Origin of the sequence: Pseudomonas sp. 43(2021), assembly GCF_017490805.1 — a bacterium.
GTDB lineage: Bacteria > Pseudomonadota > Gammaproteobacteria > Pseudomonadales > Pseudomonadaceae > Aquipseudomonas.
On sequence record NZ_JAFGYJ010000026.1, the window covers coordinates 1 to 57,671 of the forward strand.

The 57,671-nt window shown below is 64.0% G+C and carries 43 protein-coding genes and 1 pseudogene (1 of these 44 running past the window's edge); 19 read left to right on the forward strand and 25 right to left on the reverse strand.

Annotation, left to right across the window (positions count from 1 at the left end; all coding sequences use genetic code 11):
• Window positions 1–68: 68 nt before the first annotated feature.
• The gene (locus J5M71_RS20705) at window positions 69–254 is read right to left on the reverse strand and encodes a hypothetical protein (RefSeq protein ID WP_207836089.1); all 186 of its coding nucleotides are present in this window, start codon (window positions 252–254) and stop codon (window positions 69–71) included.
• A gap of 223 nt (window positions 255–477) precedes the next feature.
• Between J5M71_RS20705 and J5M71_RS20710 the strand changes: the two genes are divergently transcribed.
• Entirely contained in the window at window positions 478–864 is a 387-nt protein-coding gene (locus J5M71_RS20710) for a VOC family protein (RefSeq protein WP_207836092.1), read from the forward strand.
• Between the two features lie 8 nt (window positions 865–872).
• Here the strand turns inward: J5M71_RS20710 and J5M71_RS20715 are convergent, their stop codons facing one another.
• Genes J5M71_RS20715 through J5M71_RS20745 form a run of 7 tightly spaced genes read right to left on the reverse strand, consistent with a single transcriptional unit; the run spans window position 873 to window position 7,155 of the window.
• Complete coding sequence (locus J5M71_RS20715) at window positions 873–2,240, reverse strand: ATP-binding protein (RefSeq protein WP_207836095.1); 1,368 nt, start codon at window positions 2,238–2,240, stop codon at window positions 873–875.
• Window positions 2,237–2,899: a response regulator gene (locus J5M71_RS20720; protein WP_207836097.1), complete on the reverse strand. Its 663-nt coding sequence runs from the start codon at window positions 2,897–2,899 to the stop codon at window positions 2,237–2,239. Before J5M71_RS20720 ends, J5M71_RS20715 begins: the two co-directional genes overlap by 4 nt.
• Before the next feature lie 2 nt (window positions 2,900–2,901).
• A complete protein-coding gene (locus J5M71_RS20725; RefSeq protein ID WP_207836099.1) occupies window positions 2,902–3,543 on the reverse strand; it encodes a tetratricopeptide repeat protein in 642 nt (213 codons plus the stop codon).
• Window positions 3,540–4,346: an SDR family oxidoreductase gene (locus tag J5M71_RS20730; protein WP_207836103.1), complete on the reverse strand. Its 807-nt coding sequence runs from the start codon at window positions 4,344–4,346 to the stop codon at window positions 3,540–3,542. The genes J5M71_RS20725 and J5M71_RS20730 overlap by 4 nt, the downstream gene beginning before the upstream one ends.
• Window positions 4,333–5,013, reverse strand: coding sequence for an iron-containing redox enzyme family protein (locus tag J5M71_RS20735; protein ID WP_207836108.1), 681 nt, complete (start codon window positions 5,011–5,013; stop codon window positions 4,333–4,335). Before J5M71_RS20735 ends, J5M71_RS20730 begins: the two co-directional genes overlap by 14 nt.
• A 14-nt stretch (window positions 5,014–5,027) precedes the next feature.
• Entirely contained in the window at window positions 5,028–6,488 is a 1,461-nt protein-coding gene (locus tag J5M71_RS20740) for an AMP-binding protein (RefSeq protein WP_207836111.1), read from the reverse strand.
• Window positions 6,478–7,155 carry a thermostable hemolysin gene (locus J5M71_RS20745; RefSeq protein ID WP_207836113.1) on the reverse strand — a complete coding sequence of 226 codons (678 nt, stop codon included), beginning with the start codon at window positions 7,153–7,155 and terminating at the stop codon, window positions 6,478–6,480. Before J5M71_RS20745 ends, J5M71_RS20740 begins: the two co-directional genes overlap by 11 nt.
• Window positions 7,156–7,266: 111 nt before the next feature.
• Between J5M71_RS20745 and J5M71_RS20750 the strand changes: the two genes are divergently transcribed.
• Complete coding sequence (locus J5M71_RS20750) at window positions 7,267–7,836, forward strand: hypothetical protein (protein ID WP_207836116.1); 570 nt, start codon at window positions 7,267–7,269, stop codon at window positions 7,834–7,836.
• A 67-nt stretch (window positions 7,837–7,903) separates the two neighbouring features.
• On the opposite strand, the gene J5M71_RS20755 is transcribed toward J5M71_RS20750, so the two are convergent.
• Window positions 7,904–9,580: an MFS transporter gene (locus J5M71_RS20755; protein WP_207836119.1), complete on the reverse strand. Its 1,677-nt coding sequence runs from the start codon at window positions 9,578–9,580 to the stop codon at window positions 7,904–7,906.
• Between the two features lie 198 nt (window positions 9,581–9,778).
• Here J5M71_RS20755 and J5M71_RS20760 point away from each other — a divergent pair, with 198 nt between their 5' ends.
• The gene (locus J5M71_RS20760; protein WP_207836122.1) at window positions 9,779–10,465 is read left to right on the forward strand and encodes an AraC family transcriptional regulator; all 687 of its coding nucleotides are present in this window, start codon (window positions 9,779–9,781) and stop codon (window positions 10,463–10,465) included.
• Here the strand turns inward: J5M71_RS20760 and J5M71_RS20765 are convergent.
• The 4 genes from J5M71_RS20765 to J5M71_RS20780 form a co-directional block, all read right to left on the reverse strand.
• Window positions 10,448–11,329, reverse strand: coding sequence for a sterol desaturase family protein (locus tag J5M71_RS20765; RefSeq protein ID WP_207836124.1), 882 nt, complete (start codon window positions 11,327–11,329; stop codon window positions 10,448–10,450). The genes J5M71_RS20760 and J5M71_RS20765 overlap by 18 nt on opposite strands.
• 123 nt (window positions 11,330–11,452) lie before the next feature.
• A complete protein-coding gene (locus J5M71_RS20770) occupies window positions 11,453–12,232 on the reverse strand; it encodes an alpha/beta hydrolase (RefSeq protein ID WP_207836127.1) in 780 nt (259 codons plus the stop codon).
• On the reverse strand, window positions 12,229–12,654 hold the full coding sequence (locus J5M71_RS20775) for a VOC family protein (RefSeq protein ID WP_207836130.1): 426 nt from the start codon (window positions 12,652–12,654) through the stop codon (window positions 12,229–12,231). The genes J5M71_RS20770 and J5M71_RS20775 overlap by 4 nt, the downstream gene beginning before the upstream one ends.
• Before the next feature lie 148 nt (window positions 12,655–12,802).
• Complete coding sequence (locus tag J5M71_RS20780) at window positions 12,803–13,729, reverse strand: alpha/beta fold hydrolase (protein ID WP_207836139.1); 927 nt, start codon at window positions 13,727–13,729, stop codon at window positions 12,803–12,805.
• Window positions 13,730–13,980: 251 nt separating this feature from the next.
• On the opposite strand from J5M71_RS20780, the gene J5M71_RS20785 reads away from it, so the two are divergent.
• On the forward strand, window positions 13,981–18,858 hold the full coding sequence (locus J5M71_RS20785; protein ID WP_347709868.1) for an NEL-type E3 ubiquitin ligase domain-containing protein: 4,878 nt from the start codon (window positions 13,981–13,983) through the stop codon (window positions 18,856–18,858).
• A gap of 7 nt (window positions 18,859–18,865) precedes the next feature.
• Here the strand turns inward: J5M71_RS20785 and J5M71_RS20790 are convergent, their stop codons facing one another.
• Window positions 18,866–21,382 carry a UvrD-helicase domain-containing protein gene (locus tag J5M71_RS20790; RefSeq protein WP_207836142.1) on the reverse strand — a complete coding sequence of 839 codons (2,517 nt, stop codon included), beginning with the start codon at window positions 21,380–21,382 and terminating at the stop codon, window positions 18,866–18,868.
• Window positions 21,383–21,557: 175 nt separating this feature from the next.
• Here J5M71_RS20790 and J5M71_RS20795 point away from each other — a divergent pair, with 175 nt between their 5' ends.
• Complete coding sequence (locus J5M71_RS20795) at window positions 21,558–22,256, forward strand: pirin family protein (RefSeq protein ID WP_063913719.1); 699 nt, start codon at window positions 21,558–21,560, stop codon at window positions 22,254–22,256.
• Between the two features lie 175 nt (window positions 22,257–22,431).
• On the opposite strand, the gene J5M71_RS20800 is transcribed toward J5M71_RS20795, so the two are convergent.
• The 7 genes from J5M71_RS20800 to J5M71_RS20830 form a co-directional block, all read right to left on the reverse strand.
• Window positions 22,432–23,331, reverse strand: a complete 900-nt coding sequence (locus J5M71_RS20800) for a transporter (RefSeq protein WP_207836145.1) — start codon at window positions 23,329–23,331, stop codon at window positions 22,432–22,434.
• A gap of 77 nt (window positions 23,332–23,408) precedes the next feature.
• Window positions 23,409–24,470 carry a phenol 2-monooxygenase domain-containing protein gene (locus J5M71_RS20805; RefSeq protein WP_207836147.1) on the reverse strand — a complete coding sequence of 354 codons (1,062 nt, stop codon included), beginning with the start codon at window positions 24,468–24,470 and terminating at the stop codon, window positions 23,409–23,411.
• Between the two features lie 11 nt (window positions 24,471–24,481).
• Window positions 24,482–24,841, reverse strand: a complete 360-nt coding sequence (locus J5M71_RS20810) for a phenol hydroxylase subunit P4 (protein ID WP_063913722.1) — start codon at window positions 24,839–24,841, stop codon at window positions 24,482–24,484.
• A 65-nt stretch (window positions 24,842–24,906) separates the two neighbouring features.
• Window positions 24,907–26,421: an aromatic/alkene/methane monooxygenase hydroxylase/oxygenase subunit alpha gene (locus J5M71_RS20815; protein WP_063913723.1), complete on the reverse strand. Its 1,515-nt coding sequence runs from the start codon at window positions 26,419–26,421 to the stop codon at window positions 24,907–24,909.
• A gap of 31 nt (window positions 26,422–26,452) precedes the next feature.
• Window positions 26,453–26,722 carry an MmoB/DmpM family protein gene (locus tag J5M71_RS20820; RefSeq protein WP_019097310.1) on the reverse strand — a complete coding sequence of 90 codons (270 nt, stop codon included), beginning with the start codon at window positions 26,720–26,722 and terminating at the stop codon, window positions 26,453–26,455.
• Window positions 26,719–27,714 (reverse strand): aromatic/alkene monooxygenase hydroxylase subunit beta, encoded by a 996-nt coding sequence (locus J5M71_RS20825; protein ID WP_063913724.1) that lies wholly within the window; start codon window positions 27,712–27,714, stop codon window positions 26,719–26,721. The genes J5M71_RS20820 and J5M71_RS20825 overlap by 4 nt, the downstream gene beginning before the upstream one ends.
• 55 nt (window positions 27,715–27,769) lie before the next feature.
• Window positions 27,770–28,027 (reverse strand): phenol hydroxylase subunit, encoded by a 258-nt coding sequence (locus J5M71_RS20830; RefSeq protein WP_063913725.1) that lies wholly within the window; start codon window positions 28,025–28,027, stop codon window positions 27,770–27,772.
• Window positions 28,028–28,400: 373 nt separating this feature from the next.
• Here J5M71_RS20830 and J5M71_RS20835 point away from each other — a divergent pair, with 373 nt between their 5' ends.
• Both J5M71_RS20835 and catA read left to right on the forward strand, forming a co-directional pair.
• Complete coding sequence (locus J5M71_RS20835; RefSeq protein WP_063913726.1) at window positions 28,401–30,104, forward strand: sigma-54-dependent Fis family transcriptional regulator; 1,704 nt, start codon at window positions 28,401–28,403, stop codon at window positions 30,102–30,104.
• 167 nt (window positions 30,105–30,271) lie between these two features.
• A complete protein-coding gene (gene catA / locus J5M71_RS20840) occupies window positions 30,272–31,171 on the forward strand; it encodes a catechol 1,2-dioxygenase (RefSeq protein ID WP_207836156.1) in 900 nt (299 codons plus the stop codon).
• A gap of 426 nt (window positions 31,172–31,597) precedes the next feature.
• On the opposite strand, the gene J5M71_RS20845 is transcribed toward catA, so the two are convergent.
• Entirely contained in the window at window positions 31,598–32,083 is a 486-nt protein-coding gene (locus J5M71_RS20845) for an isochorismatase family cysteine hydrolase (protein WP_063913728.1), read from the reverse strand.
• Window positions 32,084–32,367: 284 nt separating this feature from the next.
• On the opposite strand from J5M71_RS20845, the gene J5M71_RS20850 reads away from it, so the two are divergent.
• From J5M71_RS20850 to J5M71_RS20875, 6 genes are all read left to right on the forward strand, one after another.
• Window positions 32,368–33,144 carry an ABC transporter substrate-binding protein gene (locus tag J5M71_RS20850; RefSeq protein WP_207836169.1) on the forward strand — a complete coding sequence of 259 codons (777 nt, stop codon included), beginning with the start codon at window positions 32,368–32,370 and terminating at the stop codon, window positions 33,142–33,144.
• A 24-nt stretch (window positions 33,145–33,168) separates the two neighbouring features.
• Window positions 33,169–33,858: an ABC transporter permease gene (locus tag J5M71_RS20855; protein WP_207836174.1), complete on the forward strand. Its 690-nt coding sequence runs from the start codon at window positions 33,169–33,171 to the stop codon at window positions 33,856–33,858.
• A gap of 13 nt (window positions 33,859–33,871) precedes the next feature.
• Entirely contained in the window at window positions 33,872–34,570 is a 699-nt protein-coding gene (locus J5M71_RS20860; protein ID WP_063913731.1) for an ABC transporter permease, read from the forward strand.
• A gap of 9 nt (window positions 34,571–34,579) precedes the next feature.
• A complete protein-coding gene (locus tag J5M71_RS20865; RefSeq protein ID WP_207836180.1) occupies window positions 34,580–35,692 on the forward strand; it encodes a succinylglutamate desuccinylase/aspartoacylase family protein in 1,113 nt (370 codons plus the stop codon).
• Window positions 35,693–35,711: 19 nt separating this feature from the next.
• Window positions 35,712–36,476 (forward strand): ATP-binding cassette domain-containing protein, encoded by a 765-nt coding sequence (locus tag J5M71_RS20870; protein WP_207836191.1) that lies wholly within the window; start codon window positions 35,712–35,714, stop codon window positions 36,474–36,476.
• A gap of 79 nt (window positions 36,477–36,555) precedes the next feature.
• On the forward strand, window positions 36,556–37,461 hold the full coding sequence (locus J5M71_RS20875; RefSeq protein ID WP_207836194.1) for a MurR/RpiR family transcriptional regulator: 906 nt from the start codon (window positions 36,556–36,558) through the stop codon (window positions 37,459–37,461).
• On the opposite strand, the gene J5M71_RS29570 is transcribed toward J5M71_RS20875, so the two are convergent.
• Window positions 37,462–37,587, reverse strand: a complete 126-nt coding sequence (locus J5M71_RS29570) for a hypothetical protein (protein ID WP_279382371.1) — start codon at window positions 37,585–37,587, stop codon at window positions 37,462–37,464.
• Here J5M71_RS29570 and J5M71_RS20880 point away from each other — a divergent pair.
• A pseudogene (locus J5M71_RS20880) lies at window positions 37,567–37,833 on the forward strand (fumarate hydratase C-terminal domain-containing protein); the annotation flags it as partial. The gene J5M71_RS29570 and the pseudogene J5M71_RS20880 sit on opposite strands and share 21 nt — an antisense overlap.
• A 153-nt stretch (window positions 37,834–37,986) precedes the next feature.
• Here J5M71_RS20880 and J5M71_RS20885 read toward each other — a convergent pair.
• Window positions 37,987–49,080: a peroxidase family protein gene (locus J5M71_RS20885; RefSeq protein WP_207836196.1), complete on the reverse strand. Its 11,094-nt coding sequence runs from the start codon at window positions 49,078–49,080 to the stop codon at window positions 37,987–37,989.
• 544 nt (window positions 49,081–49,624) lie between these two features.
• On the opposite strand from J5M71_RS20885, the gene J5M71_RS20890 reads away from it, so the two are divergent.
• The 5 genes from J5M71_RS20890 to J5M71_RS20910 all read left to right on the forward strand — a co-directional run bounded on the left by J5M71_RS20890 (window position 49,625) and on the right by J5M71_RS20910 (window position 55,702).
• The gene (locus tag J5M71_RS20890) at window positions 49,625–51,361 is read left to right on the forward strand and encodes a type I secretion system permease/ATPase (protein ID WP_207836200.1); all 1,737 of its coding nucleotides are present in this window, start codon (window positions 49,625–49,627) and stop codon (window positions 51,359–51,361) included.
• Window positions 51,362–51,367: 6 nt separating this feature from the next.
• Window positions 51,368–52,708, forward strand: a complete 1,341-nt coding sequence (locus tag J5M71_RS20895; RefSeq protein ID WP_207836202.1) for an HlyD family type I secretion periplasmic adaptor subunit — start codon at window positions 51,368–51,370, stop codon at window positions 52,706–52,708.
• On the forward strand, window positions 52,709–54,037 hold the full coding sequence (locus tag J5M71_RS20900; protein ID WP_207836204.1) for a TolC family outer membrane protein: 1,329 nt from the start codon (window positions 52,709–52,711) through the stop codon (window positions 54,035–54,037). It begins immediately after the preceding gene.
• An 87-nt stretch (window positions 54,038–54,124) separates the two neighbouring features.
• The gene (locus J5M71_RS20905) at window positions 54,125–54,988 is read left to right on the forward strand and encodes a sensor domain-containing diguanylate cyclase (RefSeq protein WP_207836207.1); all 864 of its coding nucleotides are present in this window, start codon (window positions 54,125–54,127) and stop codon (window positions 54,986–54,988) included.
• A 45-nt stretch (window positions 54,989–55,033) separates the two neighbouring features.
• Window positions 55,034–55,702 carry a class I SAM-dependent methyltransferase gene (locus tag J5M71_RS20910; RefSeq protein WP_207836211.1) on the forward strand — a complete coding sequence of 223 codons (669 nt, stop codon included), beginning with the start codon at window positions 55,034–55,036 and terminating at the stop codon, window positions 55,700–55,702.
• A gap of 74 nt (window positions 55,703–55,776) precedes the next feature.
• Here the strand turns inward: J5M71_RS20910 and quiC are convergent, their stop codons facing one another.
• Window positions 55,777–57,671, reverse strand: the 3' portion of a protein-coding gene (quiC, locus tag J5M71_RS20915; RefSeq protein WP_207836214.1) for a 3-dehydroshikimate dehydratase QuiC. It continues 13 nt past the right edge of the window; the window shows 1,895 of its 1,908 coding nt (coding positions 14–1,908); the start codon falls outside the window, past its right edge; its stop codon occupies window positions 55,777–55,779.

Sequence of the window (57,671 nt, forward strand, 5' to 3'; positions counted from 1 at the left end):
GATGAAGGATTTACCTATGGCTTGGGCAGGTTTTTTGTAGGGGGGACGCCTTGCGCCCCCCCTGCGTACTACTCGAAGTCGACATTCGTCGGCACACAGTCGTCGCCGATCAGTTTGTACTCTGGCGCGCATGCCATGCCGACCACAGGGCCTACCCCACGCTTGCGCCTGGACAGTGTCTCCTGAGGTTCCGGGTGATCCATTAGATCGTGGTCATCGCGAGCTGGCAGTTCATTCATCGATTCTTCTTGCATGGTCATGACTCCTGGCTTGGTTGATTACGCCCGACCAACGTTAATGACCGTTCAGCTCGCAGCCCATCTGGAAACACAGCCCGCCCCACCAGCCCCGTAAAGGCGATCAGCTGCAGCAGCGCATGTTCCTTGCAGGTGCCACCTGCTCGAGCGTTGCCACTGGTCAAATGCCCCCGAACGGCTTTACTGATACTTATCGACCCCATGCATACGGTGTGCGTTCATGAAGATCATAGTCACCAGCATCCTCGTCGACGACCAGGCCAAAGCCCTGGCTTTCTACCACTACGTACTCGGTTTCGAGCCCAAGCACGACGTCCCCATGGGCCGGCACCGCTGGCTGACCCTCACCTCCCCCAACGACCCCAACGGCGTCGAGTTGCTGCTGGAGCCCGACGCACACCCGGCTGCCAAGGTATACAAGGCCGCGCTCAGGCAGGACGGCATCCCTGCCACCTCGTTCGGCGTGCGTGACATCCAGGCCGAATATACCCGGCTGTGCGCGGCGGGCGTGCAGTTCACCCAGCCGCCCACCCCCATGGGGCCCGTCACCGTGGCGGTGTTCGATGACACCTGCGGCAACCTGATCCAGATCACCCAGAAACACTAGGTGTACGTTTATGGCCCCACGGGCAGGCGCAGGGTCGCGCGCAACCCGTGTGGTAGCTGATTGCGCAACTGCACATTGCCACCCAGGCGCTTCATGATGGTGCTGACGATCGACAACCCCAGCCCGGCGCCATTGGTCGAACCCTTGCTGTAGAAACGCTCGAATACCCGCTGCTGGTCTGCCACGGCGATGCCCGGCCCTTCGTCGTCGACGCTGATCAGCAGGGCTTGCCCTTCACGCTGCAGCGTCACGGTGACCCTCCCCCCCGCTGGCGAATGGTCCACGGCATTGGTCACCAGGTTCTGCAAGGCAATGCCCAGCGCGCCAGCGTCGGTGTGCACGTGGTAGTCGCCTGCTGCGATGTCCAGCGAAGGCTCCAGCCCGCATTCCAGTATCCATGGAGTCAGCTCGGCCAGGGTCTCGGCCACCACTCCCTCCAGGTCAACCTGCGGCCAGGCACGCTGGCCGGGCCGTGGCTCCAGGCGGGCCAGGGTCAACAGCTGATTGACCACCCGGGCAAGGCGGTCGACACCGCCCATCAGGAACTGCAGAGCCTTGTCCCGCTCGGCCTCGCTGGCTGCATTGAGGGCGTTCTGCGCATGCAGGCGCAGGACGGCCAAGGGCGTGCGCATCTCGTGGGCGGCATCGGCGATGAAACGGTGCTCGCGGCGCAGCAGGTCGTCGATCTGCCCGAGCAGGCGGTTGATCGCCGCCTGCATCGGCTCCAGTTCCTTCGGCAGCGGTACCAGCTGCAACGGCTCGAGTGACTCGGCGTGGCGGGCGCGGATCACCTTGGCCATGTTCTGCAACGGCCGCAGTCCCCAGCCAATGGCCGCCCACACCAGCAAGGCCAGGGCCAGGCTGCCGAACAGGAATGGCAACAGCGTGTGCCGCACGATGCGCTCGATCAGGTCGTCACGCACGTCGTTGCGCTCACCCACCCAGATTACCCAGTGTTTTTCCGGCACCGGCAAGACGAAACTGCGCCAACGGTGCCCATCCATCACCATGTCGGCAAACCCCGGCGCCCGGGGCGGCTGCCCCAGCTGCGGGGCGCTGGGCGTGTGCACCAGCAAGCCGTTGTCGTCGGCCCATACCTGGAAGGCCAGCTTGCTCTCATAGCGGTGCCCTACCTTGTCCTGCCCGGCCTTGCTCAAGGCCTCGTCGAAGGCGCGGTATAACTCGTCACGGCTCTGTCCCTGCACCGGCAGGCTCATGATGCCCTGCAGCAGCCGCGCGTTCTGCGCCAGGTGGGCATCGTACACCTCGTTAATTTCGTGGCGGCTGTCGTGGTAGTTATACAGCGCCAGCAATCCGCTGCCGCCAAGCAACAGCAGCATCACCCGCCATAAGGTGCGTTGACGCAGCGAGCTCATGCCTTGACTTCCACCAGATAGCCGATCCCGCGTACGGTACGAATCAGGCCGTTGAACAGCTTTTTGCGCAGTTGGTAGATGTTCACTTCCAGGGTATTGCTCTCCGGCTCTTCATCCCATCCATACAACAACTGGGTCAACCGTTCACGGGTGAACACCTTGCCCGGCTGGGCCAGCAATTCGTGAAGCAGCAGGTACTCCTTGGGCGTGAGCACCACCGGCTGGCCCTGGTAGTGCACCTGTTGGCTGACCGGGTCCAGGCACACCCCGGCGTGTTCGATCAATACCCGCGCGCGGCCACTGCTACGACGCAGCAAGGCCCGCAAGCGGGCCTTGAGTTCGTTGAGGTCAAAGGGTTTCACCAGGTAGTCATCGGCGCCGGCATCCAGCCCGGCGATGCGGTCGTCGGTGGCGTCACGGGCGGTCAGCACCAGCACCGGCAGGCTCTTACCGGCCACGCGCAGGCGCCGCAGCAGCTCGATGCCGTCCAGGCGTGGCAAGCCCAGGTCGAGGATGGCCAGGTCGAACTCCTCGTGGCACAGGGCATGCAAGGCGCTGGCGCCATCCTGCAGCCAGTCGAGGGTATACCCCTCGCGGCGCAGGCCGTCACAGATGCCCTCCCCCAGCGCGGCGTCGTCTTCAACCAGCAGTAGGCGCATGCTCAATCCTGTTTGTCCTTGATCGCTTTGAGTAAAGCATCTATTTCACCACGGCGGCCCTGGTCAGCCAGCTCCCGCCCGGGGCGGGGCGGGGCCTGCAAGGCCTTTTGCAGGGCAGCACGGGCTTCGGCGTAGCGGTTCTGCCGGTACAGGTGGTCGGCCCAGAAGTAGTTGCTGTCGATACCCTCGGGGTTGATCGCCAATGCCTGGCGCAGCATGGCCTCGGCCTTGGTCTGGTCGCCGAAGCTCAGCGGCCAGCCGGGTACCTGATCGTACAGCGCACCCAGGCTGGTGTAGGCCGAGCCCTGCAGCGCCTTGGGGTCCATGGCCAGGGCCTTTTCCAGGCTGGTACGGGCGGCCTTGACCTTGCCCAGCGCGCCCAGCCCGCCGGTGGCACCGGCCCAACTGCTGTTGACGATGCCGTCCCAGATCAGCGGTTCGGCCGAGCCCGGGTGCTGGCGCACCAACGCCGCCGACTGCACCGCCAGGGCCTCGAACGCCCCGGCACGCTGGGCTTCGGGCAGGTTGTAGCGTATTACCGCCCAGCGCTGCTGGATGGCATTGAGTTGCTGGGTTCCGTTCTGGTCGAGGGCCCAGGTGAACGGGGCGATTGCCAGCAGGCTGGCCAGTATCAGACGCTTCATTTGCTCGACTCCTTGCTGTGCCAGGTGCTGTAGCGACGGATCAGCGGCAGTTGTTTGCGCAGGGCGCGGTCGACCACGCCCGGCAGCATGCCGTTAAGGCGCACGAAAAGTTTTTCCGGCCAGCCCAGGTACAGTTCGCTGCGCTCGGCCTGCACGGCATCGAGCACTGCCCGGGCGACATCCTGCGGGTCATCGACGCCTACCTTAAGCGCCTGGTTCAGGGCCTGCGCAGCGCTACTGTTCATCGTCGTGTGGGTGGTGCGCGGTGCGGCATATAGCACGTTCACCGAAGTGTCGGCCAGCTCGCGGCGCAGCGCCTCGGAAAACCCGCGCAAGGCAAACTTGCTGGCGCAGTAGGTGGCATAGCCGGGGTAGCCGATCGAGCCGTAGATCGAACCCACGTTCACCACCAGAGCACTGGGTTGCTCGCGCAGCAGCGGCAGGCACAGGCGGGTAAGCTGCACGGCGGCCTTGATGTTGAGATCGAACAACTCGTCCAGGGCCGCCTCGTCCATCTGTTCGAGCATGGCGAAGCGGTTGACCCCGGCAGCGTTGATCAACAGGTTGCAACAGCCCATCGCCCGCGCCGCTTCCAGCACGTCGCGGCGGCCTTCGGCGCTGCGCAGGTCGGCCTGCTGCCAAAGCAGTTGCCCAGGGTAGCGCACCATCAGCTCGGCCAGCTTGCCCTGTTGCCGGCTTACCGCCAGCACCCGGGCGCCGGCGCTGCACAGCTGGTCCGCCAACTCCAGGCCGATGCCACCGCTGGCGCCAGTGAGCACCGCCACGCAATCAGGCAAGCGCATGCTGTGCCTCCTGCTGCGCGGCACGCGGCAGCCCTTCGAACATGGCGGTGTAGAGGCGATACACAACCTTGGCGGCGTGGATTACCGCCTGCTGGTCCTCGGGCTGGTCCAGTCGGTTCATCAGCCCGCGGTAGGTGGCCATGTGGTCCTGGTCCAGGGCGCCGTGGGAACTCAGGTAGCTGAATGCCTGGTCCGGCAGGCCAAGGCTGCTCTGCAGGGTCCCGGCAGCCTGGGTGGCCAGGGCAATACTGGTGCCTTCGAGCACATTGACCATGCCGAACAGCCCGACCGGGTTACCACGGGCAATCTGGTCGTAGAGAAATGCCACCATCAGCTCGATGGGCAACGCCGGGCGGTCGCCCGCCACTTGCTGCGGATCACCACCGCAGGCGGCGATGTCATCGAGAATCCAGCGCTCGTGGCCGTACTCCTCCTCGATGTACTCGCACACTGCACCGCGCAGCCACTCCAGCCGTGCCGGCAAGCGGGCGCCGCAGGCCATCATCAATGGCACGGTGTGCCGCACGTGGTGGTAGGCCTGGGTGAGGAAGGCCACATAGGCCTCGAGGCTGGCCTTGCCGGCCAGCGCGTCGCGGATGACCGGGACGTTGAACAATGCCGTACGCTCGTCGGCGGTTTCCTGTTGCAGCATATCGAAGAAAAGCATGGCAACCTCGTCGCTCATTGAAGGTCGGATAGCAAGGACTGGTAACACCGCAGGATCTGTTCGCGGCGTGGCCGGCCATTGGCGGTCAGGGTTTGCCCGGCGGCACTCAAGGGCTCGGGCAAGCGCCGCCAGGCATGTACCCGGGCATAGTCCGGCAGCCCGGCATTGGCCTGGCGGACGGCCTGTTCCAGGGTGTGATCATTGGCCTGCGGGTCCAGCGGCCAGACCAGCGCCAGGTTGTGCGCCAGGCCCTCGCCATGAACGAACGCCTGGGCGATCACCCCGCCCTGGGTCAGTTCGGCCTCGACCCACTCGGGGTTGACGTTGCGCCCGAAGCTGGTGCTGTACTGGTGCTTCTTGCGCCCGGCCAGGTACAGGAAGCCGTCGCTGTCGAAGTGCCCCAGGTCACCGGTCGACAACCACGGCTCGCTGAAAGGTGGCTCGCCCAGGTAGCCGAGCAACGCCGAGCCGGCCACCTGCACCTCGCCATCTTCGGCAATGCGCACCTGCACATGCGGCAGCGGCCGCCCGACACTGCCCGGGCGCTGGCCGCCGGGGCGGTTGAGGCATACCACCGAGGCGCATTCGGACAAGCCGTAGCCCTCGAACACCGGTAGCCCGATGGCCGCGGCACGGGCCAGCAGGCTCGGCGCCACCCGCGCGCCGCCCACCGCCACGAAGCGCAACGGGCCAACTCGCATCAGGCCGCGTTCGATGGCGGTGACCAACCCAAGCAGCAGTTGCGGCACCAGGATCAGGCTTTCGGCACCACTCAAGGCAATGGCGCCCAGCAACTGCTTGAAGTCGACCTGGCTGGCACCGCGAAAACCCAGCTGCGCCTGCGGGTACAGGGCAATGCTCGCCCCGGCCAGCAGGGCCGCGTAAAGCCCCAGGTTTTCCAGCAGCACTGCCAGGGGCAAGACCGCCAGGTACTTGCCCGGCGCCGCAGACCGGCTGGCGGCCTCCAGTTCACGCGCTACCCGCAGCATGGCATCGGCGCTCAGGCATACGCCCTTGGGTGCACCGGTGCTGCCGGAGGTGTAGGTAATCTTCGCAGTACCCGGTGGCAAGGGTGCGCTCGCTGGCGGCTGCCGGCTCCAGAAACGCTCACCGGCACTGAAGCCGCTGGCGTGCAAGTCGTCAGCGAAGGCCTCATCGGCCAGCGCCAGCACCGCCCCGCTCTGCGCCAGGCAGTGGCGCCGCTGGGCACTGCTGAAGAACGCCGGCAGGATGACGATGGGACGCGCCGCGAACAGCGCCGCCAGGTCCCAGAACAGCGCCTCGGGGCCGTTCTCCAGGGCCAGGACGAAAGTGCCCGGTGGCTGCGCGCTCAACCAGGCCTGGCGGTGCTCGACCTCGTCCAGCAACTGTTGATAGGTGAATGACCCGGCAAGGCCCAGCAACGCCGGTTGCGCCCCTCGGTGGCGGGCATGCAGTTGCAACACGTCCCTGAACAGCTGGCATTCATGCAGCATGGCCGGCCTCCTGTACGCTCGCGGGCAAACCCAACCGCTCGAACACTCCGCCGCGGGCCAGGGCTTCATGGCCGTAGCCGATGCTGCCGACGAACACCTGCGGGTGCTGCGCGTAGTAACTGCCCCAACTGCCGGCGTCGCCGTTCAGCCGACCAGGGTCGGCCACGGCCAGCGCCGTGGGCACCAGGCCCAGGCGATGAAAGCTGTTGACCAGGGTCGCTGCCCCGGTGAAGGCCACCCACTGCAAGCCGCGGGCGGCCAGCAACCAGGTCACGGCAATGATCATGATCCGCGCACTGCCGGCGCTGAGTGCGGCCAGGTTACCCACTTCAACCAACTGCGCACGGCTCACCGGGCTGGTCGACAGCCGGGTCACGGCCACCTCCAGCGGTTCATCCAAGTAACGTTCGATGAAGGTCGGGCCACTGCTGGCCAGGCGTATACCGGCGGCGGCCATCAAGCGTCCATGGCTGTCGTGCAGGCCGAGCAGTTCGGGCAGGTAGTGCTGCACGTCGGCGTGGTGGGCGCAGGCAAAGCGGGCATGAATGAACTGCTCCAGCTCGTCGCGCCCAGGTTCCCCCGGGAGTTTCAGCGTCAAATGGGCAAGGCGATCGCCGTGGCTACCAATAGCCAGTGGAAACAGGTTGGAGCTGTCTGCCTGGGTCATGGCTGTCCCCCTTTCAGGTCAGGTGTTGGGGGCAGTATCCGGGGGCAATCTGAAGCCAATCTGAAGTGCTACATTTGCCATTGCCCTCATGCGCACCAACAAGGAAAACAGATGCGCCACGAATTCAGCGAAGTGCTCAATGACCTGGTCGACTACTTTCTGCTTGGCGATATCCAGCTGCTCGAGCGCTTCAAGCAACAACATGAACTGCCCGACGACCTGGCCCATGCGTTCACCCATGGCGACAGCGGCGACCAGGCCGTGCGCGAAGGTATCGTGCTGCCGCTGGCCGGGGTCGACAGCCTGCCCTACCGCATCCTGTTCACCCTGGACAGACACACCCCGGCCCTGCTCGAACCCGGCAGCCGCCTCAAGCACCGCCGCAATGGCTATGTGCTGCAGGTCGAGCACGGTGCGCTGATGCTGTACACCTGGCGTATCCTGCAGCACTTCACGCCCAAGACACTGGGTGACCTGATGGCGCGCTACCAGGTGCCGGGGCGGCCAATCATCGAGCTGGACAATGGCTGGTATGACGTGGAGGTGCTGGCGGGTGCACTGGTGCGGGACGGGTTGTACGAACCGGCATTCGAGTTCGTGTTGAAGAAGCGCTGGGGGCGGGGTGAGGCTGAGGGGGTGGATACCGGGTATGCCTTTGGGCTGCGTGGCTATTTCGACTGATGGGTTGCCAATACCGGCCTCTTCGCGGGTGAACCCGCGAAGAGGCCGGTACTGGCAGCCTAAACCTTCAGGTGTGGGTGATATCCCGGTCCTTGGTCTCCGGCAGGAAGAAAATCCCCAACACCGCCGTCATCACCGCAATCACGATCGGGTACCACAAGCCGTAATAGATATCCCCGGTCGCCGCCACCATGGCAAACGCCACCGTCGGCAGGAAACCGCCGAACCAGCCGTTGCCGATGTGGTAAGGCAGCGACATCGAGGTGTAACGGATACGCGCCGGGAACAGCTCCACCAGCCAGGCGGCGATCGGCCCGTAGACCATGGTCACGTAGACCACCAGCAAGGTCAGCAGCAACAGCACCATCGGGTAATGGATCTTCGCCGGGTCGGCCTTCTCCGGGTAGCCCGCCTCTTTCAACGCCCCGGTCAAGTTCGCGGTAAAGGCGTCGCTCTGCGCCTTGAAGTCCGCTGCCGCCAGGCTGCTGCCATCAAAGCTCGGCAGCACCCGCTCACCAATGCGGACCTGCGCCACGCTGCCTGGTTCGGCCGCTTCGTTGGTATAGGGGATGGCCCGCTTGGCCAGCAGGCTCTTGGCGATATCGCACGAACTGGTGAATTTGGCCTTGCCCACCGGGTCGAACTGGAACGCGCACTGGCCAGGATCGGCCATCACCACCACCGGGTTCTGCTCCTGGGCAACGAACACATCCGGGTTGCCGTACTGGGTCAGTGCCTTGAAGATCGGGAAGTAGGTCAGTGCGGCGATGATGCAGCCGGCCATGATGATTTTCTTGCGGCCGATGCGGTCGGACAGGCTGCCGAAGAAGATGAAGAACGGCGTGCCGATCAGCAGCGAACCGGCGATCAGCAGGTTGGCGGTCTGCGGCTCGATCTTGAGCATCTGCAACAGGAAGAACAGCGCATAGAACTGCCCGGTGTACCACACCACGGCCTGGCCGGCGGTACCGCCGAGCAGCGACATGATCACCACCTTGAGGTTGTCCCAGCGGGCGAACGCTTCGGTCAGCGGCGCCTTGGACGCCTTGCCCTCGGCCTTCATCTTCATGAACACCGGCGACTCGTTGAGTTGCATGCGGATGTATACCGAAATCGCCAGCAGCAGGATCGACAGCAGGAACGGCACCCGCCAGCCCCAGGCCTCGAACACCTCGTTACCCATGGCCGTGCGGCAGGCCATGATCACCAGCAGCGAGAGGAACAGCCCCAGGGTGGCCGTGGTCTGGATCCAGGCGGTGAAAAAGCCGCGCCGGCCTTTGGGTGCATGTTCGGCCACGTAGGTGGCCGCGCCGCCGTACTCGCCCCCCAATGCCAGGCCCTGCAGCAGGCGCAGGGTAACCAGGATGATCGGCGCGGCCACGCCGATCGTGGTGTAGCTGGGCAGCAGGCCCACCACGGCGGTGGACAGGCCCATGATGACAATAGTGATGAGGAAGGTGTACTTGCGCCCGATCATGTCGCCCAGGCGCCCGAACACGATGGCGCCGAACGGCCGCACGGCAAAGCCGGCGGCAAAGGCCAGCAAGGCGAAGATGAACGAGGTGGTTTCATTGACCCCGGCAAAGAAGTGCTTGGCGATGATCGCCGCCAGTGAGCCGTACAGGTAGAAGTCGTACCATTCGAAGACCGTCCCAAGGGACGAGGCGAAGATGACCTTGCGCTCCTCCCGGGTGATACCGCGTTGGGGCGCGCTGCCCGTGGATGTGCTGTCGAGAACCGCCATGGGGTGCCTCCGTCTTGTCGTTATGCAGGCCGGGAGCACCTCAAATCTTTTTCACCATCGCACCCAGGCCCTGGGGGACTTGCTTTGGATATGCGAAGCACGACGAGGCGGGCCGCCTCGGATCGCAGCAAGGTCACTGAAGCATAATAGGCTTTGCCGGGATATCCACTGGCATGACCAGGCGCACAAGAGGGCTGCATGAACGATAAGGCGACACAGGGCTGGCAAGGCGATATCTGGTTGGCGGGCGATCACTGCCTGCTGCTGGCCACGCTAGGCAAAACCGACAGCCACGCGCATTACGCGCACCAGGTATTGATCGGCCTCGGTGCGGATGTCGAGGTATGCCTGGGCGAGCAGCGCTATAGCGGCCAGCAGGTGGTCATCCCGTCGCAGCAACCACACGCCATCCTCAGCCATGGCATACCCTGCCTTACCTTGTTCGCCGAGCCCCTGGCGTTCGACGTGGCAGACCTGGCACAGGTCTGCGAGCAAGCCGGCAACAGCCCTGAGCAACTGGCCGAGTGCCTGCGGCAGTGGCCCCGCCGCCCGCTCGACCCGCGCCTGAGCAAAGCACTCAAGCGCATCCGTGCGCTGGACGAACGGGCCCTGCCGGCCTACGAACTGGCCAGTACCGCCGCGCTGTCGATCAGTCAGTTGGAGCGCCTGTTCAGCGGCACGCTGGAGCTGTCGGTACGGCGCCTGGTGCTGTGGCAGCGCCTGCGCGTGGCCCTGCAATTGGCGTTGGGCGGCGCCAGCCTGACCGAAGCAGCACTGCTGGCAGGGTTTGCCGACTCGGCGCATTTTACCCGCAGCGTGCGCCGTCAGTTCGGCATGCCCCCCGGCACCGCCTTGCGTCGACTGCGCCTACGCACGTTCGGCTAACGCCTGGCGCAGTGCTGCCGGCAGCAGGGCCGGTGGTTGCGCATCGCCGCTCACCCAAGGCTCACGCAGTTGCGCCAGGTAGGCCTGCGGATAATCCGGCCGGTCACCGATCCCCATGTCGTCATCTGCCAGCGCGTAGCCTGGCAAGTACAGCACCGTGCCAAGCAGACGGTCCCATAGCGGGAAGAACAGTGCGAAGTTGACGTCACCGGTGGTGCCGTACTTCAGGTGGTGCAGGCGGTGCACCGGCGCCCAGGCGAACACATGGCGCAAGCCGCCGATGCGCATGTCCACGTTGCCGTGCTGCAGCAACAACTGGATCGACACGCTGAACGCCAGCAGTGTAGCCACCTCGACAGGTAGGCCGAGCACCAGCAACGGCAGAGTCCCGCCCAGGGTTTCGAGCAGTTGGTGCACGGGGTGTTTCAGCAAGCCGTTGAAGCCGTACAGCCGGGTGACGCTGTGGTGTACCGCATGCAGCCGCCACAGCAGCGGGCTGCGGTGGCTGGCGTAATGCACCAGGGTGATGCCCAGGTCCGCTACCACGATTGCCAACAGCAACTGCAAGGCCAGCGGCCAATGGACGGGCCACAGGTCGGTTGCCGGGAGGCAGTTGGCCAGCAGTGGGATGGATGCCACGCTGGAGAGGGTCAGGCACTCGTTGACCAGGGCATGGCAAAGGTCACGTCGGCCCTCGCCTTGCGTCTGGTTCCAGGCGGTCTTGTAAGGGATGAGCCATTCGCAGGTGAATGACAGCAACACAGCGCTGGCCAGCAGTGGCAACAGCCACAGCGGGCGGGTTGCCAGCGCCAGTGCAGCGGCGATGAAACCGAAGAAGAACAATGGGGCGTAGAGGATACGCATGGGTGGCTCCAGGCAAGTTGGAGCCGCCAGTGTTGGCCCAGGGGCAAGGTGGGCGCTTGAACGAACGGCGCATGTAAGCCCCACGCGCGCCTACAGGGACCGTAGCCAGTTTCAAGCGAACGTTTAGCGCAAGAACTGTACGACCTCTGCCAATACCCGCTCAGCCTGCTCTCGGTGCGGTACATGCCCACAGCCCTGCAGCAACCGCATCACCCCCGGCCCGCCAGCCAGCGCCACCAGCCGTTCGGGATGTGCAGGCGAGCCGAACTCGTCGTTATCGCCATGCAGGCTCAACAGCGGGCAGCGTACCTGCGGCAGCACCTCATCCAGGCTCCAGCCGGCAAAGTCCTCGGCCAGCCAGTTGTCCACCCAGGCGCGCAATACCCACTCGGCCTTGTCGCCATGGTAGCGCTCCAGCCGTTGCAACTGCCCGGGTTCGGCAAACTGCCGGTCGGCCACGCGAATGCCTTCAAGGGTACGGGCCTCGACAAACGCCTGCGCCGATTCGGTAATCAGCCCCGTACAGTGGCTGGCGAAGGCCGCCGCACAGGCCACAGCCATGCCGCCGCCCACGCTGTGGCCGAAGACAATGAAATCGCCAATGCCAAAATACGCGCGCAACGCCGTGAACCCCTGCTGCGCCTCGCCCTCGACAAAGCCCAGGCGCAACCTGCCCGGGTGGGCGTCGGAGCGGCCAAAGCCCAGGCGGTCGTAGGCGATTACCCGATGCCCGGTGGTTTGCGCAAGCTGCGCCGGGAACTCGCGCCACAAGGCGACGCAACCCAGCGAATCATGCAGCAGGACGATCGGTGCACCCTGCGCCTGCAAAGGCGCCCATTCCTGGGCGAACAGCTTGCCTTGCGCGGTGTCGATCCAGTGCTCGCGGGTGTGCAGGTCAGTCATGGAGCCCTCGTTGCCAGTACCGGCCCTTTCAGCTCGACCTGGTTGCCGTCCGGGTCGTAGCAGTACAGCGACAGCCCCTCGCCTTCAGCGCCATAGCGCTTTTCGGCAGGTTCAACCTCAACCCCCGCGGCTTGCAGGTAGGCCTTCAGTGCCGGCTCATCGAACGGCTCGATGCGCAGGCAGAAATGGTGCAGGTTGCGCCCCTCGGCCCCCGGCGCCGCCCCGCCAGGCTGCCCCAGGGGACCGTCCAGGGTCACCAGGTCGATCATCGCCGTGCCGGTGGCCAGGTGGACCATACCCAGGTCTTCGCGCACGCGGCTGACCGTGCAGCCGAGCAGCTCGGTGTAGAAGGCAACGCTGCGCTCCAGGTCGCTGACCCGCAGAACGAGGTGGTCGATGTGCTTGATGGCGAATGGTCGCATGCCGGGGCTCCTTGTGGCTGCTGGATTCCTGTAGAGGATCGCTGCGAAGAATCAGCGCGGTGTATGGCACCGGCTGCGCCGGTGTTCGCGGCTAAAGCCGCTCCCACAGCCACCATAGCCCAGGTCCGCACGGCATGACCAGACTCACCTACTCGTTCACCAACCGTTGCAGCACGTCCCCTTCATGACGGGCCAGGATGCGCAACAATTGGTCGACCAGCGCCCGGTCCGGCGCATCCAGATGGAAGTGGTGCCCGCCCGGATGCCAGGAGATCTTCGCCTGGCTGGGCAAGGCCGCCTGGCGCCGGGTAAAGGCCTCACCGGTGAATGCCCCCTGGCGGCCGAACAGCAGGTACAACGGGCAACGGATCTGGCTGAGCAGGTCGCAGGCTTCGCGCTCGGTCAGCGGCATGGGCTCGGGCAGTACCAGGCGCGGGTCGTGGCGCCAGCAATAACCCTCGCCCAACTGCAGCAGGTCACGCAGCGCCAGCAGCCGTGCAGCCCCTTCCGACAGCTCGGTGTCCAGGCGCTCGCGGCGTTGCTCCAGGGCCGTTTCAAGGTCCTCGAAACGGTCGACGGCCGGCTCGGCAAAGCCCTGCAACTGACTGCGCTGCACCATGCGCTTGAGCCGGTAGGCCCGGGCCAGGTGTTGCACGCGATCATCCTCGGCCACCGTGAACGGTGCACCCATGCCGTCGAGGAAGGTCATGCTGGCGATACCGCTGGTCATGGCCGCCAGCAGCGACGCCACCCCGGTACCCATGCCATGCGCCAACACATGGAATTGCGCCAGCCCCAGGCTGTCGGTCACCGCCAGCATGTCCTCGGCATGTTCCCACAGGTAGTAGCCACTGTCGTGGCGACGATGGTCCGAACGGCCGTGGCCGACCAGGTCGGGGGCCACGACGAAGCAGCCCTCCAGCAACGGCCCCAGGCGTTCGAACGAGGCCGCATTATCCAGCCAGCCATGCACGGCCAGCACAGGAATGCCGTCTTCCGGCCCCCAAGTCCGTACCGCAATCTCAATACCGTCGAGGTCCAGCAGGTAATCCTTGGGACTGCATAGCGAATGCATCGTAGTTCTCCCTGACAGAGTGCCGACCTAAGGCCAGGCATCATGGCGCCGGCTCCACTGCAATGCGCCGGCGTCCCCACACAGCATGCCTACGCCATGCCGTAGTCCACCATCTCCCACCAGCCCTGCCCGCGCTGCTCCCCTACCGACGCTCTCGTGCACAGGACCGACCTGTGCATTCAACTAAATACCACCGCATGCCGAGCCGAATCCTTTCGACTGATGCCTCCACTGACCTTGGAGCATTCAACATGTCCACCCCTCCCGTGCCTTTCCATCAGGCCCAGATCGTTCGTAGCCTGCCTGCCTGGGCCCGAACAATGCACCCCGACCATACCCGCCGCGTCGTGCAGAGCGTGCGCAAGGACTACCTCGACGAAAACGGCTCGCCTTACGCCTGGTACGCTGCGGCCAGCGCTGAAGATCAAGCACATGTACGACAGCTGATTGACACTCGCGATGCCGGCTTCAAGGCACTGCGAGTCGCGCTCAAGGACTTCAGGCAGATCAGCGAATTCTGCAAGCCTTTGCTAGAGAGCCGGTTGGGCCCGAATATCAACGTGGACAAAGCCCAATATCTGCACCAACCGTTCAAGGTGTACACCACGCTGGTGAATCCCCCCGGCCTCGATATTTCACTCGGCGGCGACGACGCGTACATTGAGCGCCCCGAAGGGCCGCCACAGAAGCGCTCGCTGCTGGAGGCCGCACTGCACAACTTCGAAGGGCCAGACGAAGTGGGGCCGTTCGATGCCCTGACCCTTGGCCCGAACGACAACGCATCACGTCCCGGCCTCGAACCCGAAGCGTTCGTCAGCCTTTGCCGAAGCCTGGACCTGGGTCGGCAGTACCAGGACCACCTGCAGAGCATTTATGAAGGCCCCGGACAGGCCACGATCGAGCAGCTATGGATCGATGCAAGCCGGCAGGCACTGAAAACCGAGGCAATGATCGCTTATCTCAAAGGCCTGTTGACGCTCAAAGGTCGCGATGCTTTGGTACAACTGTGCAACAACGAAAATACACCGCGGTACGGCGATCAAAAGCTTCACTGCTGGCGCTTCAGCCTGTTCGGCATCCCGATTCATGAGGTACTGCTGATTGGCCCCGATGAAGCCGACCAGAGCAATCCCTGCATGCTCTACATTCCCCAGGATACCCAACACCCGGTAAGGGAATTCACTTCCTTGCGGGAAGCCGGCACCCACGTACGTCAACGCCTGCTGCAAACCACCTATCGCCACCACTTGATCAGCTTCGCTTACAAGGACAGCCAGGTCGACCTTGGCCGCAAGCTCGAAAATGCCCTGTTCGAGCAAAGCGCTTCAACGCGCAAACCCAAGAAAAAACCTGAACTGCACTTCAATCGAACGAGCCTGCCCCATCCCATCTGGCAAGTGCTTTACAAGGACCACAAGCGCCGTCTCAAGGCAGATGCCAGAGCGATCGCGGTGCCGACCGCCGATGCCAATGCCAAGGCACGCAAGGAACGGCTGCAGCAATGGCTGGACGCAGGCATGAACCTGCTGAACGTGGCCGCCTTCTTCGTGCCTGGGCTGGATGCCGCGATGCTTGGGGTATTTGCCTACGATCTCATGGATTCGGTGTTCACCGGGTTCGAGGCCTGGGAAGACGGCGATACCCAGGAAGCGCTGCAGCAACTGGAGTCGCTGGCCATCAATGCCGCCGTGGTTGCCGGTTTCGCCGTCGGCAGTCAGGCCGTCAAGGCATCGGGGTTCGTCGATGCCTTGAACAGTGTCTGGAAAGATGGCCGCGAACGGCTTTGGCATCCCGACATGAGCCCTTACAGCACCTTGAAGGCGTTGCCAGAGGATGCACTGCCTGATTCCCAAGGGCATTACATCATCGATGACAAACCCCATGTCCGGCTTCAAGGCAAACTGTATGAAGCGTTCGAAACCGACGGACAGTGGCGTGTGCGCCACCCGAACGACCCCGATGCCTACTCCCCTGTCTTGCACTACCTGGGTGACCAGCGCTGGCAACTGGCCCACGACAACCCGCTGGAATGGGACGATACGCAGTTGCTTGAGGCGCTGGGCCGGTTCAGCCAAGGGCTGGATGCCTCGGAGCGTCTTACCGCCTTGCGTATTACCGAAGTCGATGCATCCATCTTGCGCCGTAGCCAGGTCACCAGCTCCCGGCCGCCGGTTTTGCTGGCCGATGCCATGCTGCGGCTGAAACTGGATAACGACGTCCAGAGCATCATCACCCGGGTGCGTCATGGCATGCCCTTGGCTGCACACATGAACTTCGCGCTGCCAGAACTGGTAAGCCTGCCAGGCTGGCCAGCGCGCTACAGACTGAAGGTGTTCACCGGTGCCGAAAAATGGGGGGACGCAGTCTACTTCGGCACACAGCCAAAAACCGACACGTTGCAGATCGAGATCAGCCGCTCGGAACTCGACGAAGGCAAACTGAGCGAGGTTGTCCTGGCAGGGTTGGCCGAAGACGCCATACAACAGTTGCTGCCAGATACGCCAGCAGAGCAGCGCCCGAGCGCCTTGAACGAGCGATTGGCCAACCGCCTGACAGCGCGTCGTAGCGAAGTATTGGCGAGCATGCTGGAAAGCCATCGACCGTCGCTTGGCGACGAAGCGCAGACCCTGGGCCGCCAGTTTCCCGGTTTGCCTGACAATGCCCTGGAGGAACTCGCCAAGCTTGCCGGCAGCACCGAGCGCGAACGCATGAAGAGTGGGCGTGTGCCCTTGCGCGTGGCTGAAGAAGCCCGCTACCTGCAAGCCCGAGCCCGCCTTGATCGGGCCTTGCTTGGCCTCTATCGACCAGGCCTGAGCAGCGCCGACAGCCAACTGCTGCGTGACGCATTGGCAGCCAGGCAGCCGCAAGCCAGTGACGCCGAACTGCTGGCCAGCGCCCTCGCCGACCGCCCGGGCTGCGCCACGCTGCTTGGGCAGCAACCCATCAAGCCAGGCTTTCGCTCACCCATGCGCCTGGCACATGGGCAAATCGGTTACCCGCTCAGTGGTCGAGGGGCAGGCCCGCTCAGCGCGAGCGCCGCGACACGTCGACTCAGATTGCTTTTCCCCTCACTGAGCCGCAGCCAGATCAGCGCGCTGCAGCTCGAACTGAGCCAGACCGGTGACCTGGGCTCGGCTATCCGGCAACTGCAGTCAGATTGGCACGGTCTGGAACGCTACCTGTATGAATGGTACAGGAACACGGACAGCCTCATTGATCTGATGGAGCGACAGCAATGCGCCGAATACCTCAAGAATGCCTGGCGGCGGGAGGGGCCCGGCAACCAGGGCACGCTCGTCCTGGAGCGAATACATTTGTCCGAGTTGCCAGCGATCACGGCCCGCTTGCCCCATATCCGTGAACTCAGGCTGAGGGGGCTGGGGCTGCAGCGACTGGACACCACATTCCTGTCCTGCTTCCCCAACCTGCAAGTACTGGAAGTGACCGGCAACCCGGAAATCGAGGCAGAAGCGCTGTTCCAGGCACTTGAATCGGTGCCCAGGCTGCGCACGCTGGAACTGGTCGGCAACACCCTTGCTACTCTCTCACCGACCGCACGGCGAGTGCTGGCTGCGATGCCAGACCTGCGCCAGCTGAATCTGAACCGCAACCAGCTGACACTGGATCAGGCGACATTGGCGTTCCTGTGCCGCCGGCCGCTGGAGGTCCTGACGCTGCGGAGCAATCGCATCACGCTCGATGAAAACCTCGCCACGCGCTTTCAGGACATGATCCATCTGCAGCGACTGGACCTGGGCTTCAACCCGCTACAGATCGCGCCTGATGTGAGCTACATGGCGCGGCTGCAACACCTGGACCTGTACAACTGCGATCTGCAGGCATTGCCCACTGGCCTGACCACCCTGATGAGCCAGTCACAGTACCAGTTGCGCTACCTGGAGCTCTCATCCAACCGCATTCACCATGTTCCGGACCTGGCAAGCATCCTGCGCAGCCCCTATGCCCGGGACGTCGCCGCCCGCTTGCCCCAACGCCGCTGGCTGTTCAACTACAACAATCTCGAAGCCGAGTCGGCCAGGCGTCTACGAGCCAGCGGCGTCAATATCTACGAGCACACATTCGAACGGCCAGGGTGGCAAGGGCTCTGGCGCGACTCTTCAACCGACCATCAGAATCAGCTGTGGTCCGACCTGTTCGATCACAACGACCATGGCGACCTGCAAGCGGTGCTGGAACGCCTGGCCAGTTCGGTGGAAGCACGAAGAGATCCGGAAGGCTTGCAGGTGCGTGTATGGGCACTGTTGGAGCAGGCCCACCAGGATACAGAGCTGCGCGAGCGGCTGAACGAGGTGGCGCAAGCCTTCCCCCCTACCTGCGGTGATGCCGGCGCCGATGCATTCAGCGCCCTGGAAGTGGAACTGCTGGCCAATCAGGCGTCAAGGCAGGCACGAAACACGGCCAAGCCGCTGTTCGACCTTTACCGCAAGCTGTATCGTCGCGAGAAAGTCAACGAACTGGCCGATCGCATCAGCCTGCAACGTGCCTTGCGCAAGCAGGCGCTGCAGAGAAATGCCACGGACGAACAGTTACCGGCTCATGACGTGCTGGATGTCCCGGCGGCGTTCCCCGATGCGGACCTGGCCACAGGCCTGGTCGACGATATCGAAGTGCGCCTGGCATTGCGCCAGTCGTTGAGCGAAGACCTCGATTTCCCCGAACCCAGCAGTGGCATGCTCTATTGGGACACCGCCAGGATCAACCAGCAGATCATCGACAACGTGCGCGATGCCGTGCTCGAACTTGATGCCGACACCACCGCCCGCCAGCAGTGGATGACCGAACAGCCGGTCTGGGTTGACTACCTCAAACGCCAATATGCCAGCCAGTTCGAAGCCATTACCGACTTCTGGCGCCCGGGCCTCGATTACCTCTTTTATTGCCTGGATGAAAGCCAGGAGCCGATCACTCACCTGGACAACGCGATATTGCGTGCATTGGCCCCGGAAATGCCTACCCCTGCGCTGGACGAAAACGGCACGCTACGTCGGGTTCCTCTCAATGAGGCCGCCTATGTCAAGGCCACGAACGCCTTGACCCACGAACAGCAACAGGTGGAAGCCGGGCTGTTGTTGAGCCTTACCCGGCAAGTGGAAGTCCTCGGTACCTGAACGCTGATCAATGACCCCGCAGGTCTTCGAAGAAGGCCTGCCGCCCATCCACCTGGCTAGACGCACGAGGCGCGGCCGCCGCCTCTGCGTTGGCCGCCTCCACATGCCAATAGCAGTGCCTGACCGCGCGGGTTACCGCCACGTAGGCCAGGCGCTGCACCTCTTCTTTCTGCGCAGTATCGAAGGGTTGAGCATCACCGGCCTTGCCCAGCCCGGCCTGGCGATACACCTGGTTCTTGTAGGGGGAGCTGGTCAGGTACTGGCAGTCGCCCAGCATGAACACTGCATCGGCCTGCAAGCCCTTGGCACTGTGGTAGGTCAACTGGCGCAGCCGGCGGTGCTCGGCGGGCAACGCGGCCTCGGCTTGCAGCACGCTTTTCAGGTGGTCGTTCATCAGCGCCCTGTCGCTGCCCTTGCGGTACAGCATCATCACCGTCTCGCCACGCTGGTAGTGCTCGATCAGCGTTTCACCCAAGGCGGCCTCGTCTCGGTCGAACACCTTGACCGGCGAGCCCGGCACCTCGGCCGCCGGGCCACTGGCGCGGGCTTTCTTGCCGGCAATCGCCGGGGTGCCCTTGACCAAGTGTTCGGCCGCGTCGATCACTTGCTGCTGGCAACGGTAGTTGTCGACCAGCATCACCCGCGTGTTGGCCGGCGACGGGAAGGCCTTGGTGAACTCCATGAAGTACTTGGGCGAACTGCCGCGCCAGCCGTAGATCGACTGCCAGTCGTCGCCCACGCACAGCAGTGATGAATGCCGGGCATTGCGCCCGGTGTGCATCGCCGGGCCGCGCCGGCGGATCTCGGCAAGGCTGGCGCGCAGCCAGCTGACGATCTGCGGCGACACATCCTGGAATTCGTCGATCATCAGGTGCGCCAGCGGCCGCAGCAGCGGGTCGGGCAGCAGCTGCAGGTTTTCCGGGTTGTTCTCGCCGAACAAAGCGAACATGCGGTTGTAGCTCATCACCGGCGGCGACTGGTCCAGCAGGTGCGCCTCCAGGGCCTTCCAGTACAGGGCCAGGGCCTCGAAGAACAGCGCATCGCTGTCGCCGGAAGGGAAGCTCATCGCCGCCACGGCAGTGTTCACGTCCAGGCCCAGGTTCTCGATGAAGTTCGCCGCTCCGACAAAGGCATCGAGCAGCGGCGCCGGGGCCAGCTCGCCCTTGACCTTGTATTCGAAGCCGGGGCCGGCCACGGCATCACCGGCCAGCGAGGCTGCCAGGCGCCGGGCCATGGCATAGTTGTCGAGCCAGATCAGCGGCTGGTCGCAGAAGGCCTGCAACAGGGTGCGCTTGACCGCCCACTCGGCGCGCACCGCCAGCTTGGCGCCGGGGCGCTGGTACTGCGCGCTTTCCGCCGGGTCGAAGCCGAGCACCAGCAAAGGCCCCTGGCCGGCCAGACGGCCATGCACATGGAAGCGGCTGCCACGGATCTCGATGGTCTCGCGGCAGGGCTCGATGCCGTTGATCGGCCAGGCGCCGGCGGCGAACCACAGGTCCTCGATCACGTCGCACAGCTCTTCGTCGCGCTGGGCAGCCAGCTGGGTTACCTGCGCGCGCTTCTGCACATCGGGGTTATTGGGGTCCAGCGGTTTCAGCTGCAGGGCTTCGTTGCGCAACAGGCCAACCAGCTCGGCAAAACGTGGGCTTTCGCCCAGCAGGGTGCTGTAACACTGGTTCAGTTGCTGGCGCTGGGCATCGTTCAGGCGCAGGTCGAACGGGTTGCTGTCGGCCTCGGCCTCGCGCCCGGCCGGCATCTCGTTGCCCAGCGTCTCGAACGCGCGCACCTGGCCAAAGCCCGGCAGGCTGCGCACCAGCGGCAGGATACGCGAATGAAAGGTGCGCACCAGCTCGCGGGCCTGCGCCGGTTGCAAGTTGATCTGCCATAGCGCGAACACCTGCAGCAGGCGCTTGATGAAGTCCTTGCGCGACTCGCGGGTGAAGGTGACCACGGTCATCGCGTCCAGTTCATAGCCCAGGTAATGGCGCAACAGCAGGATGCGCAGTACCAGCGAGGTGGACTTGCCCGCCCCGGCCCCGGCCACCACGCAGGTGGACGGCGTATCGCTGAAAATCAGCTTCCATTGCGCGGCACTGGGTTGCGCCTCGGCGGGCAGGCGCTGGGCGACATCGGCCTTGAAACGCTTTTTCAGCTCGGCGGTCAGGGGCAGGCGCCAGTCATCGAACAGGTTGTCATCCTGGCCCGGCACGGCGGCGGTGTCGGGGCGGGTATCGCGGATTACCAGCACCTGGCGCCCAGCCTCATAGCCCTCCACCCGCCCGCGCTCGAACCCTTCACGCACGCCATCGGCATGGCCACTGCGTTGGCCGCTGGCATGGCCGAGGAACCAGGAGTCGCGGTGCTGGGCCTGCAGGCGGGTCAGGCCACGCCCCAGCAGGCGGGCCGCCAGGCGGCGCAACCAGGGCAGTTGGGCAGGAGGGGTAAGGTCGGCGGGGGCCTGGGGTTGCTCGTGGGCCACGGTCACTCCGTTGAAAAACAAAATCAGCGGGCATGTTCGCCGCATCGACAAAAAATCGCCAGCGAATGCTTGCAGATCAGTGGATTAGGCGATGAAGCGGATAAAACACCCCACCCAAACAAATCTAATTTACTGATAATTTTAAGCCGATATTTACGCTTATTTTCGATGTTTCTTTAGCGCATCATGGCGTCATTCCACTGATTCAAGGAGCACGACCATGCTGCAACTGCGACCTTTCGAAAGCCTCGGCCACGCCAACCATGGCTGGCTCGATGCCCACCACCATTTCTCGTTTGCCGAGTACTACGACCCGGCGCGCATGCACTGGGGTAACCTGCGGGTATGGAACGACGACCTGATCGCTGCCGGCAGCGGCTTCCCGCCGCACCCGCACCGCGACATGGAAATCATCACCTATGTGCGTGAAGGCGCGATCAGCCACCAGGACAGCCTGGGTAACAAAGGCCGCACCGAAGCCGGTGACGTGCAAGTGATGAGCGCCGGTACCGGCATCGTGCACAGCGAGTACAACCTGGAAGACGTCGACACGCGTATTTTCCAGATCTGGATCGTGCCGGAGCGCACCGGTGAAGCACCGCAGTGGGGTACCCGGCCGTTCCCCAAAGGTGAGCGTGGCGAAGGCTTCGTGACCCTGGCCAGCGGCCGCGCGGGCGATGAAGACAGCCTGCAGATCCGCACCGATGCGCGATTGGTGGCTGCCACCCTGCGTGCCGGTGAAACTGCCGAGTACCGCTTCGATGCCGCACGGCGGGGTTACCTGGTGCCGGCCAAGGGGCTGGTGGAGGTCAACGGGCTGCGGGCCAAGGCGCGCGATGGTGTGGCGATCGAGCAGGAGGAGGTGCTGCGGGTGACCGCCATCGAGGACAGCGAGATCGTACTGGTGGATGTGGCCTGATGGATCGGGCCAGTTCAGGCTGCCTTGTACTGCCTGCACTGGCCTCATCGCCGGCAAGCCAGCTAACACAGGAACCATGCAGGCCTGAAAATTGATGTAAGGCCTGTACGGTCCCTGTGGGAGCTGGCTTGTGGTGGCGACGAACCGCGGCGATGGGCTGTACAGCAGCCCCTTTTCAGAAGGGCAAGGTCAGCTTCAACCAGTAGGCATCACCCTGCGCGCGGTTGCGCACTCCGGTTTCCTTCGACCATTTCGCCGTCACGAACCAGCCATCCTTGCCGCTGTACTTGATCGACGGGCCAACGGCAAAGCTGCGCCCTTTGTTGTCGTCGATGCGCTCGCCATCCTGATTGTCGTCTGTCGTCTGCCGGTAGTAATACCCCCCTACCCCCAGCACCCAACCATTCCCAAGCCCCCAACCCACGGCATAGTCCACATGAAATTCCTGGCCCGAGCGGTAATCGGTGGCCGGGTTGCGGCGGTTGAAGTCGTACATCACCTTGGCATCCAGGTTGAGCCCGGCCGGGTCGACATAGCTCATCGCATACACCGGCTCGAACACCCAGTAGTTGCGCCCGGGGTTGGCCAGGTCATCCTTGTCGTAGCGGCCGGTGGGGGCAATCATGTCGAAAGCCAGGATGCTGTGGAACTTGTCGCTGTGGTGAAAGCCCAGCGCCGGGCCGAAGATCACGTCGCCCAGGCCGCTGTTGTGCTGCGACTGACCATTGAGCGACACCTTGACGTCCACCAGCGGCACGATCGCATGCAGCGCCAGGCTGGCGCCCAGCACCGTGTAGTCACTCACCCAGATCAGCCGCGGCACGATGGCGTTGGCGCGCACGCGAAAGTCCACCGGCAGCTTGCGCCCGTCGTTGCCACGCAGGTTGTCGGCTTCGTAATGGTTGACGAACAGCTGGCCATAGAAGCCCGGCGGCGGCATGGCGCCGGACATGTAGTTTTCGGCACCCAGCGGGTACGAGGTGCCGCCCCCTTCGGTGGCATGGGACAGGTTGGCAGCGCCAAACAACGAGGCGCACACGGCAAGGCGAAGCAGGTTCGCTAGGGTCGGGTTCATCGGGTCAACCTTTGTTGTTGTTATCGGTCGGGTGCACGCAGGCCCCCCGCAGGTCAGGGAGCCGGGCAGCAAAGGGTTCAGATGCGCTTGAACAGGGCCGAACGCTGGCCGTCGGCGGCACCGTCTGCGGCGCTGTAGAAGCGCTCCATGAAGATGTCGCGCTCGAACAGGCGCCCCTGCATCAGGCAAGTGATGGCCGCATCGATCATCGGTGGAGGGCCGCAAAGGTAGGCCTTGTGACCGTTGAAGCGGCCCTCGAAATGCTGCCTGGCCGCGTCGTGCACGTAGCCGCGCACACCTTGCCACTGCACGTCCTCGGCGGCCTGGCTGAGGGCCGGCACGTAGCTGAAATTGGCATGCCGGGCAGCCAGCGCCTCGAACAGCTCGCGGTTGTACAGCTCGGCACGGGTGCGGGCGCCCTGGAACAGGGTGATGCGCCGGGTGTCGCCACGCGCCAGCAGGTCGAGGATCATCGACTGCGGGCTGGACAGCCCCGAACCACCAGCGATGAAAATCAGGTCCCCCGGCTGCGAGCTGCGCACGAAGAACTGCCCGTAAGGGCCGGACAGCTCCAGTGCGTCGCCCACCTTGAGCTGCCGGTGGATGTGCCCGGTAGCCACGCCGCCTTCCACCAGGCGCACATGCAGCTCCAACTCGTCGGCCTGCTGCGGCGGGTTGGCCAGGGAGAACGCCCGGGTGCCTTCGATGCCCGGCAGTTGCAGGTTCACGTACTGCCCGGCCTGGAAGGCCATCGGCCGGTCGAGCTTGAGGTGAACACCGCGGATGGTCGGCGACAATTCCACCAGCCGGGTGACCACGGCGCGGTAGTCCTGCACTGGCAGGCCGGCGAAGTCTGGGTCGACATCGATGTCGGCTTCGATCACCAGGTCGCTCTGCGGGATGGCACAGCAGGCCAGTACCTTGCCCTCGTCGCGCTCCATGTCCATCAGCGCAAATGACGAGGCCGCCCCCAGGTCGACTTCGCCTTCGAGCACCTGGCACTTGCAGGTGGCACAGGTGCCGTGGCCGCAGGCAAACGGCAGCCACACGCCCTGGCGCAGGGCGGCCTCGAGGATGGTCTGGCCCTCCTCCACTTCAATCTGTTCGCCGGTGGGTTCGATGGTGACTTGGTAGCTCATGGCAGCATTCCTCAGTTATGGCTGCCGCCCAGGCCATCGAGGCCAGGGGTATGCAGGTGCAGCAGGCTCTTGTGGGCGATACCGTTGGCGGCCAGGCCACAGGCCAGGTCAGGGCTGAACGGCTGCTCGTCCAGGCGCCAGCGCGCCACGGTAAAGTCGACCCGGGCGGCATCCGGGTGCAGGGCAATGGCCGGCTTGACTACCTGCTCGATGAAGGCGGCGAAGGGTTGCGCCGGGTCCACCGGCAGGGTGAAGGGTGCGCAGAACAGCAAGTGGTTTTCCCAGCACAGGTACACCAGCTGGGCGCCGTGGAAGTTGGCCTGGCGGTCCAGGGGTTGGGCAGTGTAGGTGCCGATGGCGGTCACGGGCATGGCAATGTTCCTCTTGTTCTTGTCGGGGCCAGGGCGCAGCAACGGCGCCCTGGCGCTTCAGTGGCTCAGCCGGCCTGGCGCTCGGTGCCCTGCACGGCCTGCCAGCGCTGCTGTTCGGGTGAGCCTTGGTACTCGAAGTTGTCCTGCCCGGGGGCGATGTTGTAGTAGTCGCGCACCACTGCCTCGACATCGCCGCCACCGCAGTTGCCCTGCAGGATCTGGTGCACCGGCAGCCAGGCCTGCACGTACTTTTCCGGTTCGAAGGCGAAGATGTCGCAGCAGCCATCAGAGCAGAAGTGGTAACGCTCGCCTTCATGCACCAGGCTGCGGTGGCTCAGTTGCGTGGGCGCATCCGGCTCGGTGAAGGCCAGCGGAATCTGGCACACCTGGCACAGCATCGGCAGCGTCGGGTTGTAGAAGCGCTCGCCGCGCGCCTGCAGTTCGCGCCAGTGCTCGTAGCGTGGCCGGTAGTAGCGGTCGAAGGTGTCCGGGTACTTGGCCGACAGCCAGTCCAGTTCCTCGTCGGTGGGGATCCAGGTGTGAAAGTTGGTGGCCTGGCTGTACTGGTAGAAGATCGACCAGGCCTGGTGGCTGATGTGTTCCTTGCCGATGGTGGTCTGCTCGACATACTTCGGCGGGCGAATGCCGTAGCGTTCCAGGTCCTTGAACAGCGCGCCGCCGGCCTGCTCGAAGTACACCTCCCAGGCTTCGGCCCAGGACATCACCTTGTTCGGCAGCATGTAGTCCATCATCATCCCGACCAGGGTCAGCAACCGATAGCCACGCCAGAACCATTTGTCGATCCAGCGCTGCACGATGGGCACGTTGTCCTCGTGCTGTTCCAGCAGGAACTTGATCACCTCCAGGCCCAGGGTCATGTGCCTGGCCTCGTCGGACTGCGCCGAGAAGCCAAAGGTGACCGTGGCCATGTCGCCATTGAACGCCGCGCCCGACATGAACGGCACGAACAGCAGGTTGGTCAGCACGTACTCGAACGAGAACGAAATGGCAGTGAGGAACTCGAACGGGCCAGCCGTGCGCGCATCCTCGAAGAACGACTTGGGCACCGACAGGAACCACACCCGGTCGTGCATGTGGGCAAAGTCATGCAGGCCGTTGAAGTGCTTGTTGTAGTGGCTCATGGCGTGCACCTGGGTCTGCACGTGGCGCAGCTCGTCGATGGCCTGCATCTGGCAGGCCACCCGCGCACCGGCGCCGCCAAAGTGCCGGCCGACCCGGGCGAAGCCTTGGTAGGCCTGGTACTCCAGGGGCGTGACACCGCTCAGGAACAACTTCAGGGCATTGACGTAACGGGCGTCGGAGATGTTCTGGTGGCCGTTGTTCTGGGCAAAGGCATCGAAGATGGCGTACAGCTTCTTCTCTTTCTCGGCCTGGTATTTCCAGTAGGCGTCCATGGTCAGGCGGAACGGGTCTTCCCACTTGTCCCAGTCGGTGATCTTGATACCTTCGAACCGCTCGTAGGGGTAGATGGCGTCCTTGCTCTGGTAGCTCGGCTCCCAGCCCAGGTCTCGGGTCAGGCAGCGGTACTTGTCTTTCTGGTTGAGGCGCTTGGCGGCCATGGTGGTCTCCGGGTTCTTGTCGTTGTGCGGATCAGTTCCAGTGCAGGGCGAAGCAGTCTTCGTCTTCCTCGACGTTGCCACCCAGGGTGATCACGTCGATCAGCATTTCCTGCACGTCCCATTCACGGCCGATTTTTTCTTCCACCGTGGCCCGGTGGATTTCCAGGCGCCCTTCGGCCTGCACGCGGATCATCGCCGGCTGGTGCTGCACCTGGGCGTGGGGATTGTCCTGGGTGATGGCCTCGACGATGTAGCGGGCGCTGTCGTTGTCCTGGAAGGCGATGTAGACGAGGGAAGTCATGCGGCGTCTCCACTGAGGCCGAGTTTCTTCAGGCGTGCGCCAAAGGCGCTGTCGCAGGCATCCAGCGCGTCGCGGCCGGGGCCGGCCTCGGCCAGCGGCAGCAGCGCTTGCACGGCTCGCCCGCGCCATTGGCTGACCCAACCTTCGATCAGCTGGCGGTTGTGCGGGCTCTCGGCGACCGCGGTCTTGACCAGCGCATCGACCCAGCGCTGGCTCTCGGCGAACCACAGGCGCATGAACTCGGTGAGCATGCCCAGTTGCCCTGCCCCGGCGGCCACCAGCTGCGCATCGAAGTGTTCGAACAGCAACGGGTACACCAGGCCGTCGCTGACCAGGTTCTGCGCCAGGCTCAGCTCGAACCAGTCGCGTATCACCAGGCTGTCCTCGACATAGCGCCGCACCCCTTGCCAGGCCGGCTCGTCCAGCCAGCGCTGCTTGGCCTCGGCCAGCAGTGCCAGGCCGTCGTCCTCCAGCAGCAGGCCGATGCGCGACAGGTACTGGGCGATGGCCAGGCGGTCCATGGCCTGGAACATGTGCATCTGGGTGACGCTGGTGCCGAAGGCGTCGGCGGCGATGCCGCTGTTGTTCATGTTGGCGCCCAGTTCGGCGTGGCGCAGCGGCAGCAGCAGGCGTGCGACCAGGGCACGGGTTGCCGCCGGCAGGCTGGCCAGCAGCTCGCGCTTTTCACAGAAGGCAAAGCTGTGCTCGGCGTTTTCCTGCATGCGCGCCCGGGCCTGCACGTACGTGCCGTAGTAGTACTGGCGCGGGTCGCTGACGGCGTACCAGTCGGCCATCTGCAGCGCGGTGCGGCTGGGGTCGTTGAGCAGCTTGTCGGGCTGCCACAGCGGGCGGTAGTGGAAGTTGGTGGCCGCTTCGATATCGAAACTGGCTTCCTGGTAGCGGCTGGCCGGCTTGTCGCCGAAACGGCGGCGGGTATGGCTGAAGGTCTGGCGGATCGGCTCGACCGTGGCCGTCTTGATCTCGATACTCATGCAAGGCGTCCTGTACTTGTTGTTGTGGGGATGCAACGTGCCGACAAACGGCGCTTCATTCGTCCTCGTCGCGGCTTTCGCCATAGCGCCACTTCTGCATGTCGGCATCGACGGCGGCGGCCATCGCAGCGTCCATGTGGCGGACCCGGTTGCTGGCGCAGAAGCTGGCGAAGGCCGTACGCGGCAGGACCAGTTCGACGAACAGGTCCGGGTAACCGATGGCAAAGTCGAACTCGACAAAGGTGGAATCCGGCTCGCTGCGTACGCGGACGTAGCGCGGCATCTGCTCGAAGGGTGTGGTGGCTGGGGTCATGCGCGGGTGCTCCGGTTGGACGTGCCAAGGGCTAGAGCAACGGCTGTGCCAGGCGCTTGAAAAACCGCCAAACCAAGACATAACCAATTGTTTTTAAAAATTTTTTAATTCATGGATGGGTTGACCACCCCCTGTGCGGCCGACGCGCCACAGCCGGCCCGATTGATCATTTGCTCAATCGGGCCAGGGCGCTTCGAGCAAATGGCGAACAAGGCCGGCGATTGACTTTTGCGCCGCTTTCAGGCGGTTTAGTAAAAGAGCGACCCGAGCCTTGCCTGCAGCGCCGCGGTCGTCCCGGCGTGCCCAGTACCCGCCTTGCCTGAGCGGGCGCACGCCACCTCCCCATACAACTACAAGCAAGGGGCGCAAGCGAATGATTACCCAGTACAGGGCGCCGGAACCTGCACCGGCGCTGAAGGACCTTACCGAACGGGTGCGGTTCCTCGGCACCGAAGGCAAGATCTGGCTGGACGAGCAGCGCATGCTGCTGGTGCAGGCCGCGACCATGGCCAGCATGCGCCGCGAGCTGATCGAAATGCTCGGTGTGGAGCGGGCCAAGGGCTTCTTCCTGCGCCTGGGCTACCAGTCGGGGTTGAAGGACGCCGAACTGGCGCGCAAGCTGCGCCCCAACGGCAACCCGGTGGAGATGTTCTTCATCGGCCCGCAGCTGCACTCGCTCAAGGGCATGGTCAAGGTGCGCCCGCTACAGCTGGAAATCGACATGGACAGCGGCCACTTCTACGCCGACATCGAGTGGCAGGACTCCTTCGAGGTGGAAAACTGCCAGTCCGAAGGCCTGCATTCCGAACAGCCGGTGTGCTGGATGCTGCTGGGTTACGCGATCAGCTACAGCTCGTTCTTCCTCGGTCGCCAGGTGCTTTACAAGGAAGTCAGCTGCCGCGGCTGCGGTGGCAGCGAATGCCGCATCATCGGCAAGCCGGTGGAACAGTGGGAAGATGCCGAGACTTTCCTGCGCTACTTCCAGAGCGACCCGGTGATCGACGAGCTGCAATCGCTGCAGGTGCAGGTGGCCAACCTGCGCCAGCGTCTGCAGTACGAGTCGGGACAGTTCTACGGCATCGGCCAGTCGGCGGTGTACCGGCGCTGCTGTGCACTGACCGACAAGGTGGCCCCGGGCAAGGCCTCGGTGCTGCTGCTGGGCGAAACCGGGGTCGGCAAGGAGGTGATCGCCCGCAGCCTGCACCTGCGCAGCGAGCGCGCCGGCGCGGCGTTCGTGGCGCTGAACTGCGCGACCATCCCGCCCGACCTGATCGAGGCCGAGCTGTTCGGCGTCGAGAAAGGTGCCTACACCGGCGCCCAGCAGGCGCGCATGGGCCGCTTCGAGCGGGCCAACGGCGGCACCCTGTTCCTCGATGAAATCGTCGAGCTCACGCCGCGCGCGCAGGCCAGCCTGTTGCGCGTACTGCAGGAAGGCGAGCTGGAACGGGTGGGTGACAGCCGCACGCGGCCGGTGGATGTACGGGTGATCGCCGCCACCCACGAAAACCTCGAACAGGCTGTCAAGGACGGGCGTTTTCGCGCCGACCTGTTCTACCGCCTGAACGTGTTCCCGGTGCATATCCCGGCGCTGCGCGAGCGCCGCGAAGACATCCCGCTGCTGATCGAGCACTTCCTCGGCCGCCTGCACCAGAGCTACGGCAAGAAGACCCGTGGCCTCAGCGACCGGGCCTTGCAGGTGTGCCTGCAGTACGACTGGCCGGGCAACATCCGCGAGCTGGAAAACCTCATGGAGCGCGGTGTGATCATCACCGACGAGAACCAGAGCATCGGCCTGGATGCACTGTTCCCGCATGCGCCACCGGCCACCGACAGCATCGGCCTGGGCAGCGATGGTCGGCTGGTGGCGGCCAGTGACCAGGCCGCGCCCGGCTGGGTGGCACAGATTCTCGACAGCGGCACCGGCCTGGATGCCGTCGAGGAAGCGCTGATGCAGGAAGCCATGCAGCGCTGCCGGCAGAACGTCTCGGAAGCCGCGCGCCTGCTCGGCATGACCCGCCCGGCCCTGGCCTATCGGCTGAAGAAATCACCCGGCGAAAGCGTGACCGACAAGCCTTGAGCATTTGCGCAATTGCGCTGGCGCGGATTGATCATATGATCGAGCGCGCGCCGGCGATCGGTACCTAAAAAAACAAAAAAATATTTTATATCAAACAGTTATAAACATGGCATCGCATTTGCCTTGAGCCTTGCACCGCAATAACAACAACGACCGGTGAGGCAACCATGACTGTAGCGATTTCCCATTCCCCCGAAGTACAAGCCTTCTTCGCGAAAGCGGCAGGCGTCGGCAACGACCAGGGCAACCCACGCCTGAAGCAGATTGTGCTGCGCATACTGCAGGACAGCGCGAAGCTGATCGAAGACCTGGCGATCAGCGACGACGAATTCTGGACCGCTGTCGACTACCTCAACCGCTTGGGCAGCCGCAACGAAGCCGGACTGCTGATGGCCGGCCTTGGCCTGGAGCACTTCCTCGACCTGCTCAGCGATGCCCGCGACAGCCAGGCCGGGCATACCGGCGGCACCCCGCGCACCATCGAAGGTCCGCTGTACGTGGCCGGTGCGCCGCTGTGCGAAGGCGAGGCGCGGCTGGACGACGGCCGTGACCCTGGCCAGCCGATGCTGCTTGAAGGCCAGGTGCTGGACCTGGCCGGCCAGCCGCTGGCCGGGGCTATCGTCGATGTGTGGCACGCCAATACCCAAGGCCTGTATTCCTACTTCGATTCCGGCCAGTCGGCCTACAACCTGCGCCGCCGCATTGTCACCGACGCCCAAGGCCGCTACCGCGCCCACAGCATCGTCCCCAGCGGCTACGGCTGCCCGGCCGATGGCCCGACCCAGGCCTGCCTGGACCAGTTGGGCCGGCATGGCCAGCGCCCTGCGCATATCCACTTCTTCATCAGTGCACCGGGGTACCGGCACCTGACCACACAGATCAACCTGGCGGGTGACGCGTACCTGTGGGATGACTTTGCCCATGCTACCCGCGACGGGTTGGTGGGCGAGGTGGAACGGCTCGAAGGCGGTGTGGCGCGGGTGGTGTTCGACTTCTGCCTGCAGCCGGCAGCGCATGCGGATGATGAGCAACGCAGCCAGCGGCCGCGAGCCTTGCAAACGGCTTGAGATTGCCGGGGCTGCTTTGCAGCCCTTTCGCGACACAAGGCCGCTCCCACAGAACTGCACACGACTCATTGAATTAGCAGGAACCCTGTGGGAGCGGCTTTAGCCGCGAACACCGGCGCAGCCGGTGCCAGGCTCCGCGTTGGATTCTTCGCGGCTAAAGCCGCTCCCACAGACCGCTTGCGAATTCAGTTTTCTACGCGACAGCGCAGCCCAAAAGACTGGGCCATGTCCCACAGAACGGCACACGACTCATTGAATTAGCAGGGACCCTGTGGGAGCGGCTTTAGCCGCGAACACCGGCACAGCCGGTGCCATGCTCCGCGTTGGATTCTTCGCGGCTAAAGCCGCTCCCACAGACCGCTTGTGAATTCAGTTCTCTACGTGACAGCACAGCCCAGATGCATGCCCGCATGATGCCTGCATGCCTTAGCCTCGTAGGGCCAGTTCGGCGAGCACCTCGGCCGAGGTGGTGACCTGGCGGAAGTGATGCTGCCAAAGCTCGATCCCCAGCTTGCCCGACCTGTCCAGCGAAGACCCTACCGTCATGTCGGTGACCAAGGTGGGCATCAGCCCCGCATCGAACAGGGCAAAACCGGCGGCCAGCACGCAAGTTTCGGTCTGCAGCCCACATACCAGCACCCGCTCCACACCCAGTTGCCGGATGTACTCGATGGCCTCTGCGCTCTGCCCGTAGCCATGCTTGACGAACACCTGATCGGCTTCGACCAGGCTCTCGTCCTCCGCCGCCGGGTGCCAGCCGAGCTGGCGCTCGAACGGCGTGACCTGTTCATCGTGCAACTCGACCGAGGCAATGGTGGGGATGTTGGCCGACAACCGGCGCAGGCCATCGACCAACCACTCGGGCGGGCTGAAGGTGGACTGGACATCGACGATGAGCAAAACCTGGCGCATGGGCGGATTCCGGTGCTGGCAAAAGGCGCGGAGTATAGCGTGATGCAAGTGCCGTGGTCGCCCAGCGAGCCAGGACACGATACGCCAGGCCAGCCCCGCGCCTCACGCAGCAGCCATCTTCGCACCCACCTCCGTGCACGCCGGATGACCGGCAGTCACCAGGCTGACATGATTATTTTCATTGATATTGATTTGTGAAATTAAACATGTCATTTTTCTTCGTACCGAACCGAGCCCCACAACGGGCTCAGGCCGGTACTGCCCTATCCACCGGAGTCAATAATATGAACAAGACCGGACTTCTAGGCGCATTGGCACTCTGTGCCTGCAGCGCACTGGCCCAGGCTGACGAAGGCAGCCTGCGCATCGGGATCGAAGTGGCATATCCGCCCTTCTCCTACCGCACCCCCGCAGGCGAACTCGCCGGCTTTGACTACGACATCGGCAACGCCCTGTGCGCGCAGATGCAAGTCAAATGTCAGTGGGTGATCCAGGAGTTCGACGGGATGATCCCGTCGTTGAAGGTGCGCAAGATTGACGCCGTGCTGTCGTCAATGTCGATTACTGAAGATCGGCTCAAGTCCGTCGACTTCACCGACAAGTACTATCACACCCCGGGCAAGTTCGCGATGAAGTCCGGCAGCCAGATCAGCGACCCGATGCAGGACCTCAAAGGCAAGAAGCTCGGCGTGCAGCGTGCCTCCACCTATGACCGCTTCGCTACCGAGCAGCTGGAAAGTGCAGGTGTCGAGGTCGTGCGCTACGCCTCGCAGAACGAAGCTTTCCTCGACCTGGCCGCGGGGCGGCTGGATGCCACCCTCGCCGACATCGTCAATACCGAAGAGAGCTTCATCAAGACGCCCGCCGGCCAAGGTTTTGCGCTTGTCGGTCCGGATGTCAACGACCCCCGCTACTTCGGTCGGGGTGCGGGCATTGCCGTGCGCAAGGGGGACAGCGCCAACCTGGCGCGCCTGAACGCCGCCATTGCCGCCATTCGCGCCAACGGCACCTACCAGCAAGTGCAGAGCAAGTACTTCCCGTTCGATATCTACGGCCAATGACCCCGGCTGACGAGGACTTTCATCATGCTTCACGGCTACGGTTCGAGCATTCTCGATGGCGCGCGGTTAAGCATCAGCCTGGCCCTGATGGCGATGGCCCTGGCCATCAGCCTCGGCCTGGTCGGCGCCGCCTGCCGGCTGTCACCACTGCGCTGGTTGGCAGCCCTGGGCGAGATCTACACCACGGCAGTGCGCGGCATTCCTGACCTGGTCCTGATTCTGCTGGTGTTCTATGGCGGACAGGACCTGATCAACCGTCTTGCGCTGGCGCTGGGCTACGAGCAGTACATCGACATCAACCCGTTCATCGCCGGGGTCTGCACCATGGGTTTCATTTTCGGTGCCTATCTTTCGGAAACCTTTCGCGGGGCCTTTCTCGCCATTCCCGAGGGTCAGGCCGAAGCAGGGGCCGCTTATGGCATGGGCAGCCTGCAGGTGTTCTGGCGGATCAGCGTGCCGCAGCTGGTGCGCCTGGCGCTGCCGGGTTTCACCAACAACTGGCTGGTCTTGATCAAGTCGACCGCACTGATTTCCGTGATCGGCCTGCAGGACATGATGTTCAAGGCCAAGAACGCAGCCGATGCCACCCATGAACCGTTCACGTTCTTCCTCACCGTGGCAGGGCTCTACCTGCTGCTGACCAGCCTGTCGCTGGTGCTGCTGCGCAGCGTGGAAAAGCGTTATTCGTTCGGCTTCAAAGCCGCCGAACTATGAAGGGAAGGTTTGCATGATGCTTGACTACCCACTTATCTGGCAGAACCTGCCGCTGTACCTGAACGGCATTGCGCTGACCCTGAAGGTGCTGCTGATTTCCCTGGCCTGCGGCCTGGCACTGGCTATCCCACTGGCACTGATGCGCGTTTCGCATTCCTGCCTGCTGCGCTACCCGGCCTGGCTCTACACCTATGTCATTCGTGGCACACCGATGCTGGTGCAGTTGTTTCTGGTGTACTACGGCCTGGCACAGTTCGAACTTGTGCGTCAGAGCCCGCTCTGGCCGTACCTGTCCAGCGCAACCTTCTGCACCTGCCTGGCGTTCGCCCTCAACACCAGCGCCTACAGCGCCGAGTTGCTGGCCGGCAGCCTGCGGGCCACGCCGCGCGGCGAAGTTGAAGCCGCGCGTGCCATGGGCATGTCGCGCCTGGCCTTGTACCGGCGCATCCTGCTGCCGTCGGCCCTGCGTCGATCGCTGCCGCAGTACAGCAACGAAGTGCTGATGATGCTACAGACCACCAGCCTGGCTTCGATCGTCACCCTGGTCGATATCACAGGCGCGGCAAAAACCTTCAACGCTCGTTACTACCTTCCGTTCGAGGCATTCATTACTGCGGGGCTGATCTACCTGGCCCTGACGTTCCTGCTGGTTCGCCTCTTCAAGCTGGCCGAGCGCCGCTGGCTGAAGTACCTGGCCCCACGCAAGCACTGAGGAGCACCCATGCAGCAAATCGACCATATCCTGCCCTGGAGTGCCTGCGGTACCCAGCGCACTCTGCGCCTCTTCCGCTTCGGCAACGGCCCGCGCAAAGCTTATATCCAGGCCTCTCTGCACGCTGACGAACTGCCCGGCATGCGCGTGGCGGTGGCATTGAAGGCCCGTCTGGCCGAGCTGGAAGCCCAAGGCCGACTCACGGGCGTGATAGAACTGGTGCCACTGGCCAACCCGATCGGTATCGGCCAGATGTTCCAGGCCACCCATCAAGGCCGTTTCGAGTTCAGCAGCGGCAAGAACTTCAACCGCGATTTTCCGGCACTGACCGAAGCGCTCATCAGGCGCCTGGAGGGCCATCTAGGCGAGGATGGCGAGGCCAACGTGGCCATCATTCGCCGCACCATGCTCGACATCCTCGACGACTTGCCTGCTGCGCCATCGGAGCTCGAAGGCCTTCGTCGCCTGCTTCTGCAGCATGCGTGCGACGCCGATGTGGTGCTGGACCTGCACTGTGATTTCGAATCGGTGATGCTGCTGTATGCACTGCCGCAAAACTGGCCCCGCTTGCGCTCGCTGGCGGCACGCCTGGGTGCTGAAGCTGCATTGCTGGCCGAGGATGTTGGCGGCAATGCGTTCGACGAAGCCTGTGCGCTGCCATGGGTGAAGCTGGCCGAGCATTTTACGCAGGCAAACATCCCGTTGGCCTGTATCGCCACCACCATCGAGCTGCGCGGCATGGCCGATACCGAGCGAGAACGTTGCCAAGCCGACGCAGAGCACATTCTTGCCTACCTGGCCGACCAGGGCTTGGTCAGCGGCCCATGGCCGGAGGCACCGACTCATTGCTGCCAGGCCACACCGTTTGCCGGCGCCCAGTACGCCTATGCCGAACACCCAGGCGTCGTCAGCTATCTGCAACCTCTGGGTGCGCAGGTTCGAACCGGCGACCCACTGTTCGAAGTCATCGACCCGCTCAGTGACCGCCACAGCGTAGTCAGGGCCACCACCGACGGCATTCTCTATGCCCGCGAACGCCTTCGCTTCGCCCAACCGGGCCTCTGGCTGGCGAAAGTCGCTGGCAACCTGCCCATTCGCCATGGTCGCTTGCTCAGCGACTGATACCAACGAGTACCCATCGATGAACAAACTGGAAATTCAGGACCTGCACAAAAGCTACGGCAACCACCAGGTACTCAAGGGCGTTTCGCTGCAGGCCAAGGCGGGCGACGTGATCAGCATCATCGGCTCCAGCGGCTCGGGCAAAAGCACCTTCCTGCGCTGTATCAACCTGCTCGAGCAACCCAATGCCGGGCAGATCATGGTCAATGGCGAACGCCTGAAGTTGCGTACCTGCCCACGCGCCGGGCTGCGGGCCGCTGACCCGAAACAACTGCAGCGCCTGCGCTCACGGCTGAGCATGGTCTTTCAGCATTTCAATCTCTGGTCACACATGAGCGCCCTGGACAACGTCATGGAAGCCCCGGTGCATGTGCTGGGCATGAGCCGCAAGGATGCCCGTGAGAAAGCCGAGTACTACCTGCACAAGGTCGGCGTCAGCCATCGCCGAAACGCCTACCCGGCACACATGTCCGGTGGCGAACAGCAACGCGTGGCGATCGCCCGGGCCCTGGCCATGGAGCCGGAGGTGATGCTGTTCGATGAACCGACCTCGGCGCTCGACCCGGAACTGGTCGGCGAGGTGCTGAAGGTCATGCAGGAGCTGGCCCAGGAGGGCCGGACCATGGTGGTGGTCACCCATGAAATGGGCTTCGCTCGCGAAGTCTCCAACCAGGTCATGTTCCTGCATCAGGGGCTGGCCCTGGAGCGTGGCGATCCGCGCGAGGTACTCGCTCGTCCGCAGTCCGAACGCTTGCAGCAATTCCTTGCCGGCAGCCTCAAGTAAGCCTCCACAGGCGCCCCCGGCTGCTGCCGGGGAAGCCTTGGGATACACTACGGCACTCATTCAGGGAGTGTTGAGCCGCATGCCGAGCAATTCGAAAAACACCACCGTGTACGCCTCGCCAGTCATGCGCAAGTTGTCGGAGAGCCTGACCGACCTACCGCCTTCGCTGCGCAAGGTCGCCGATTACATCCTGCGTCACCCGCTGAAGGCAGCGACCCTGACCATCGAAGACATGGCCCAAGCCACCGGCACTTCGCCAGCGGCCGTCAATCGCCTGGCCAAGGCCCTGCAACTGGGCGGCTACAGCGGCATGAAAGCCGAGCTGGTGACGACCTTGCAGCAAATGGTCTCGCCCGTGGACAAACTGCGCAATGAGTTGGCCCAGCGGCCCGGTGGCGATTTTGGGCTGCATGAGCAGATCCAGAGCGCCAGCAGCAACCTGGCCACTGCCGCCAGCAACAACCAGGCCGATGCGTTCGAAGCCTTCGTCAGCAACCTGATTGCGGCACGCAAAGTCTACGTGCTGGGTTTCGGCAACAGTGTCTACATGGCCGGCCTCGCGGCCTCGACGCTGGTACCGTTCTGTAAGGACACCTGTGCCATCAGCATGGAGGGTGGCAACGAGAATGCCGCCTACCGTCTGGCTGCCATCACCGAGCAGGATGTGCTGCTGGCGATTACCCTGCCCCGCTACTCCCAGGACACCCTTCAGCTGTCGCGCTTTGCCCGCGAACGCAATGCCACGGTGCTGGCGATTACCGATTCGCCCGCTTCCCCCCTGACAGCCATCGCTCACCACGTGTTGTTCGCGCCCGCCGATCATCCGGTGCTTACCAGCTCCAACATTGCCGTGCTGGCACTTATAGAAGGGCTGGTAGCCGGCGCCATGGCGCGCAACAAGGAAGCGGTGAAGCTGGCGACAGAGTTGACAGAAAGCGTGATGTCCTACCTGCATGTGCCCAGCGGCAAGGCTTCAAAAAAGTAGTCACTGCCTGATTGGGGCGGATCGTTCCTGAGCGGCCTTACTGCCACACTGCCAGGCGCCGCCACGCAGGTCGACCGGCAGTTCGCGGCCCAGTTCGATGATAGCCTTGAGAACAAGGCAGTGCATGCAGTGTTTCCAGGCGGTTGCGCGGTGCTGGCAGCGACCCAGGTGGAAGAGATCGAACGCGCGGAATGGCAGGACCTGGGCATGCCGGAGACGCTGAGGGTGAACCGCGTGCGCGAGTTCGGCCCGTTGATCATCTCCATCGACACCAAGGGCAACAACCTGTTCGAGCAGAACAGGGCCCGCTTCAACGAGCGCAAGGGGGCGGTGATCGAGAAGATCGACAGCCAGGTGCGGTTCATCCAATAACCGCGTGCGACAGGGGCCACTTTGTGGCCCATTCGCGGGCAAGCCCGCTCCCACAGGGATATCACCAAGCCTGAGGGCAGTGATATCCCTGTGGGAGCGGGCTTGCCCGCGAATGGGCCGCAAAGCGGCCCTTGGCGCGTACCCCTCAGGCCCTCAACCTACCAGGTTGAAGTCCGCTGCAGTCACAGTGGTTGCATCCGCCACCCCCACAAGGCGGATGGAGTCGGTAGCACCGATGCTGACCAGCGTATCCGCGCCGTCATCGGCGATGGTAACGTTGGCGGCAAAGGTGGCCGCGGTGATGTTGAAGGCAGTGATATCCAGCAGGTCCTGCCCACCCGTCGCATCGCTATCGAAGTTGATGATCAGGTCATTGCCGAAGCCGGCGGCGAACTGGAAGACATCATTGCCATCAGTAGCCATCATGGTGTCATCACCCGCGCCGCCGTTTACCGTGTCGTTGCCAGCCGCACCGTTGATGAAGTCATTGCCACTGCCGCCCGACAGGATGTCGTTGCCTATATCGCCGAACAGCGTGTCGCTGCCTGCCCCACCGTTCAGGATGTCGTCACCGCGACCACCATCGAGGCTATCGTTGTCGTCACCGCCGTTCAAGGTATCGTTGCCGACACCACCGAGCAGCTGGTCGTTACCCGCACCACCGTTGAGCAGATCGTTGCCAGCGCCGCCGGTGATGATGTTGTCCAGCGTGTTACCGGTACCGCTGAAGTTACCCACCCCGGTATAGGTCAGGTTTTCGATGTTGCTGGTCATGCGGTAGCTGGCTAACGTGGTACGCACGGTATCCGTACCGCCCCCAGCGGTCTCGATCAGCCCATCCCCGGCATTATCCACCATGTAGATATCGTTGCCGAGCCCCCCCACCAGGCGGTCGGCACCCGCACCGCCATTGAGCAAGTCGTTCCCAGCGCCGCCGGTGATGATGTTGTCCAGCGTGTTACCGGTACCGCTGAAGTTGCCCCCTCCGGTATAGGTCAGGTTCTCGATGTTGCTGGTCATGCGGTAGCTGTCTAGCGTGGTACGCACGGTATCCGTACCGCCCACCACGGTCTCGATCAGCCCATCCCCGGCGTTATCCACCATGTAGATATCGTTGCCGAGCCCCCCCACCAGGCGGTCGGCACCCGCACCGCCATTGAGCAGGTCATTGCCAGCGCCACCGGTGATGATGTTGTCCAGCGTGTTACCGGTACCGCTGAAGTCAGCCACCCCGGTATAGGTCAGGTTTTCGATGTTGCTGGTCATGCGGTAGCTGGCCAACGTGGTACGCACAGTATCCGTACCGCCCCCAGCGGCCTCGATCAGCCCATCTCCGACGTTGTCAACCACGTAGATGTCGTTACCGAGGCCACCCACCAGGCGGTCGGCACCTGCCCCACCATTGAGCAGGTCGTTGCCAGCGCCGCCGGTAATGATGTTGTCCAGCGCATTACCGCCACCGATGAAGTTGCCCCCCCCGGTATAGGTCAGGTTTTCAACGTTGGCCCCCAGGGTGTAGCTGGCCAGGCTGGTCTGCACCAGGTCGACACCGCCGTTAAGCGCTTCGCTCACCGTGTCGCCGACGTTGTCGACCACGAAGGTGTCGTTGCCACCACCGCCGGTCATGGCATCCGCGCCAAGCCCGCCGTTGAGGATGTCGTTGCCAAGCCCGCCGAACAGCTGGTCGGCACCGTCCAGGCCCGAGATCACGTCATTACCCGCGCTGCCGATCAGGATATCGGCACCATTGGTGCCGACCAGCGCCAACCCTGGCACTGCAGCAGTCGCCGCCGAGGTGAGTGACTCCTGCGCGCCGAAGGCGTCGGTGTAGCGCACGATCACCTGCAATTGCTGGCCTCCCTGGTCGAGGCCCGGGGTGAAGGTGGCCGCAGTGGCACCAATGATGTCGCTGAAGACGCCGCCCGTACCTTGCTGCCACTGGAAGCTGAATGTACCCAGCCCGTCCAGGTCGGCAATAGTGCCGGTAAGTGCCGTCAGCGTCTGCCCCTGAACTGGCGTGGTGTCGCTGATCAGCACGGCACCGGTGGGCGCATCGTTGACGTTGGCCACCGGATCGAGGATGTCGGAGGCGATGCTTTCATGTACGCCGACGTCATCCACGTAGCTCACCAACACCCGCATGTTCTGCCCCACCTGTTCCTGGGTCAGGACAAAGGTGCTGCTGATGGCACCGGCAATATTGACCCAGCCCAGGCCCCGGTTGGACTGCCACTGGAAGGTGAACTGCGGGTTGCTCAGCCCGTCGGCATCGACGATGGTTGCGGTGTTGGCGGTAAGGGTCTGGTTCTGCACCAGCAGCCCGGTCACGGTCGGCCCGGCGGTCGGCGCGTTGTTCGGCGACGAATCGACGATTTCCAGCGTGCCCTTGGTGTCCTGGTACACTCCGCGTACGCGGATGTTCAGGCCTGCTACATCATCGGTCACCCGGTAGGTGCTGCCGATCGCCCGCGAGACCTCGCCGGCGGCGACGAAGGTGATGTCTTCGTACACCCCCGAGCCCGGCAGGCGCTCGACCTGCCAGTAGTAGGCCATCGGGCCGTTGACGGCACCGCTGGCATTGCCTGCGCCGACGTTGTCGGCATCGTGCACCGCCACGTTGCTCACCCGCAGCAGCTGGCCGCTGACCGATGTGTCGTTACGCAGACCAGTGGCAGCGTCGAGGATCGCCAGGTGGCCCGTTGGGCCGGCGTTGACGGCAGTGCCCACGCCGGAAGCCTGCGAGCTGTCGGAGAACTGCAGGCGCTCGATACCGGTCAGGTGGTCGACACCATCACGCCCGGCCACCAGGTCGGTGACGATCACCGAGTTGCCATCGACCACCACGCTGTAGTCGGTGGACACCCCCGAGAACACCGCCGTGTCGTAGCTGTCGGTGCCGTTGAGGATTTCGCGGATGATCACCAGCTGGCCCGGGTTGTAGGTGCCATTGAGCATCAGCGGCACCATCGGCTCCATGCTGTCGTAGCTGGCGATTTCCGGGCCGGTGCCGTCGCTGTTGGCGCGCACGCTGATGCGCACGTTCAGCCACTTGTCACCGTCGAGGATATCGTCACCGCCACGGCCTTCGATCAGGTCGCTGCCACTGCCGCCGAGGATGATGTTGCCACCATCGTAGAACGTCGCCCCGGCAGCCAGCAGGCCGGCCAGGCCGTCGATCAGGCTGATGTTGGTCAACACGCTGCCCGTGGCGCCATTGGTCGGCAGGCTGGCGGCGTTTTCGTTGTCACCGCGCAGGAAGTCGCCATGGGCCGAGCCCGACAGGCCTTCCATGATGTCGAAGCGCACCAGCGCAGACGCACCCGAGCCAGGTACCGGCGGCACATCGAAGAAGCGGTCACTGTAGTCGATGGTCACGCCCTGGGCCAGGTCCTTGAAGGTTGCCCAGTCGTAACCGGAGCCACCGATGTAGCGGTCACCGAAGCCCAGGCTGCCGACCATGATGTCGTCGCCGCCTTCACCATTGAACTTGTCGTTCTCGTTGCCACCGATGAACACGTCGTGGCCAATGACCGGGTCGTTGCCGAGCGGGTCGAAGTTGTCGCCAGGCGCACCGTCCGAGGTGCCCTTCTCGATCCAGTCGTCGCCTTCGTTACCCATGTCCTGCTCGTTGGCCTTGCTGCCCAGGATAAAGTCATTGCCCTGGCCGCCAATGGCCTCGGAAGCGTCCTCACCGGTGACGATGAAGTCGTTGCCGAAACCACCGATAATCAGGTTGATGCCATTACCGCCGTGCAGCACATCGTTGCCGTCGCCGCCCTGGATATTGTCGTCACCACCCATGTCGCTGATGATGTCGTCGCCGGTACCACCACGCAGTTGGTCGTTGCCGTCGCCACCCTCGATGCGGTCGTTGCCACCATCGCCCCAGACCGTGTCGTCACCCTCGCTGGACACCAGGATGTCATCACCATCAGTGCCGCCCAGCACGATGTGCTCGGCACCGGCATAGCGGATGTAGTTGGTGTCCGGGCCTGCCGTCAGCGGGCTGTCGCGGAACACCACCTGCTCGCCATTTTCGCCCAGTGGGTCGGCGCTGCCCAGGCCTTCGTTGAACTGCTTGCTCTGGTCTACTTCCAGGTAGAAGCCCGGGTCGGAGAACACCAGGCCCGGCAGGTGGGTGGCCGAGGTGTTGGCCATGATCAGCTTGGCGAACGAGTTGCTTTCCAGCTCGGCGTTCATCGACAGGCCAGCGGTGCGCTCCAGGTAGTAGAAGCGGTCGCCATCCTGCAGTTTCTCCATCTGATTCTCGAACACGAAGTTGAAGGTAGTGCCAAGCATGCCACCGAACGGGGTTTTCGCTTCAGCCAGGCCGCCGATCCACAGGTCGATGGCATCGACCCCGGTCACGGTAACCGCCCTCAGGTCATCGGCGGTGCCGAGCACGCCATCCTTGCCAGGCAGGGTGACGTTGGCGTAGGCCCCGGTGCTGTTGAGGAAGTCCAGGCGATCGGCTGGCGCACCGTCACCGCCGAACACCAAGGCCATGGCCGCCGCGCGTTTTTCCAGCAACGTGGTGGCGCCGGTGATGGTGCTGTGAGTGCCGTAGGCGGCGATGAAGTTGATCAGCGACTCCGGATGCTTCAGGTGCTGCACCAGGTCGACCCAGCTGGTGTACGGCTTGAGCTGGGTATCGCCGGTTTGCGCGTAGATGTCGCGGCGCACGGCGTTCAGCGAGGGGATACCGACGTCGCGGCCACGGGCGATGTTGATCGCCGGCAGGTCCAGCGGCAGGCCGAGCAGGTTGTTGCGCAGCGCCTCGGTGACGAACTCGTCGATTTCGTTACCGGCCTGGCGGGTGACCCCGCGCACGATGGCGCTGGTGGCATCCTCGGGGGTAACGCCACTGGCGGCATACGCCAGCGGGTTGAGGAACGCCGCGATCAGGCCCAGTTGCTGGTCGGGGTTGGCACTGTTCGGGTCGCCGATGACAGTGAAGTCGACGTTGAAGCGGTCGACAGTCTCGGTCAGCATCGAGTGGCCGAAGCGGTACACGGTGTGGGCGAACTCGGCCACGATCGACGCATCGAGGTCGACGTCATACACCTGGGTCGGAGCGAAGAACAGGTCGACCCGCGGTTGCACGGTGCGGGCGAACTCCTCGAACACCAAATGCTGATACTGCATCTCGGTACCGAACTTGGCCGCCTGGAACAGGCGCTCACCATTCCACACCAGCGCGTCGATCTCGGCCTGATTGGCCGGCAGCGCGGTCAGCGGGTTGAGCAGCCACTCGTTGATGAAGGCCAGATCGCCCGAGTCGAGCACGGTGTCCTTGGTCTGTGCCACCAGCCGGTTGTGCTCGGAGTGGAATATCGCATGCACGGCGGTCAGGCCGATGTTCTCGTTGACCCGGCCGTCGCCGGCGATGTAGTGAGCATCGAGCAGCTCGTTGTCGTAGGCCAGGTTGGCACCGGTCTGCGGGTTCACCGGCACGGCATTGCCCGCATCGGTATCGGCATCAGGTACCAGCACGCCATTACTGAACACCGGCACGGCATTGTGGGCAATGTCGGCAAGGAACTGGTGACCGGTGCGTACGGCGTTGGTCAGGTCGATCGGCGCCAGCGGGTTGCCCTCGATCTGCTCGTCATCGGCAGTGCCGGCAATGCCGTCAGCCCCTTTCATCACCACCATCGGGAAGCCGTTCGGCCCCTTGATGAAGTTGCCGTAGGCGTCGGTAGCCAGCAGCGGCACGTTGTCGACATCGGCATCGGTCAGGTTGATGCCAAGCAGGTCACGGGCCTGGGCCTTGACCACTTTCCAGGTCGCCATGCCACCGATTTCCGTATCGTCCGCGGTACCGTACTTGCCATCTGCACCCAGGTCACGGTTTGTGATCAACCGGCCAGTGGCAACCGGGCCAGCGTCGGTCATCAGATAAGAGCGCAGGAACACCTGGTGCGAAGGATGCGAGCTGTAGGTCTGGTTCTGGTCCACGAATGGCGTGGTGGTGTTGGTGTGCTCGTGAATATCGTCGGCGTTACCAAGGATGCCATCCGGCCCCGGCAGGTTGGTGGCACGGGTCACCACCATGAAGTTGGTGAAACCGCCCTCCACGTACAGCGGGTCATCCGGTTGCAGCGGGATGTAGATGGTGCCCGAGCCCCCTTTGGTGACCAGGTCCAGGCCATGGTCGAAGAACTGCCCGAAGAAGGTCATCCAGGCGTTGAACGGCGCGGACAGGCCAGCATCGGCAGCGGTGTTCTCGAACAGGTAGACGTCGTGGTCGTCAGCGGTACCGAACTGGCCGTCCAGGCCCGGGCTGGCGACGATGCGCACACCGTCCTTGAGCACGTCGTCGTTGCCAACGGCGCCGAAGTTGAGCACGCCGTCGGCACCCGGATCATACGCGGTGGCATAGGCCGCCGGGTTGTTGGAGGTCTGGTCGACGACCAGGTTGCTGATGGTGCGCGGCTGCGAGTCGAACACCGGGCCGCTGGTCTGCTGGTACGACGAGCCCGGAATGGCCGGCGAGCCAGGGCCGAAGAAGCCCGCAGGCGCACCTTCGGCCGGGTTGAACACCGGATCGGTCAAGCGCGGGAAGACATTGTCGCTGGCACCGAACTCGGTGTTGTTGATGCCATTGAGGTTCATCAGGTTGTTGTTCGAGCCATCCACCGCCCGCAGGCCCAGCGGCGCACGGATGTTCGGCAGCAACGAAAGGATGTCTGCCCCGTTGGCGTCAGCCTCGGCGATCTTGATCTGGTCGAGGATGAAGTTGAGGTCGGAGCGCACCATGTGCAGACCGGCACCGCCTGCAGTGGCATCCACCACCGGCGTGGCCGGTGTCACTACCACAGGCGCGCCCGGCTGCACCACGGCGGTGGGCTGGGAGAACAGCACTTCGGTAGTGCCGTGGGCGTCCTGGTAGATCGCCTTGACCCGCAGGGCTAGCCCGGCCAGGTCTGGCGACACCTTGAATGTGGTGCCGTCGGCGCTCTGGAACGCCAGGTCGCCGGCTGGCAGCAGGATGATGTCCTCGAACACACCACTGCCCGGGGTGGCCTCGAACTGCCAGTAGTACGACACCGAACGGTCGGCGAGCGTACCCTGGGGGTTACCGGCGCTGATGTTGTCGGCATCCAACACACCGGCGACGTTTACCGTAAGGACATCGCCCACGGTAATCGCACCGCCGTTGCCGTCAGTAATGGCCGGGCTGCCGGTAGGCTGCGCATTCAGCCCCTCAACCAGCACCCGCTGGCTGTCGGCGAACTGCAAGCGCTCGATATGCAGCAGGGTATCGACGCCGTCGCGGCCAGCCACGTTGTCGGTCACCGTCCAGACATCATCGGAAGTGTCGAGCGTACCTTTGGTGTTCTGCGTCACCGTGTATTCGCTCTGAATCCCCGAGAACACAGCCGTGTCGAACGCCGCGCCCCCCGTCGAGGTGCCGGGCAGGATTTCCCGCACGGCCTTGAGCTGGCCAGGGTTATAGGTACGGTCGAGCATGAACGGAATCATGTCGACCATGCTGTCGAAGCTGGCGATTTCAGGGCCGGTATGATTGACGTCATCGGCGGCATACACCGCGATGCGCACGTTGAGCCATTTGTCGCCGTCGATCAGGTCATCGCCGCCGCGACCTTCGATCAGGTCGCTGCCATTGCCGCCGAGCATGATGTTGCCGGTGGCAAAGCCAGTGGTCGGCAACCCGGCATCGGCCAGGAACTGTTGCAAGCCGCGGATCAACGCGACGTTGGTCAAGGCGCTGCCGGTGGCACCGCCATGGTTGACAATGGTCACGGCATCGACGTTGTCGCCCTTGAGCACGTCGGCGAAGTTCGAACCGGACACGCCCTCGACCTCGGCAAAGCGGTCGAGGATGGAAGCCGGCGAGGCGCCGACCGGGTTGAACACGCCAGCGTTCTGGTTCGGTGCGTTGCCATGGGGCTGAGCCAGGGCGGCCAGGGTCAGGTCGACGGTGACGCCAACCTGGTCATTCTTGTTGGTAACCCAGTCGAAACCGGACATGCCGTCCATCTTGTCCTGGGCGTCACTGCCGACGAAGATGTCGTCGCCGCCCTCCCCGATCATTTCGTCGAAGCCACCGCCACCGACGAAGATGTCGTTGCCGACCACTTCATCACCCAGCAGCGGCGCAAAGTTGTCGCCGGGCGCACCGTCCTGGGTGCCCTTCTCGATCCAGTCGTCACCCTCGTTGCCGGTAGGTGGCAGGTTGGTCTTGGCGCCGAGGATGAAGTCATCACCCTGGCCGCCAAAGGTGGTGGTGATGTCTTCGGTGGTGACGATGAAGTCCTGGCCGTTGCCACCCAGGATCAGGTTGCCGGCCGCCAGCATGCTGCCGGCGACGATCACGTCGTTGCCGTCGTTGCCTTCCAGACGGTTGTCACCGAACGAGTCGGTGATGATGTCGTCACCTGCGCCACCCAGTACCGCATCGTTACCGGCGCCACCTTCAAGCGTGTCGTTACCGGCGTCGCCGTAGACAGTATCGTCGCCTTCGCCGGAGATGATGATGTCGTTGCCGGAGGTGCCGCCCAGTACCACATGGTCTTCACCGGTGTAGTGCAGGTAGTTGGTGTCGCTGCCCACGGTATCGGGATTGTCGCGGATCACCAGCGGTACGATCTCCACGCCGTTGATCATGATCCCGCCGGTCGGGTCGGCCCGGCCATCGGCGCCCAGCCCGGTGAACTGGTTGGCCTGGTTCACCTCGAGCGTGAAGGTTGGGGTGAGGAACACAGTGTTGGACAGGTGAGTCACATCCGAGTTGGCCATGATCAGCTTGGCGAAGGAGTTGTTCTCCAGTTCGGTGCCGAAGTTCATGCCCGCGGTACGCGACAGGTAGTAGAACCGGTCGCCGTTCTGCAGGGCTTCCAGCTGGGTTTCGAAGACGAAGTTGAAGCTGGAACCGAGCATGCCGCCGAATGGCATTTTCTTCTCGGCCAGGCCACCGACCCAGAAGTCGATGTCATCGACGCCGGTAACGGTCACCCCACTGATATCGTCGGCGGTGCCGGCGATACCGTCCGCGCCGGCCAATGTCACGTTGGCATAGGCACCGGTGCCGTTGAGGAAGTCCAGGCGGTCCGCTGGCGCGCCGGCACCGCCAAGCACCAGCGCCACGGCCGCGGCGCGTTTATCGGCCAGGGTGGTTGCCCCGGTGATGCTGGCGTGGGTGCCGTAGGCGGCGATGAAGTTGATCAGCGACGCCGGGTGCTTGAGGTGGTCGCCGAAATCGACCCAGCTGATGTACGGCTTGAGCTGGCTGTCGCCGGTTGCAGCATAGAACTCGCGGCGTGCCTCATTCAGGGTGGGGATGCCGGTGTCGCGGCCACGGGCGATGTTCAGCGCCGGCAGGTCGAGCGGCAGGCCAAGCAGGTTGTTGCGCAGGGCTTCGGTGACGAACTCGTCGATTTCGTTGCCCAGCTGGCGGGTGACGCCGCGGATGATCGCGCCGGCCGCTTCATCAGCGGTTGCGCCACTGCCGGCGAATGCCAGCGGGTTGAGGAAGGCGGCGATCAGGCCAAGCTGCTGATCGGGGTTGTTCGGGTCGGCTGACACCGGGTTGAACGCCGGGTCGAAGCGGTCGACGGTTTCGGTCAGCATCGAGTGGCCGAACCGATACACCACGTGGGCGAACTCGGCGAGGATGGCCGGGTTGATCGAGGTGTCGTAGCCATTGGGGGCCAGGAACTCGTCGATCTGCGGCTGGATGGTGCGGGCGAACTCTTCGAACACCAGGTGCTGATACTGCATTTCGGTGCCGAACTTGGCGGCCTGGAACAGCCGCTCGCCGTCCCATACCAGCGCGGCGATTTCAGCGGGCGTGGTGGGGATGGCAGCGACATCATCGATCAGCCACTGGTTGAGGAACGCCAGGTCACCGGAGGCCAGCAGGGTGTCCTTGGTCTGCTGCACCAGGCGGTTGTGCTCGGAATGGAAAACGTGGTGCACGGCGGTCAGGCCGATGTTCTCGTTGACCCGGCCGTCGCCTGCAATGTAGTGGGCGTCGAGCAGTTCGTTGTCGTAGGTAAGGTTGTTGCCACCTGGCCCCACCGGCTGCGCGTTACCGACGGCAGTATCGGCGTCGGCCTGCAGCACACCATTCACGATCACCGGCGCGGCGTTGTGGGCGATGTCGTCAAGGAAGCCATGCCCGCTGCTCACGGCATTGGCCAAGCTGATGGGCGCGTCGCGGTTGCCTTCGACCAGCGTGGTGACGTCGTCGGCGGTACCGGCGATGCCGTCGGCACCATTGCTCACGCGCATCACCACCTGCGGCATGCCGTTGGGCCCGCGCACGAAGTTGCCGTAGGGGTCGGTGGCCAGCAGTGGCACGCTGTGCACGTCGGCGTCGGTCAGGTTGATGCCGAGCAGGTCGCGGGCCTGGGCCTTGACCACTGCCCAGGTGGCCATGCCACCGCTTTCGCCACTGCCATCGTCAGCGGTGCCAAAGCGGCCATCGGGGCCCAGGTCACGGTTGGTGATCAGCCGTCCGGTGGCTACCGGGTCGCCTGCGGCGTTGAGCGTGTATTCACGCAGGAACACCTGGTGCGAGGGGTGCGAGCTGTAGGTCTGGCTCTGGTCGACGAACGGCGAAGTGGTGTTGGTCTGACCATCGTCGGCGGTGCCCACCACGCCATCGGCGCCAGCGGTACGCACGGCGCGCGGCAGCACCATGAAGTTGGTCGGGCTGTTGGGGTCGAACAGCGGGTCGTCCGGCTGCAGCGGGATGAACACGAAGTCGGTGCTGCTCTTGGTGACCAGGTCCAGACCGTGGTCGAAGAACTGGCCGAAGAATGTCATCCAGGCGTTGAAGCCGGCGGTCAGGCCGGCGTCGGGCGACACGTTGGGGATGAAGAACACTTGCGTGTCGTCAGCGGTGCCGAACACCCCATCGATGCCGGGGCTGATCACCGGAGCAGCACCGCCATTGGCCTCCACCGCAGCCGGGTTGTTCGCCGTCTGATCGACTATCAGGTTGCTGATGGTGCGTGGTTGCGAATCGGTGACCGTGCCGGTGCCCGCATAATCGCCGCTGAAGGAGGGGCTGAGCAGGCGCAGGAACGAGTTGTCGGAGGCACCGAATTCACTCTGCCCGGTCACCAGGTTGTTGTAGCTGCCGTCCACGGTGCGCAAACCGAACGGTACCTGGCTGTTGGGCAGCAGGTCGATCAGGTTCGCGCCATCGGCGTGGGCTTCGGCGATGAAAATCTGTTGCAGGATGAATTCAAGGTCCGACTTGCTGAAATTGGCCATTTCAAATTGCCCTCGATCTGTCGGGAGATGACACAGGGCAACAGGGTCCTTCCCGCGCCCAGTCAGTATTGACGTGCGCAGATACTGGTTCTGTGTTCCAGGCGCAGGGCGCACAACACGCTTGTGCCGGCCCCACTGGCCTTCTCATTCGCAAGCCGGCACCCACTGTCCGGGGGCGTTGTTAAGCATGCGATACAGCTGTAACGCACATGCATCGACCCCAGCTCGCACAGGGTCCGAATACATCAGACTAAAGTCGCAGGCGAAAAGCTTGTCAATATTTCGTCGAAAAAAACACCACACGATGATAATGCGTTGCAAATAGCTGTTTTATTGGCACTTATGAAAACTTCAAAGACCCGATAGAGCGAAACGATATTACCGTCCATGTCGCTGCAACCTACGCTCCAGCATGTGGGAGCTACGCAGCGTTTTGGACCATTCGCCATAAGAGCGATCCGCCTGCGAGCCAGCCAGAAGCCACGACTACCGCTGTACGGGGCGCCGCAAGGGCTTCCCGATTTGCGATAAAAGGGAGGCCCCGATGCACAAGCCACCACGCACTCGTTCCGAGCTGGCCGACGTGCTGTTCCGCCTGCGCCGTAGCTTTTTTGCCTTGGCCGCCTTCAGCGGTGTCATAAACGTCATGATGTTGACGCCAGCAATTTATATGTTGCAGGTGTACGACCGCGCTCTTGTCAGCCGCAACGTCACCACCCTGAGCATGCTCACCCTGCTGGTGATCGGTTTGTTCATGCTGATGTCAGCCCTGGAGATGGTCCGCACCCGCGTGCTGATCCGGGTAGGCAACTTCCTCGACATGGACCTCAACCGACGCATCTTCAGCGCCGCCTTCGAGCGCAACCTGAGCCGCGCCGGCGGCAACCCGGCCCAGGCCCTGCAGGACCTCGCGCAGGTGCGGCAGTTTCTGACCGGCAACGGCCTGTTCGCCTTCTTCGATGCCCCCTGGACGCCGATCTACCTGCTGGTCAGCTACCTGATCCACCCACTGCTGGGGCTGGTCACGCTGATCGGCTCGCTGATTCTGGTGGGCCTGGCCTACCTCACCGAAAAGGCCACGCAAAAACCCTTGGCCGAAGCCAACCAGGCGGCCATGTCGTCGGCCAGCTACGCCAACAACAACCTGCGCAACGCCGAAGTGATCGAAGCCATGGGCATGCTGCCGGCGATCGGCAAGCGCTGGTACCAGGGCCACTTGCGCATCCTGCAGATGCAGACCCTGGCCTCCGACCGCGCCGCGCTGATCAGCAGCACCGGGCGCTTCGTGCGCATTACCTTGCAGTCGGTAATCCTTGGCGCCGGCGCACTGTTGGCAATCGAAGGCAAGATCACCCCCGGCATGATGATCGCCTGCTCGATCCTCACCGGCCGCGCCCTGGCCCCGGTAGAGCAGGTGATCGCCGCGTGGAAGCAACTGCTGGGCTGCCGTTCCGCCTGGGGCCGGCTCAACGACCTGCTGCACGACTACCCGCAGCGGCCACCGAGCATGTCGCTACAGCGGCCACTGGGCATGCTGGCCGTGGAAAACGTGATCGCCGGCGCCCCCGGCACCAGCAACAACATCGTGCGCGGCGTCAGCTTCAGCCTGGTCCCGGGTGAAAGCCTGGGCATCATCGGCCCTTCGGCCTCCGGCAAGTCCACCCTCGCCCGCCTGCTGGTAGGCGTGTGGCCGACCCAGGCCGGCAAGGTGCGCCTGGACGGTGCCGATATCTTCACCTGGAACAAAGCCGAACTGGGGCCGTGGATCGGCTACCTGCCGCAGGACGTGGAGTTGTTCGAGGGCACCATCGCCGAGAACATCGCACGCTTCGCAGAAGTGGACAGCGAGGCGGTGATCCGCGCTGCCCGCAGCAGCGGCGTGCACGACATGATCCTGCGCTTCCCGCAGGGCTACGACACTCGTCTGGCCGCCGACGGCAGCCCGCTGTCCGGTGGCCAGAAGCAACGCATTGCCCTGGCCCGTGCGCTGTATGGCGAGCCGAACCTGGTAGTGCTGGACGAGCCCAACGCCAACCTCGATGACGTTGGCGAAAAGGCCCTGGTCGATGCGCTGGCCGAACTCAAGGCGCGCGGTGCCACGGTAATCCTGATTTCCCACCGGCCCAATGTGCTGTGTGCGGTCGACAAGGTGCTGATGCTGCGTGACGGCGCTGTACACATGCTCGGCAGCCGCGACGAAGTGTTCGCGGCGCTGCGCAAGGCCAGCGTGATCCCGGCGGCAACCGCTGCGCCGCTGGCTTCGGTAAAAGCACGGGAGTGATCGATCATGCAGATGACCCAACACACCGAATTGATTCCCGCCGAGGCCCGCAACGGGATCGACCTGGACATGGGCCGGCCGGCACGCTGGGGCGTATGGATGGTCATCGCCGGCTTTGGCGGCTTCCTGCTGTGGTCGTGCCTGGCGCCACTGGATGCCGGGGTGGTCGCCACCGGCACGGTCAAGGTCACCAGCAACCGCAAGGCCGTACAGCACCTGACCGGCGGCACGGTCGAGGCAATCCTGGTGCGCGAAGGCGATATGGTGAAGAAAGGCCAGGAGGTGGTACGCCTCGACGCCCTGCGCGCAGTGGCCGAACAGGGCGCAGTCAGTGCCCAGTACATCGTCAGCAAGACCGTGGAAAACCGCCTGGAAGCCGAGCGCGATGGCCGCGACACGGTCACCTTCGACCCAGCCCTGCTCAAGCACTACGGCAACGACCCGCGCCTGCTGGCAGCCATGGACCTGCAACAACGCCTGCTGGACACCCGCCGCGCGGGCCTTGCCGGTGAACTGAGCATCCTCGAGGAAAACCTCGCCGCCACTGCGGTACAGCTCAAGGGCCTGCAGCAGGTGTACGGCGCCCGTGCCTCGCAGATTGGCTTCCTCAACCAGGAACTGCAAGGCACCCGCGTGCTGGCCGCCGAAGGCTACGTGCCACGCAACCGCCTGCTGGAGCTGGAGCGCAACAATGCCGACCTGTCCGCCGGCCAGGCGGAAAACCTCAACAACATTGCCCGCACGCGCAGCCAGGCCACCGAGATCAAGCTGCGCATGCTGCAACGCCAGCACGACTACCTGAAGGAAGTGGAGTCGCAACTGACCGATACCGCCAAGGAGAACACCACCCTGGCCGACCGCCTGCGCGCGCTGGACTACGAAGTGACCCACACGGTGATCCGCTCGCCGATCGACGGCATGGTCCAGGCCCTGAGCATTGCCACGGTCGGCGGCATCATCCAGCCTGGGGTCAAGATCATGGAGGTGGTGCCGCTCGACCAGCCGCTGCAGGTCGACGCGATGATCCCGGTACAGGCCATCGACAAGATGGTCCCGGGCCTGGACGTGGACCTCGCCTTCCCGGCCTTCAACCATGCGAAGACGCCGAACATCCCAGGGCGGGTCAAGACCATCTCCGCCGACCGCCTGATGGACGAAGAAAGCAAACAGCCGTACTACCTGGCCCAGGTTGAGGTGACGCAGGACGGCATGGGCCTGCTGGGCAGCAATCACATCCGCCCCGGCATGCCGGCCACCGTCACCATCAAGACCGGCGAGCGCAACCTGCTAAGCTACCTGCTAAAACCGATGCTCGAACGCGTGGACGCCTCGTTCAAGGAGCAGTGAATGAATCACCGGTGCCTGATGCTTTGCCTGTTGGGGTTGTCCGCACAGACCAGTGCCATGGACCTGAAACAAGCCTGGGACCTGCTGCAGTACCAGGGCCCGATCTACCGCGCCGCGGTGCACGAGAAAGAAGCCGGCAGCGAGAACCGCGCCATCGGCCAGGCCGGCCTGCTACCGCAGATCAACGCGGCTGGCTACTTCAACAAGGTCAATGGCAGCCAGCGGCAGAGTGGCCGGGACAGCGACCTGGACTATGACTCCAAGGGCGCCAACGTGCGTTTGCGCCAACCGCTGTTCAACAAGCAGAAGATGGCCGAATACCGTCAGGGCCAGCAACGTGCCGACTACAGCGTGGCAGTGTTCGACGCCAAGAGCCAGGACGCTGCGGTGCGCCTGGCCGACGCTTACTTCGACGTGCTGCTGGCCAGCGAAACCATCACCCTGGCCAAGGCCAAGCTGAATGCCTTCGAAGAGCAGCTGGCGTCGGCGAAGCGGCGCATGGAGCTGGGTGCCGGCACCATCACCGACATCGACGAGTCGGTGGCCCGCCGCGACCTGGCCGAGGCTGACCTGATCGAGGCCCAGGACAACCTGGTCAACGCCCGCCGCAAGCTGGAGGAATACATCGGTGAAACCCCGCAGTCGCTGACCACCTTGCAGCCAGGCTTCAACACACCGCCCCTGATACCGGGCAACCTGCAGGACTGGCTGGTCAAGGCCCAGGCCGACAGCCCGTTGATTCATGCGCGCCGGCACAGCTACGAGCTGGCCGAAGAAGAAGTGAAGCGCGCCCGCGCCGGGCACTGGCCGACCCTGGATTTCGTGGCGGGCTATACCGCTGGCAGCAGCCAGTCGATTTCCGAACTGAACCAGCGCAACCACTACAGCTCGATCGGGCTGGAGCTGAACATTCCGCTGTACAGCGGTGGCGGTACCAGTGCCCTCACCCGCCAGGCCAGTGCCAACAGTTCCAAGGCCCTGGATGAACTGGACGCCACGCGCCAGGAAGTGATTTCCGGCACCACTCGCGAGTACCGCGGCGTGCAGAGTGGCGCCTTGCGCATTCAGGCGCTGGAAAAGGCTGTGGCGTCCAACGAACGCTCGCTGCTTTCGGCCCGCAAGGGCTTCAAGGAAGGCGGCACCAGCACCAACTCCGATGTGCTCAATGCCGAAGAGTTGCTGTATGACGCCCGCCACGACCTGTTCGAGGCGAAGTTGAACTACCTGATGTCGCGGCTGCGCCTGGCGTCGTCGGTGGGTAGCCTGGGGGATGACGATATCCAGCAGATCAACGATTACCTTGGACCGGAACTGGTGGTGAGCAACTGACTATCGGCCCGCTCCCACAGCGGCGCCTACCGCATTTTGTTCCATTTCAGGCTATGATCGGTGACCCCGCCGCGGACGCCCTGACCTATGCCCGTCGACCTGCAAGCGTTATACCCCAGGCTGATCCACCTGATGCTGGACACGGTGTTCGTGGTCGACAGGGACAACCAGATCGTTTTCGTCAGCGATGCCTGCGAGGCGCTGCTGGGTTACCAGGCCTGCGAACTGATCGGCACCCCGATCACCGACTATATGCACCCTGACGACCTGGCGATCACGCGTGCATCGATCGTCCGGGTGATGAGCGGCCATCCCCATTACGACTTCCGCAACCGCTACATCCGCAAGGATGGCGGTATCGTGCATATCCTGTGGGCGGCCTGCTGGTCCGACGAGGCCGATGCCCGCATCGGTGTGGCGCGGGATATCACCGCCCAACGCCAGGCCGAGGACGAACTGCGCTTCCTGGCCCACCATGACCCCCTCACCCGCCTGGCCAACCGGGCCATGTTCAACGAGCGGCTTGACACCGCCCTTGCCGCGGCCCGGCGCCACAACCACCCGCTGGCGTTGCTGTTCATCGATATCAATGACTTCAAGGACATCAACGATAACCATGGGCACAGCGTGGGTGACCGGGTGCTGTGCACCTTGGCACGGCGCCTGGAAGGCTGTGTGAGTGCGACCGATACAGTAGCCCGAATGGGCGGTGACGAGTTCACCGTGCTACTGACCGACTACGCATCGCCAGAGACCATTGCCGAGCAGGTGGCACGTATCCTGGCAGCCATGGCCGAGCCACTCGGCGCCGAGTTTGCGGGCATCGACGCGCCTTCCTGCAGCATTGGCGTGGCCTGTTTCCCCGAGGACGGCAGCGACGCCGACATGCTGCTGCGCCATGCTGATGGCGATATGTACCGGGTCAAGCGACAGCGCGCTGCGGCCAGCTGATCGCTCTGGCGGCCGCTGGTGGAATCGACCACAACGGAGATGACCATGCGCAACCCTGAAGATACCTTGCTCGATAGCTGGCAGCACAACGCCCAGGCCTGGATCGATGCGGTGCGCAGTGGCGCCATCGAGAGCCGCCGCCAGGTCACCGACCAGGCCATCCTGCTGGCCATTCTTGGTCGCCAACCCGAACGCGTGCTCGACCTGGGCTGTGGTGAAGGCTGGCTGTTGCGGGCGCTGGGCGACCGTGGTGTCGAAGCAGTAGGTGTGGATGGTGACCGGGCGCTGGTGGATGCCGCGCGCGCTGCGGGTTCCGCCGAGGTGCACCTGGCCAGCTATGCACAGCTGGTCGATGCGCAGGCCTATGTTGGCCAGGACTATGACCTGGTCTGTGCCAACTTCGCCCTGTTGCAGCAGGACATCATCCCGCTGCTGGCGGCGATGAATGCGTTGCTGGTGCCAGGCGGTGCGCTGGTGATCCAGACCCTGCACCCATGGAGTGTGGCGGATGGGAATTACCAGGATGGCTGGCGGGAGGAGTCGTTTGCCGGGCTCGCCGGGGATTGGCACGTGATGCCTTGGTACTTCCGCACCCTGGCCAGCTGGCTGAACGCGCTGGACATGGCGGGGTTGCGGCTGGTCGGTTTGCAGGAGCCACAGCACCCGCAGAGTGCGCTGCCGCAGTCGCTGCTGTTGGTGGCCGAGCGCCCTTGAAGCATACGCGGTCGTAGGAGCGGCCTTGCGGCCCATCGCGACACAAGGCCGCTCCTACAGGGACCGCGCCAGGGTCAGAGGACCGGCTTGCGCACCGCCCCGCTGCGGGCCTTGGCCATGGCCGCCAGGCGCACCGCGACGTTGGCTGCACCGTAACCGGCATAACCACCCTTGCGCTGGATGATTTCGAAGAAGAAACGCTCTTCGAACGGCTCGGTGTACACGTGGAACAGCTCGCCACCCTGGGCATCGCGGTCGTACAGCACGTTGTAGTAGGCCAGTTCGCTGAGGAACTCGTCGTCGAAATCGAAACGCGCCGCCAGGTCGTCGTAGTAGTTCAGCGGGATCTCCAGCAGCGGTACGCCAGCCAGTTTGGCCCGCGCCACTTCGCGGAAGATGTCGTCGCAATCGAAGGCAATGTGGTGCACCCCCGAACCACGGTAACTGGACAGCGCATGGGCGATGGCGGTATTGCGGTTTTCCGAAATGTTCAACGGCAGGCGCAAGGTGCCGCACTGGCTGCGCAGGGCGCGGCTCTTGACCAGCCCGTAAGGGTCCGGCAGCACCACTTCGTCATCGGCAGCGAAATCGAACAGGCTCTTGTAGAACAGCACCCAGCTGTCCAGCGACTCGGCTGGCAGGGCCAGGGCCATGTGGTCGATGCGGCGCAGGCCGCCGGTGGCCGTGGCGCTCTTGTCCAGGCTGAAGTCGGTGTCGTACAGGGTCTGGCCAGCCGTGCCCTGCTCCACCAGATACAGCAGGCTGCCATCCGGCGCTCGTACCGCCGGCACTTCACACTCGTTAGGCCCGACCAGGCCGCGGAACGGCTGGCCACGGTAGGCGGTGGCACGCTTCAGGGCAGCTTGCTGGTCCTTGACCCGCAGCGCGGTGGCGCACAGCGACGGCCCGTGGGCCTCGAAGAAGTTGTGGCCGAAGGAATAGGGTTCGGCGTTCAGCACAATGTTGATATCGCCCTGGCGCAGCAGTTGCACCGCTTTGCTGCGGTGCTTGCCGGCTTCGGCAAAGCCCAGGCGCTTCAGCCAGCTACCCAGGCGCGCGCCAACGGCCTCGTCGACCGCGAATTCGAGGAACTCCACACCGTCATAGGCACTGGCCGCCGGTGGGGTGAACAGCACACCGGGTTCGATCGGCGTGCCTTCCTGCTCCAGGCGCAGGCGAGTCTGCTCCTCGAGGTACAGCAGCGAACGCAGGCCGTCGGCGGCATTCTGCCGGGGCGGTGCAGCGCGGAAGCCGTCGTTGAAGATTTCCAGCGACAGCGGCCCGCGGTAGCCGGTGGCGAGGATTGGCGCCAGGAAACCGGCCATGTCCATCTCGCCCTGCCCCGGGAAGCAACGGAAGTGGCGGCTCCACTCCAGCACATCCATGGCCAGGATCGGCGCATCGGCCATTTGCACGAAGAAGATCTTGTCGCCGGGGATATCGCGGATCGCGCTCGGGTCGCCCTTGAGCGACAGGGTGTGGAAGCTGTCGAGGATCACCCCGAGGGCCGGGTGGTCAGCCTGGCGCACCAGGTTCCAGACTTGCTGGTAGGTATTGACGTGGCGGCCCCAGGCCAGGGCTTCGTAGCCAATGCGCAGGCCGCGTTTGCCGGCGTGCTCGGCCAGCAGGCGCAAGTCGTCGACCAACAACTGTTCTTCGCTCAGGGCATCGGCCTGGACGTTGCTGCAAACCAGCACCAGGTCGGTACCCAGTTCCTGCATCAGGTCGAACTTGCGCTCGGCGCGGTCGAGGTTTTTCTGCAGGCGGTCGCGGCGGCAGCCTTCAAAGTCGCGGAACGGCTGGAACAGGGTGATGGCAATACCCAGGTCGGCGCACATCTGCCGCACCTGGCGCGGGCTGCCAGCGTAATAGAGCAGGTCGTTTTCGAAGATCTCGACGCCGTCAAAACCGGCGGCGGCGATGGCTTCGAGCTTTTCCGGCAGGGTGCCGCTCAAGGACACGGTAGCGA

What these genes read in the sequence shown, in the direction of transcription:
- J5M71_RS20705 (WP_207836089.1), bottom strand. Translation starts at nt 254, where the DNA reads ATGCAAGAAGAATCGATGAATGAACTGCCAGCTCGCGATGACCACGAT.
- J5M71_RS20710 (WP_207836092.1), top strand. Translation starts at nt 478, where the DNA reads ATGAAGATCATAGTCACCAGCATCCTCGTCGACGACCAGGCCAAAGCC.
- J5M71_RS20715 (WP_207836095.1), bottom strand. Translation starts at nt 2,240, where the DNA reads ATGAGCTCGCTGCGTCAACGCACCTTATGGCGGGTGATGCTGCTGTTG.
- J5M71_RS20720 (WP_207836097.1), bottom strand. Translation starts at nt 2,899, where the DNA reads ATGCGCCTACTGCTGGTTGAAGACGACGCCGCGCTGGGGGAGGGCATC.
- J5M71_RS20725 (WP_207836099.1), bottom strand. Translation starts at nt 3,543, where the DNA reads ATGAAGCGTCTGATACTGGCCAGCCTGCTGGCAATCGCCCCGTTCACC.
- J5M71_RS20730 (WP_207836103.1), bottom strand. Translation starts at nt 4,346, where the DNA reads ATGCGCTTGCCTGATTGCGTGGCGGTGCTCACTGGCGCCAGCGGTGGC.
- J5M71_RS20735 (WP_207836108.1), bottom strand. Translation starts at nt 5,013, where the DNA reads ATGCTTTTCTTCGATATGCTGCAACAGGAAACCGCCGACGAGCGTACG.
- J5M71_RS20740 (WP_207836111.1), bottom strand. Translation starts at nt 6,488, where the DNA reads ATGCTGCATGAATGCCAGCTGTTCAGGGACGTGTTGCAACTGCATGCC.
- J5M71_RS20745 (WP_207836113.1), bottom strand. Translation starts at nt 7,155, where the DNA reads ATGACCCAGGCAGACAGCTCCAACCTGTTTCCACTGGCTATTGGTAGC.
- J5M71_RS20750 (WP_207836116.1), top strand. Translation starts at nt 7,267, where the DNA reads ATGCGCCACGAATTCAGCGAAGTGCTCAATGACCTGGTCGACTACTTT.
- J5M71_RS20755 (WP_207836119.1), bottom strand. Translation starts at nt 9,580, where the DNA reads ATGGCGGTTCTCGACAGCACATCCACGGGCAGCGCGCCCCAACGCGGT.
- J5M71_RS20760 (WP_207836122.1), top strand. Translation starts at nt 9,779, where the DNA reads ATGAACGATAAGGCGACACAGGGCTGGCAAGGCGATATCTGGTTGGCG.
- J5M71_RS20765 (WP_207836124.1), bottom strand. Translation starts at nt 11,329, where the DNA reads ATGCGTATCCTCTACGCCCCATTGTTCTTCTTCGGTTTCATCGCCGCT.
- J5M71_RS20770 (WP_207836127.1), bottom strand. Translation starts at nt 12,232, where the DNA reads ATGACTGACCTGCACACCCGCGAGCACTGGATCGACACCGCGCAAGGC.
- J5M71_RS20775 (WP_207836130.1), bottom strand. Translation starts at nt 12,654, where the DNA reads ATGCGACCATTCGCCATCAAGCACATCGACCACCTCGTTCTGCGGGTC.
- J5M71_RS20780 (WP_207836139.1), bottom strand. Translation starts at nt 13,729, where the DNA reads ATGCATTCGCTATGCAGTCCCAAGGATTACCTGCTGGACCTCGACGGT.
- J5M71_RS20785 (WP_347709868.1), top strand. Translation starts at nt 13,981, where the DNA reads ATGTCCACCCCTCCCGTGCCTTTCCATCAGGCCCAGATCGTTCGTAGC.
- J5M71_RS20790 (WP_207836142.1), bottom strand. Translation starts at nt 21,382, where the DNA reads ATGCGGCGAACATGCCCGCTGATTTTGTTTTTCAACGGAGTGACCGTG.
- J5M71_RS20795 (WP_063913719.1), top strand. Translation starts at nt 21,558, where the DNA reads ATGCTGCAACTGCGACCTTTCGAAAGCCTCGGCCACGCCAACCATGGC.
- J5M71_RS20800 (WP_207836145.1), bottom strand. Translation starts at nt 23,331, where the DNA reads ATGAACCCGACCCTAGCGAACCTGCTTCGCCTTGCCGTGTGCGCCTCG.
- J5M71_RS20805 (WP_207836147.1), bottom strand. Translation starts at nt 24,470, where the DNA reads ATGAGCTACCAAGTCACCATCGAACCCACCGGCGAACAGATTGAAGTG.
- J5M71_RS20810 (WP_063913722.1), bottom strand. Translation starts at nt 24,841, where the DNA reads ATGCCCGTGACCGCCATCGGCACCTACACTGCCCAACCCCTGGACCGC.
- J5M71_RS20815 (WP_063913723.1), bottom strand. Translation starts at nt 26,421, where the DNA reads ATGGCCGCCAAGCGCCTCAACCAGAAAGACAAGTACCGCTGCCTGACC.
- J5M71_RS20820 (WP_019097310.1), bottom strand. Translation starts at nt 26,722, where the DNA reads ATGACTTCCCTCGTCTACATCGCCTTCCAGGACAACGACAGCGCCCGC.
- J5M71_RS20825 (WP_063913724.1), bottom strand. Translation starts at nt 27,714, where the DNA reads ATGAGTATCGAGATCAAGACGGCCACGGTCGAGCCGATCCGCCAGACC.
- J5M71_RS20830 (WP_063913725.1), bottom strand. Translation starts at nt 28,027, where the DNA reads ATGACCCCAGCCACCACACCCTTCGAGCAGATGCCGCGCTACGTCCGC.
- J5M71_RS20835 (WP_063913726.1), top strand. Translation starts at nt 28,401, where the DNA reads ATGATTACCCAGTACAGGGCGCCGGAACCTGCACCGGCGCTGAAGGAC.
- catA (WP_207836156.1), top strand. Translation starts at nt 30,272, where the DNA reads ATGACTGTAGCGATTTCCCATTCCCCCGAAGTACAAGCCTTCTTCGCG.
- J5M71_RS20845 (WP_063913728.1), bottom strand. Translation starts at nt 32,083, where the DNA reads ATGCGCCAGGTTTTGCTCATCGTCGATGTCCAGTCCACCTTCAGCCCG.
- J5M71_RS20850 (WP_207836169.1), top strand. Translation starts at nt 32,368, where the DNA reads ATGAACAAGACCGGACTTCTAGGCGCATTGGCACTCTGTGCCTGCAGC.
- J5M71_RS20855 (WP_207836174.1), top strand. Translation starts at nt 33,169, where the DNA reads ATGCTTCACGGCTACGGTTCGAGCATTCTCGATGGCGCGCGGTTAAGC.
- J5M71_RS20860 (WP_063913731.1), top strand. Translation starts at nt 33,872, where the DNA reads ATGATGCTTGACTACCCACTTATCTGGCAGAACCTGCCGCTGTACCTG.
- J5M71_RS20865 (WP_207836180.1), top strand. Translation starts at nt 34,580, where the DNA reads ATGCAGCAAATCGACCATATCCTGCCCTGGAGTGCCTGCGGTACCCAG.
- J5M71_RS20870 (WP_207836191.1), top strand. Translation starts at nt 35,712, where the DNA reads ATGAACAAACTGGAAATTCAGGACCTGCACAAAAGCTACGGCAACCAC.
- J5M71_RS20875 (WP_207836194.1), top strand. Translation starts at nt 36,556, where the DNA reads ATGCCGAGCAATTCGAAAAACACCACCGTGTACGCCTCGCCAGTCATG.
- J5M71_RS29570 (WP_279382371.1), bottom strand. Translation starts at nt 37,587, where the DNA reads ATGCACTGCCTTGTTCTCAAGGCTATCATCGAACTGGGCCGCGAACTG.
- J5M71_RS20885 (WP_207836196.1), bottom strand. Translation starts at nt 49,080, where the DNA reads ATGGCCAATTTCAGCAAGTCGGACCTTGAATTCATCCTGCAACAGATT.
- J5M71_RS20890 (WP_207836200.1), top strand. Translation starts at nt 49,625, where the DNA reads ATGCACAAGCCACCACGCACTCGTTCCGAGCTGGCCGACGTGCTGTTC.
- J5M71_RS20895 (WP_207836202.1), top strand. Translation starts at nt 51,368, where the DNA reads ATGCAGATGACCCAACACACCGAATTGATTCCCGCCGAGGCCCGCAAC.
- J5M71_RS20900 (WP_207836204.1), top strand. Translation starts at nt 52,709, where the DNA reads ATGAATCACCGGTGCCTGATGCTTTGCCTGTTGGGGTTGTCCGCACAG.
- J5M71_RS20905 (WP_207836207.1), top strand. Translation starts at nt 54,125, where the DNA reads ATGCCCGTCGACCTGCAAGCGTTATACCCCAGGCTGATCCACCTGATG.
- J5M71_RS20910 (WP_207836211.1), top strand. Translation starts at nt 55,034, where the DNA reads ATGCGCAACCCTGAAGATACCTTGCTCGATAGCTGGCAGCACAACGCC.